We start from the raw sequence: 57,671 nt of genomic DNA on the forward strand, positions 1-57,671 counted from the left end.
CGCTTTCGCTAATTTTCAAGCTGTTGATGCCGATGACTTGACCGTCTGTATTGATCAGCGGACCGCCACTGTTTCCAGGGTTAATGGCTGCATCTGTTTGAAGCACATTCATCTCAACGGTTCCAGATGATGTATTGGCTTCAACGGTACGATCGAGACCACTAATAATCCCTTCTGTTACTGTACCAGAGAACTGCGCACCGAGCGGGTTCCCGATTGCGATGACTTTGTCTCCAGCCCGAAGCTTAGAAGAATCTCCAAAGCTTGCAACTTTATCAATGCCGTCAGCATTTATTTCCACGACAGCTAAATCTGTCATTACGTCACTGCCGACAAGCTTCGCATCTTTTGTTTTTCCATCGTATAGTGTGACCTTTAATTTATTGGCACCCTCGACTACATGGTTATTTGTGATAATGTATGCTTTTTTGCCATCTTTTTTGAAGATGACACCAGAACCCGTTCCAGCTTCTGCTTCAGTTGAATCACCGCTAAGACCGAACGAGTTTTGTGTAGATTGATAGTTTGAGACCCCTACAATCGTCGGCTCTAAATCTTCTACCATATCAGCAACATTCGTCGCATTGGTGATTTGTTTTGTTGAGAAATTTTCAGATGAAGCCGGTTCGCTTGATGCTGTTTGGGTTTGAGTGTTTGCCGCTGTATCTTGTGACTGCGGTAAAAGCGGTGTAATGCCAAGCACAAGACCGCCTCCAATAATCCCTCCAAGAATAGGACTCAGCCATGCAGCCTTCCGTTTTTTCTCCTTTTTAGACGAACGGTCATCAATCACTTGAGGAGATTCGTTTGTCACCCTCTCCTGAGAGGCAGATGCTTCGTTTTCATGATGGTGAAAAACGAGTTCTTTCTCTTTTTCTGGTTCTTCTATTTGTTTCTCATTCTCTTGATGTGCGTGTTCTTGATCATTCATCTTTTTCTCTTCATCTTCTCTTCGGAAATCCATCGCTTGCACTCCTTTGCATCATTTTCATCAAATGCTTCATTCATATGTCTAGACAGGACTCATGTCCTCTTAATGGCAATATCATTGAAAAATTCTTTATGACAATATGTCAAATTATATAATACTTATTCATAGAAAAAAAGCAAGGTGCGCACATTGGTGAAAAGCACCTATTCATTAGCCTTTTGTCTATGCCCTTTTTTCCCTTGAGCTTATCATAAACAAACATTATGGGATAATGATGAGAAGAATATGTGAAATTGTGAAAAAAGCGTGTGATTGTTGACATGCCGCCTTTGTATCCCGTTATAATGACGTTGAGAGGATGTGGAAGACTTTGTCGTACACCATTTATTTAGTTGAAGATGAGCAGAATTTAAATGAACTGTTGACCAAATATTTAGAGAGTGAAAATTGGAATGTGTCCTCTTTTTTAACCGGAGAAGCGGCACGCAAAGCAATGAACAAGCCCCCGCATCTATGGATTTTAGATATTATGCTGCCTGATACAGACGGCTACACACTTATTAAAGAAATCAAAGCAGCCTCGCCTGACGTACCGGTCATTTTTATTTCGGCACGTGATGCAGATATTGATCGTGTGCTTGGCTTAGAACTCGGGAGCAGTGATTATATTGCAAAACCCTTTCTTCCGCGCGAGCTGATCATCCGCGTGCAAAAGCTGCTGGAGCTTGTATATAAAAACAGTAACACACCGCAGCAAAGCGTCACACCCGTTTCTTCCTATATCATTCATGAGGACGTAAGAGAGGTGTATGAAGGAGATCAGCTGATTAACTTAACGTCTAAGGAATTTGATTTGCTGCTCTTATTTACCCATCATCAAGGACATGCCTTTTCCCGGGAAGATATCCTCGTTAAGATCTGGGGGCACGATTACTTCGGGACAGATCGTGTGGTCGATGATCTTGTCAGACGGCTGCGCAAAAAAATGCCTGACTTAAAAGTCGAGACCATTTATGGATTTGGCTATAGGATGCTAAAAGGATGAAGAACAAACCGCTCGCTTTTCAAATTTGGGTTGTCATCTCTGGCATTTTACTCACCATTTCGATTGTCCTGATCATTTTATTTTCAAATACATTACGCAGCTTCTTTACGAATGAAATTTATAAAAACATCGAAAACGAGCAGCAAGTGTTAACAGAATACCCTCTGAATCGAGACGGCTCACCAAAGTCGACACCAGAAAACCGCTCGGTTCAGCACATTCTGATTCCGTCAGATGAATTAAATCAAATGGCTCAGTTTTTCCCGCATGCTTTTATTGAAAAAGTACAGTCCTTTGTTAAAAAACAAAAAAGCGCAACAAAACGCTATTCTGAAGAAGTGAATGGTCAGCATATCTTTTTTGTGATTAAAAAAGTCTCAACAGGCAATACACAATATATTCTCTTGTCATATGCACCAGATTCTTATCGAGATGACTTGTCCTTTACGCTGTTTAAACAGCTGATATTCATCTTAGGAACGGTTATTTTACTAAGCTGGATTCCATCGATTTGGCTCGCCCGCTACTTATCACGTCCAATCGTCGCGTTTGAAAAGCACGTCAAGCGCATTGCACAAGAAGACTGGGACGATCCTGTGATTGTTGACCGGCAAGATGAAATTGGCAAACTGGGGCATACGATTGAAGAAATGAGACAAAAGCTCATTCAAAAGGATGAAACAGAACGAACACTTTTGCAAAATATATCACACGACTTAAAAACACCTGTAATGGTCATCCGCGGTTATACGCAGTCTATTAAAGATGGAATTTTTCCTAAAGGAGATCTTGAACAAACGGTGGAAGTGATTGAAGGCGAAGCGGAAAAGCTTGAGAAGAAAATCAAAGATTTGCTGTATTTAACAAAGCTTGATTATTTATCAAAACAACATCCGGCGCATTCTCCCTTCCTTGTTAGTAATACAATGCTGGAAGTGGTTGACCGTTTACGCTGGTCGAAAAATGAATTGCAGTGGAACGTGGACTTAGATGATGAGGCTGCACTTGAAGGCGATCCAGAACAATGGAGCAAATTATTTGAAAATGTCTTAGAAAATCAACTTCGCTACGCAAAAAGTAAAATTGACATTCATATGAAGCAGGGAGAGGATCAAATCCGCATCGTTATTCGTAATGATGGCCCTCCAATTGAAGAACACATGCTATCCAGCCTATACGAACCTTTTAGTAAGGGAAAAAAGGGCGAATTCGGCATTGGATTAAGCATTGTCAAACGAATTCTTTCAATGCATCAAGCGTCCATATCAATTGAAAATGATGAACTAGGTGTACGCTATACGATCACTGTTCCAAAGAAGAGGCTGTAGGTTTTAAACCGCAGTCTTTTTTAGATGAATGAATACCCATTGAAATCCCGGTATGTGGCTTTGATCTTCTTGCCAGCTTGATACATCCATTTCTTTTCAATTGTTGTCTCTTTCGGCATTTTGACTTTTTCTACTTGAATTCCTTTTGCTTTCAAGCGTCTAATCATATCATCGATTTCTCTCATGGAACATCATCCTTTCACATATTTTGACCAGTTGGTCACCTTACTTTATAATATAAAGAATTACACTGTAAAAAACAAGTTACAATCTGATTAATTTTTGAAAAGTTTTGTCGTTTATGACCGATAAGTCACATCTCTTTGCGCACGTTTCCTAAGACATTTGTCTCTCGGTAAGAAAGGATGACATTCATATTGAAAAAGAAAGAAAAAATGATCATTGAGGCTGGTATGAAGTTATTTGCCAGCAAAGGCTATAATACAACGTCTGTTCAGGAAATTGCGGATGAATGCCACATGTCAAAGGGTGCGTTTTACCTTTATTTCAAATCGAAGGAAGCACTGCTTATTTCGATCTTGCATTACTATTACGATAAGGTATTTACCCGGATTCATGAGGTTCAAACAGAGGGCGGCACACCAAAAGAAGCCTACCGGAAACAGCTCACTGTCTATTACGATAATATTTTGCAGCAAAAGGATTTTATTAAAATGCAGCTAAGCGACAGGGCGCTCCCATTGAACGAAGAAACGCAGCAGCTTGCAAAGCAAATTCGGCTTGCGACGATTCAGTTGCACATTGATAACATGAAGCAAATGTATGGAGATGCAGCCATTCCTTATATGGCTGATCTTTGTTTAACGATCGAGGGCATGAGTCACGTTTACTTTGAGCTTGCCATTTTATATGATTTTCAGCTCGAAGCAGAGGAGCTTGCCTCAACAATGATTCACCGTATCGATGATCTAATGGGCGGTATGATGAAGCGCAATGACCATCCGCTCATTTCTGTGGACCAAGCAAGCGACTGGTTCGGCCCTATTTATGAACGATCATTTGATCCGCTCACAGAATCTCTATTAAAAGAATTAAGAGAACTGGCAGAAGCACATTATGAAGTAAAAGACGAGCCAGATTTATTTGAAGCGCTTGGCATTTTAGAAAACGAGTTAAACAAACAAAAACCAAGACAAGTCATCGTCAAAGGCATGCTTTATCAATTGAAATTATACACACCGCTTCAGCCGGTCTCCGGCTCCTTATTACGCATTCTAAAAGAAGATCATTTATAAAACCCAGGGCTTGCTTGCCCTGGGTTTATGATTGTGACAAAAACAAACAATCAAACTTCTTTTCTGTGATTTCAGGGAGTTTCCATTAAAAAAACCAGAGGCACAGAGGCCTCTGGTTTTTATTTTGCTTTCGGTGTCACCATTTCTTCTGGTTTCACAAACTCTTCAAACTGCTCTTCTGTTAATAGCTCTAATTGAAGTGCAGCTTCTTTTAACGTTAAACCTTCTTTGTGCGCAAGCTTCGCAATTTTCGCTGCATTTTCATATCCGATGTGCGGGTTCAGTGCCGTCACAAGCATCAATGAATTATTCAGGTTTTTCTCGATTGTTTCTAGGTTTGGTTCAATTCCAACGGCACACTTGTCATGGAATGAGTTCATGCCGTCAGCAAGCAATTCAACTGACTGCAAGAAGTTATAGATGATGACCGGCTTAAATACGTTCAGCTCGAAGTTTCCTTGGCTTGCGGCAAAACCGATCGTTGCATCATTCCCCATGATTTGTGCGGCAACCATTGTTAAAGCTTCACTTTGAGTTGGGTTGACTTTTCCTGGCATAATGGAGCTGCCTGGCTCATTTTCAGGAATGATCAATTCACCAATTCCGCAGCGAGGACCACTTGCAAGCCATCTCACATCATTGGCAATTTTCATTAAGTCAGCTGCAAGAGCTTTAAGCGCACCGTGTGCATATGTGATTTCATCATGGCTTGTGAGCGCATGGAATTTGTTTGGTGAAGAATTGAACGTTTGACCTGTTAACTGGCTGATTTCTTCTGCCACGTATTTGCCAAACTCAGGATGTGCGTTAATTCCTGTCCCAACAGCTGTTCCGCCAATCGCAAGTTCTCTCATTTTTTCAGTAGATTCTAAAATCATTTCTTTTGAACGGTCAAGCATGTACACCCAGCCGCTAATCTCTTGGCCAACTGTAAGAGGTGTTGCATCTTGCAAATGCGTACGGCCAATTTTCACGATTTCTTGGTATGCTTTTGCTTTCTCATCAAGCGTCGCTCTTAACTGGTCAATCGCAGGCAATAGCTTTTTGTACACAGCTAAAACAGCTGCCACGTGCATAGCCGTTGGGAATGTATCATTTGAACTTTGGCTGCGGTTGACATCGTCATTCGGGTGAATGCTGAATTCACTATTTTTATCTTTCAAGTAAGCAGTTGCTCTATTTGCAACGACTTCGTTCATGTTCATGTTACTTTGTGTTCCACTTCCTGTTTGCCATACAACAAGCGGGAAATGCTCGTCATATTTTCCACTGATGATGTCATCACATACAGCAGCAATCGCTTCTGCTTTTTCACTTTCTAAGTTGCCAAGACGTTCGTTGGCAATCGCTGTGCTACGTTTCAAAATTGCAAACGCATTCACAACTTCCTTTGGCATTTTCTCAGAACCGATTTTGAAATTTTCTTTGCTTCGTTGTGTTTGTGCACCCCAGAACTTGTCCTTTGGCACCTTGATTTCGCCCATTGTATCTTTTTCGATTCTAAATTCTGTCATTATGTATCCCTCCATAGCTTCATCACTCAACTCTATTCTATACAAAAAACGAAAATCCTTTAAGCGTTTTCAATTAAAATTTTATCTTTATTTTAATTTTAGTTCAATATAAACACGAACATCTTTGGAATATTTGTATTTCGGATTGGTTTTTCCGTAATCTTTTGACGTATAGATCACCTCATAATGCTTGTCAAACGACTGTAGAATACGGTCGATCTCCTCTTTTGTTCCTGCTAAACGAATTTGCGCCATCTTCTTTCCTCCAACACCGTGATTCTTTCATATACCACAAAATAATGTAACACAGAATATTGTTTTTTCAAGCAGGTAATGCTAAGAAAAAGAAATTGAGGCGGGTGATCCTTTTGAATCAAACTCCATTGAAAGAGCACTTATACGATAATCTCTCTGTCATTCTCCCTCAGTTAAAGGACATGGATGATTTGATCCATGAGAAAAAAACATTGCCTCATGGACAGGTTGTCTACTATTTATACATTAAAGAAATGAACGAAGCGATGCAGATTCAATCCTTCTTAAAGCTGCTATTGCAAGATCATGCCTCTCTAACAAAAGAGAAGCTAGAATCCAATTTATCGATGATGACTACCCGTACGGTAAAAACTTCTGAAGAACTAGTAGATGCTATTTTCCAAGGACATTGTGTCGTACTGATTAACGGATTTCAACATGCTTATATTTTAGAAACACACGGAACGAAGAAACGCAATTTAGGAGATGCTACGTCTGAAACCGTCGTAAGAGGACCAAAAATTGGTTTCATTGAAGATATCAACACGAACTTAGCTCTCGTCAGACAGCGTTTGAAAAACCCTGATCTCAAAACAGTAGACATGAAAATCGGCGAAAAGAAATACACCCAAGTATCGATCATGTACATTGATGGTATCGTTGAGCCCTCTGTTTTAAAAGAGGTAAAAAAGCGGCTCAAACAAGTCACGATTGATGATATTCAAGACTCTGGCATTCTTGAGGAGCTCATTGAAGACAATGTGTATTCTCCTTTTCCGCAAATTCAAAACACAGAACGGCCTGATAAAGTGGCATCTGCTTTAAACAATGGGCGCGTTGCCATCTTTGTCGATCATTCGCCTTTTATCTTAATTGTGCCTGCTTCCCTCGCAACGATTATGCAGTCACCTGATGATTATTATGAAAGATGGATCGCCGCCTCTCTGATTCGTTTGCTGCGTTTTACGTCCATCTTTCTCACATTGTTTTTATCGGCCATCTATATTGCCCTTGTGTCCTTCCATCAAGGTCTTTTGCCCACAACTTTAGCCATTTCCATCTCAAGCACAAGAGAGAATGTCCCCTTTTCGCCTATTGTAGAAGCACTCATCATGGAAATGACCATTGAGCTGCTGCGTGAAGCTGGGTTAAGACTGCCTAATCCACTTGGACAAACAATCGGACTTGTGGGCGGAGTTGTCATTGGGCAAGCAGCCGTACAAGCACATATCGTCAGCTCCATTATGGTCATTATTGTCAGCGTCATTGCACTTGCATCCTTTACCTTTCCTCAATATGGAATGGGGATATCATTTCGTGTCCTTCGCTTTGTGTCCATGTTTGCTGCAGCTGCATTCGGTTTATATGGACTTGTCCTGTTTATGCTCGTCTTACTCACTCATTTGACAAGACAAAAAAGCTTTGGCACCCCATATTTTTCACCAGATTTTGTGTTTAGTTATAAAAATGAGGACAATTCCATCATCAGATTGCCTTTGAAGAATCAAAAGAAAGGAGAACGATATGGTCAATCATAAAGAGTCGATCACAAGCTATCAGGCAAGTGCCATTATCGCCAATACCACGCTAGGTGCAAGTATGATGATTCTGCCAAGATCAATGGCTCAAGCTGCGCAAACACCTGACGGCTGGATTGCACTCTTACTCATGAGTGTGATATACATTGTGTTCATTTTTGTCAATGTGCTCATGATGAAAAAGGTCTCCTTTTCTTCCTACTATGACTATACAAAAGAAGGGCTTGGGAAATGGATTGGCTCACTTGCCAATCTGTTGATTATTATTTACTTTCTCGGCGTTGCCAGCTATGAAGTACGGGCTATGTCTGAGATGGTGAAATTCTTTCTACTTCAAAACACACCTGTAGCGGTGACAATGATCAGCTTTATTTTGGTTGGTTTTTATCTCGTAGTTGGCGGAATTGGTGATTTTGCCAGACTGTGCCCATTTTTCCTCATTGTCACCTTAATTATCTTATTTATTGCATACGGACTCAGTGTGCAAGAATTTAAATTAGATAACCTAAGGCCTGTATTAGGAGAGGGATTCTCTCCTGTCTTCAAATCCTTGAACGCATCAGCCATTTCATTTGTAGGTATTGAAATGATGCTGTTTATGCCTACCTACATGAAAACGCAAAAACACACTTTTGCTTATGGCTCAATCGGCTTTTTGGTTCCTGCGATCATCTATATTTTCACCTATATTTTTGTGGTTGGTGCGTTCACGGTGAAAGAAACAGCGACTTTGACTTGGCCGACGATTGCCTTATTTCAATCGTTTGATATACAAGGGATTTTTATTGAACGGATTGAATCCTTTTTGCTCATCGTTTGGCTTGTCCAGCTTTATACGAGCTTTGTAGGATATACATTTTTTGCTGCAATGGGCGTATCCAAACTGACTAAATTCCCTAAAAAGGTCGTGCTCGCGTTGATGGGAATTGTCATCTACTTTGCCGCCAGTTTCCCAAAGGATGTTGATACAGTGCGTGATTATTTAACCTATGTGAACCATTTATTTTTCCTTTTATTCGGTATTCTCCCGTTTCTCTTATTTATCATCGTGTTTTTGAAAAGGAGGCGGAAAACTGTATGAAAAAGAACGCAACCTTTGCAATCCTGACCCTTGTTCTATTAAGTGGATGCTGGGATAGTACCAATATTGAGGAGCTCAACATGGCGATTGGTTACGGCTTAGATAAAGGCGATGACGGTCATAAGCTTAAAATATCTATGCAAGTCCTTGTTCCACAAAAAATTGAACAGGAATCCAGCGTGAAAGACCCAACAAAGATTATTGAAACTAGTGGAGATTCCGTGCATCAAATTTTCCGAACAACGACACTGAAAAGTCACCGTATTTTCGCCCAGCAGTTGAGGGTGTATTTATTTTCTGAGGAGCTCATCAGTGAGAATAATTTCGACTTGGTCATTAATCAATTTATTCGAGACAATGAAACGCGGAGAGGAAGCCTCGTCTTTATGACCTCTGAGAAGCCAGGGGACTTGCTGAAAATCAATGACGATGGACAGCCAGCTTCTTCTACACTATATGATATTTCTGGGAATACAAAATCGACCATACGTATGTTAAAGCCCGTTTCATTAGGAGATATTTCTTCTGCTATGCAAAACAATGTATCTTTTGCTGTTCCGAAAGTCAGTGTAGATCAAGGGAAATTAATACTCGACGGTGCCTCTATTATTAAAAACAAACGATTTCTCACCAACATCTCTCCGTTAGCCTTGCAGTCATACAACCTATTGACTGGGGACGGAAAAGGCGGAGTCGTTGAATTTAAATATAATCACAGCATCTATTCTTTTGAGATATTTAAACTGAAACACAACATTGAAACAAATAAAACAGCCAGCGGAAGATATCAATTTGATGTATCAGTGGAGCTTGATGGAAGATTGTCTGAGGATTGGAATGAACGGGAAAATTCATTTAACGAAAAATACCTCCAAGAAATTGAAAAAGTCGTGGCACATCGACTGGAGGAAAATGTGAAAGATTTTATCGGGGAATTACAGCATGAGATCAAAGCAGATTTTTGTGGATTTTATCAAAAAGCGAGTATTGCCTATCCGAAGGAATTCCGAAAAGAAGCAAAACATTGGGATGACATTTTTAGTGAATCGGATATTCGTTACAAGGTAAATGTGAAAATCCGTGACTTCGGGACTAAGGGCGCAACACAATCCTTATAGAGTATGTTAAAATGGTAAGAAAAAAAGGGTGTCAATCATGAAACGAGCTTTACTTTCGGCCGGCATTCTATTTTTGATTCTAGGAATACTTCTGTTAGTCGTGGTATTCATGCAATCAAAAGAAGATTTCTTCATTGAAGCCGACAGCTTTTCAAGCACATTTTTGATCGTGATTTATTATGGACAAACCCCTGCGCTCCTTCTGATTGGAGGCGGTTTATTTGTTGGACTTTCACAGATCATTGATTTGCAAGAGAAAAAAGCGGCAGTGGCAAAGGAAAGCGTCAAGCTGCTTTCCGAGATGAAGAAAACCCTGGAAGACAAATCGGCCGAGGAGCAGGAGGCTTTTCCAGTTCCTGAGCTCCATCAACTATCCGAACGTCCAATCACAGGACAGAAGGACTAATTTTGCGCATGTTCCAGCAGCTTTCATTTGAAAGCTGTTTTTTTATTGAATCAGCTTATGGCGATGTGCATACACGGCCGCTTGTGTGCGGTCTTCTACATCAAGCTTGGAAAGAATGTTGGTAATATGCGTCTTGACTGTTTTGATGGTAATAAACAATTCCTCAGCAATGACCTTATTCGATTTCCCATCTGCAATCAGCTTTAATATTTCCATTTCTCTTGCGGTTAACGAATCGTGCAGAATGGACCCATTTGATGAATGGCGGAGTTTGTTCATGACCTTTCCAGCTACTTTTGATTCAAGCCTTGGTTCGCCGATACTCGCAGACCTGATGGCATCAGCAATTTCTCCTGCTTTCGATGTTTTTAAAAGATAGCTTAAAGCGCCAGCCTCAATAACTGGATACACTTTATCATCATCAATAAAGCTCGTCAGTACAATAATCCGGGCATCCTCTATTTCCTGACAAATTCTTTTCGTTGCTTCGATGCCATCCATGCCTTCCATGACAAGGTCCATTAAAATCACGTCTGGCTTTAATTCAACCGCTAGTTCTACACCTTTTTGTCCATCTGACGCTTCACCGATGACTTCAATATCCGCCTGTGCCTCTAAAAAAGCAGCAAGACCCATTCTCACCATTTCGTGATCGTCAATTAAAAGCACTCGAATCATCGAACGTTCTCTCCTTTTCCTTCATCAAAAATGGGAACTTTCACATCAATTTGTGTGCCTTTTCCCTCAAATGACATAATCTCTGCGACACCGCCTACTTCACTTGTTCTTTCTCGTATCGATTCAAGTCCGTAGGAAGCAGTCTTCACATGATCTGTTTGAAAACCGATCCCGTTGTCGATAATTTTCAGCTGAACTTGACGATTTCGAATGAGCAGACGCACTGTCACCTTTGTCGCCTTTGCATGCCTAAACACATTGGAAAGGGCTTCTTGCACAATTCGGAACAGATGGTCCTCCACCCCTTTAGACAGCGGAGCATCATCTTCTATTTCCCAATCAATATCAATTGGCTGCTTTGCCTGAAATTCATTGAGCAGCTCAATCAAGCCTTTTTTCAAGTCTTTTCCTTCAAGGGTGATCGGTCTTAAATGCAGAAGAAGTGCACGCATCTCATTTTGTGCATCGCCAGCCATTCGTTCCACAAGTCGCATTTGCTTTAAAATCTTTTCATCCTTTTCCTTCATCCCTTCAAGAATCGCAGACGTCATCATCGAAATGGCGAATAGCTGCTGGCTGACTGCATCATGCAGCTCACGCGCTAGACGCTGACGCTCTTCAGAGACAACCGATTTTTTCATTTGAACCTGCCATTCAGCTCGCTCATTTGAGAGCTTTTGTAAGGAGGCTACTTGCCCTTCCACTCGTTTCGCCATTTCATTTAATTGATCTGCCGCCAAACCAATTTCATCATCACCTAGAGAAGGCAGTCTATAGGCAAAATTCCCATTTTCAAACTTCAAAATCGACTCTACAAGCTGATCCAGCCGCTTCTTATGCTGATAGCCAAACACATGCCCAGCTGATACACCAATGGCGAGACTAATAATGAGTAAAATACAAAAAAACGGGATGCCGAACCAACGCGTAGACAGCAAAATCATGGGATCAAGCTGGTAATAAAAAAACATCGGGAGTGTCGTCATGATGACAACACCAAGCGAGATACCGACTGCCAGACGAACAGATTGCCACTGGATGCCTAAATGCAGTTTTCTCATAAGTACCTCACATCCACATCCCCAATCAATAGAGAAATGGAGATTTTCACTTTTCGCTTGCTTTCGTCATAATCATTTGTCATGACATACACTTTACTGCCGAACCCGCTTCTTTTTTCATCAATGATTTTCATATCACCAATCGCAGCAGAAGCACTCACACATACTTCAATATCCTGAGGTACATAAATATCGACATCTCCAATGAGTCCACTAATGACGATCGTACTCTCTTCCTCAGCAATAATCGCCTTTGATAAATCGATTTTGACATCGCCAATAAAACCTGAAATGGTCAAATCGCTTAATTGAAATGGTTTTTTCATCAGCCTGACTTCACCGATAAAGAAATCATGTTCTTTGCGCGGCTTTGCCTGGCTTTTTGTTTTCTTCTGATCGCCCTCTTTTTCAAGATTGACTTTCAGTGAAGGCTTCCCATCGTCTGATGATTCCTTTTTATCGACATCAAAAACAGGTTTGTTTTTCAATAAACGATAGCCCGCATAGATCAAAAAGGCAGCAAATAAATACCCAGTCAAACTAAACGTGATATTTAGTAGAAACTTCAAGAAGAGAAAGCCTGCAAAAATATAGGAAACCGAACCGAGCCAACGTTTAGATCGAGAGTGCAGCCAATAACCAAATAGAGCAAAAAACACTGGCCAAAATAGGTCTGCCCCAATCCCAATAATTTTGAGAAAAAGATTAATACCAAAAATCACCACAATGATGCCTAAAATTTGATTTCTAGAAAAACGCAGTTGACTCGCCTCCTTCCTTTTTACGTTTGTTTACCGCAATTTTAAGTTTCCGCTTGTCATCTCAATATCGACTAAGTGTGTCCCTTTCCCATGCGTGCCTGTAAAACCTCGGCCTTCACTATCCGCTTGGTCAAAATCATACGAATGATCAATACTTCCACTCGTTTTTTTCACTTGAACTTTGAAATCTCCCTTATCTGGCAAGTTCAATTTCGCACTGCCTGATGTCATGTGAAAGTCGACTGGTGAATCAATTGTATCAAAGCTTGCTGTCAGCCTGCCGCTTGTCATGCCTAATTGCAGCTTTCCTTTTACATCTTGAATATCAGCACGACCAGAAGTGGCACCAATATCACTTTCCTTCGCATCAATATGAGACACTGAAAGTCTGCCAGAAGTCGCTTTGATTTCCACACGATTTGCTGAGAAGTTCTCAGCTGTGAGGTTTCCGCTCGTTGATTTGAGCGTCACATCTTGAAGAGACAGCTTTCCTTCGCCATTTACTTCGCTCACGCCGATTCCACCTGTTATTTTCACATCTTTATGATAATCTGTTGGAATTTTGACTAAGAGTTCTCCTTTTTCAAATGCAGAGAAAAACAAAAATCCTTTATTTTCAGCACGGACTTTGAATGTTCCGCCTGTTTGTTCCGCATACATTTTCCCTTTTCCATTCACAACCATCACAGAAATATCCGAACGATCTTCCGGCTTCACCTTGATGCGAAATCCAGAAAGAGAGATATCTAATTGTTCAACCTCATCCTTTTTCGCTGAAGCTGTTGTGACCGCTTTATCACGAGAAAAGCTCAAATGAAAGAGATCTCCATTTTTGAAAAGCATCCCAATCATCAAAAAAACACCAACAAGTATACAAATTAGACCAATGAACCGTTTCATTTATATCATCCCTTTATCCTTTGACCTTTTTATTATAAGGAAAAGCGAAACAGAAAGAAATCAAATAACGGAAGAAAAATCCTGTTTTTCTTCCGTTTTGACACATTTCCATTAGTTTGCCGGCTGTTTCTCAAGCTGCTTTGATCGCTTAAGCTTTTGCCATTCCTTTTCAACCTCATCAGCGTAATCAAGATGAGCATAAGCACCCTGATCGGCAAATTGTGCATAGCTACCCGCTTTTGTCTCCATTTCCTCTATACGGTTCTCCATGCGTAGAAATTCTTTATAAGCACTTTCACTATCAACCTTATTCATAGATTCATTCATATGCTGCTTTGCCTGTGCGGCATTGGCTCTTGCAATCAGCGCTTGCTTCTTGTCTTTAACATCACGCAGCTTTGTTTCTAGATGCTGCAACTGTTCTTTCAGCTCTTTCAACTGTTTAACAGATTGCTGGTAGGCTTCTTGATATTCGTTGTGCTTTTCTTCAAAATACTTCATTTCAGTCAGTGCTTTCCGTGCAAGTTCTTCTTCTCCTGCATGAAACGCCAGCTCCGCCTGTTTCTTTCGCTTATCAGCAAATTCTTCTGTTTCTTCTGCTTTTCTCAAGAAACCTTGCTGAATGGTTTGCTGTTTGATAATCGCATGCTTCGCTTTGGCAATATCGTCCTCCATATCACGAACATATTGATTCAGCATGACACGCGGATTCTCCAATTTATCTAAACCTTCATTGACTGTTGCAACAAACATATCACGTACTCTTCTTAATACCATTTCATATTCCTCCCTTTATTTTTTCTTTAAAAAGTCTTCCCATTCTTGATCAAATGACGTGTGCATCGGTTCTTCCATGTTCGGTGCCGTGTTTGGCTCCATATAGGATGATCTGCCTGATGATTCCTTTGCAGATTCACCATTGATCATCTTCCAGCCAAAGTAGAGAAGTACTCCAGCAAATGCGATTCCGAGTAAAAATGGCAGCGACTGCACGACGAGCAATACACCGATAATAGAGAGAATGACCCCTGTTGTCTTACTGCCTTTATCATATTTTTTGACACCTACATAAATGAGCCACGCCCCAATCAAAGTCGGGATCAGCCCGCCCAATGAACCACCAAAGAAGATGGATAAACCGATAAACATCAGGATTGAACCGATGATGGTTTTACTTGTTATTTTCATCTTCATGCCTCCTTTCTTGCTCCTTGCTTTAACTATAGTCAAAAAAGGAAGCCGGCAAAACGTGTCGTAGATTGATCTTTGGTTGCGACCAGAGTCGTAACATGGCTCAGACTAAACAATTGAATCAAACAAAAAACACTCTTCGAAAAGAAGAACATCAATATGAAGACAAAGCCGCTCACTTATTTACCATTTCTAGCTCTTGTGGGTGCTAAACGTATGGTAAAATCACAAAATAAGTAGTATATAGATTAAATAAATAGGCAGGTGTCGTACATTGATCAATAGAGATCAACTAGCTGATCTATTTGCTAGTCATTCTTTTCACATACAAGAAATCTATCGTTTAGTCATCCAGCCCCATAGTACATTAAGTGAATTTAAGACAGAAAGTGCTGGCTTTCTTTTCAGCATTCGCGGAGAAGCTAGACTGAATATCAATGGAAAAAGCTACAATTTGCAGCCAGGATCTGTCATGCATGTAACACCGGGATGCCAGCTTGCCTTGCAGGTAATCAGTCAATCAGAATACGAATACCATTCACTTTTTTATCATTTGAATTGTGATAAAGAATCTGACTTTGACAATACTTTCAAGCTGGAAACGGGAGCAAATCCGAGAATCATAGAAATACTCACCATGCTCCATCAAAATATCCATACACCTGGTGGGATGGGAAAACTTCGAGTCAAAGAATTATTTTTGCGTCTCCTATATCAAATTCTAATGGGCTGTAAGCAGAAAGATAGCTCTCCTAATGAAAGGGTCATCGAGGAAGCTGTCGCTTATATTAGAGGACAATATATGAATCCATTAACACTTCAGGATCTCGCTGAATTGTGCGATATGAATCCCAAAAGCTTCTCATATTTTTTTCACAAATATACCGGACTTCACCCAATTGACTATGTGATCCAGTATCGTATGGAAAGAGCGCGTGAAATACTTAAGACAGGCAATATTCCGATAAGTGATGTTGCTATGACTGTCGGTTACCCTAATCCGCTCTATTTTAGCAGAGTATTTAAAAAGAAATTCGGAGTGCCACCTAGCGCATATACCGTTAAATAAATCTGTCGTATTTCTTCTCAAAACGATGGATGTCAGCCTCATTCCTTAGAGGGTTTCTACAGCTCTCTATGAAACAACCAGCCTAACTGCCTCAGAAATAGATCATCTCTCTTCTGTCAGCCCTGATTAGATAATAATGCATGTGATATTCGTTATTTGTGCATTCGCAATTCACGAGGTCCTTGCTATACTATTCGATGATAATGATTATCAATATCAATTATTGCTGAGTGATATTCAGCAACGACAGGGAGGCAGATGATGTGAACAAAAAAAGGCAGCTTTGTATCGGATTGTCCTTGTCAGCGACCTGGCTGAAGGGAAAAGGCTGGCAGCATCCAAACAGCATGGTAGAACACTTATTCTCAACCAACTTCTACGTCGAGCTTGCAAAGAGAGCAGAGATGGCCAAGCTTGACTTTCTTTTTAAGCCGGATGCGCTGGTCCTCCACATAGAGTCTTTGGATCACTCCCCTGGCTTTGGAGGTCTTGATCCAACGGTTCTACTTGCTTCGATTGCACATGAGACGAATCAAATTGGACTTGTTTCAACCGCTTCGACTACGTTCAATCCTCCATATGTAGTGGCAAGACAGATTCAATCCTTGCACTCGATCAGCAATGGACGTGCCGGCTGGAATATTGTCACTTCGATCGACGGAGCCGATCATTTTAGCCATTCACCCATGCCATCATCAGAAGAACGATATAAGAAGGCGATGGAATTTACGGATGTTGTACGCAAGCTTTGGGAGAGCTATCCAAACGAGGCGCTACTCATCAATCGGACGACAGGACAATTTGCTGACAAGAAGAGAATTTCTTCTATTCAACATGAGGGGCATTTCTTTCATGTTAAGGGTCCGCTCAATGTGCCGGCCCATCCGTCAGGAACCATTCCTTTGTTTCAGGCAGGTGCTTCGGAAAAGGGGCGTGATTTTGCCGCTTCAACTGCAGATGCGATGTTTGCATCCACCCCTGATATGGCCTCAGCTATTCAATTACGGAAAGACATGAGGAGAAGAGCATGCAAGCATGGCCGCCAGCCGGATGACATCCGTGTGCTGCCTGGCTTGTACTTTTTTTTAGGAAAAACACGTGACGAGGCGCATGAAATGTATAGAGAGGCACATTCCCATCTAAGCACTGCACAAGGTTATGCAGCAATTCAATCGATTCTAGGTCTCGATATTCGCCATCTCCCTTTAGATCAACCCGTTCCTGCCGATATGCTGCAAGGATTGGATGAGCAGGTACGCAGTCAGACCCATGCTGATTTGCTGCGCAGGTTGATTGTACAAACGCAGCCTACCGTAAGAGAACTACTCTCTAGGCCTGAGGTCATTGGATCGGCACACTGGGTAATCGTGGGAACAACTGAGGATGCACAGAGAGAAATAACCAGATGGTTTGAAACAGGTGCTTTAGACGGATTCATTGCACTTCCGGGCTCAGTACAATCACTAGAACTATTTTTTAACGAATTGGTCCCTTTACTTGTCCAACATGGCTTGTTTAGGAGTGAATATACAGGATCCACCTTGCGTGAACATATGGGGATGAAATAAAGCACGACCACAATAGACAGTTTGAGAGGAGTTTTGAAAAGATGAATAAAAAATTAATGATCATCGGCTTCATTTCCTTATTGATGCTGATCATGGCGGCTTGCGGTGGCGGAGACAAACCTAAGCAATCAACTACGGCCTCCGGAAGCAAAAATATCGGAATTGAAGATTCAGGAGATGCTGCTACGAAAACAATAGAGTATCTTGGGAAAACGTATACCATCCCGAAAAAAACCGAAAAAATCGTCATTACTGGGGCGATGGAAGCGATGGAAGATGCACTTGTACTTGATGTTCATCCAACAGGGGCAATATCAGTAGGAGGAAAGTTTCCAAAAATATTTGCTTCGATCACAGGCGATTCCGAATCAATTGGTGAAAAACAGCAGCCGAATTTTGAGAAAATATTAAAATTGAAACCTGACGTTATTTTAGGTTCCTCTAAATTTCAACAAGTCGTACTAAACAAGTTAGAGAAAATTGCTCCGACCATTCCAATATCCCATATCGCGACAAATTGGGAGGCTAATTTAGAGCTAATGGCCGATTTAACAGGGAAACAGACGAAAGCAGACAAAATCCTCACTCAATACAAAACAGATGTCAAAGACGCAAAAGCCTCGTTAAAGGAGAAGCTCAAGAATAAAAAAGTAGCCATCATTCGAATTCGGGGAGCACAAGCCTTCGTATATCCAGAAGATGTGTATTTCAATCCTGTCTTGTATAACGAATTGGGTCTTGCCGTTCCTCAACCGATTAGGTTGGCAAAGACGCAAGAAGCAATCTCTGTCGAGCAACTAGGGGAAATGAATCCGGATTATCTATTTGTACAATTTTCTACGGATGAAAATCAAGAAGCACAACATGCATTTGATGACATGAAAAAGAATCCTGTTATTCAAAACATGACCGCCTTTAAAAAGGATCAGGTTTATACCAATGTAGTGAATCCACTTCTTGAAGGAGGACCTGCTTATAGCCGCATCCATTTTTTAGAAGTCTTGCAGCAGCAATTAGAAAATAAATGAGACTGCGTATAGTCAGCTATGAAATCATGTGGCTGTTCCAAAACGATGCCCCATCGTCATTTTTAAAGCAAAAGAAGCGAGGCGACGTGTACGATGAAAGACATGGAAGTATATGATGTAACAATTATTGGCGGTGGACCTGCTGGATTGTTTTCCGCCTTTTATAGTGGATTGCGTGAAATGAAAACGAAGTTGATTGAATTCCAGCCAGTCCTCGGGGGAAAGGTTCATGTTTATCCAGAAAAGATGATCTGGGATATAGGAGGATTAACGCCTGTTCCAGGCTCACAGCTCATTGAACAGATTATTGCTCAAGGGCTGACCTTTGAACCAAAGGTCGTACTCGGAGAAAAGGTTACCTCTATTTCTCAAGACGAAACAGGTCACTTTGTTCTCCACACCGCCTCCAATCAAAAACATTACTCCAAAACTGTCATTTTAGCTGTTGGAGGAGGTATCCTCAAGCCGATTAAATTAGATATTGAGGGTGCAGAACGATTCGAGGTTCAAAATTTGCATTATACGGTCAAATCCCTTGAACGCTTTAAAGATAAAACCGTGTTGATCTCAGGAGGTGGTAATTCAGCCATTGATTGGGCAAATGAGCTGGAGCCAATTGCCAAACAAGTGTATTTGACCTATCGGAAAGATGCCTTGAAAGGACATGAAGCTGAAATATCGCGCCTGAAAAACAGCTCTGTCCAATGTCTGCTTCATACCTCGATTGAAAAGCTCATTGCAGCAGACGATCATGAGCGGATTGAAACGGTTGTCCTCAAAGATCATCAAGACGAGGCCTTATTTGAGCTAGCAACAGATGAAGTCATTATCAATCATGGATACGAGCGAGACAAAGAATTACTTGCGAATAGTACCATTAAGCTAGAACAGAAGGATTATTGGATTGCAGGAACTCCACTGAGTGAGACGTCAGTTCAGGGCATTTATGCAGCAGGCGATATTTTGCATCATGAAGGAAAATTGCATTTGATTGCTGGGGCTTTTCAGGATGCCGCAAATGCGGTAAACCAAGCCAAACAATACGTAATGCCCGATGCAGGTGCTCATGGGATGGTATCTTCGCACAATGACATATTTATTCAAAAAAATAAAGAGCTGATGAAGCATTTGTATACGAAATAAAGTGTTCATTGAACAAAAGTGACTTAGAATTCCTTCTCTACTTACAGAAGGAGGACGTTTAGCACTCTTCCATTTGAAGAGTGCTTTTCCTCATTTAGAACGAAACACGTTGGCACTTCGTTCATATTCAACATCTGCTTCACCAAGCCGATGATTCACAATACGGGCTGCAGCAAATAAATAGTCGGATAGACGGTTCACATATGTGAGCGTAACTGCTGGAATCTCCTCCTGCTTTGCGAGTGTCACAATATGCCGCTCAGCTCTCCTGACGACTGTTCGCGCCACATGTAAGAGGGCAGCGCCTTCCTGGCCGCCAGGTAAAATAAATTTAGTCAGCGGTGCGGCTTCTTCTACATACACGTCCATTCGCTTTTCAAGGGTTGTCACAGATTCTTCTGTTAACTTGCCTTCTTTCGGTGGTTTCACCGCTGCCAAATCACCACCGCAGTCAAACAGTTCATGCTGAATGACCATCAGCTCTGACAGAACATCTTGAAACAATTCGCCATGCTGCCTTAAGTTTGCCTGGGCAAGTCCAATCAAACTATTCGCCTCATCTAATGTACCGTACGCTTCTACTCTTGCGTCATCTTTATCAGCCCGTCCGCCTATCAAGCCTGTTTGACCTTGATCTCCGGTTTTTGTATAAAGTTTCATTGAGGTTCCCCCTTATCCATTGCTTGTTCCTTTTAGTATACCCTGAAGTGAACAGGATGTATTTGTTTTACTAAAACCACTGTGATTTATATATAAAATCTGAATCCCTAAAAAAAGTGAACCAGCCGGTTCACTTTTTCATTACATTTAACGTATGAAGAAGATGCTTCACTTTCAGTCTGACTCTTTCATGTAAATGAGCAGTATGCTCCTTTTCTTCTGCATTGGCAGCAGCGATACAAAGATGATGTACCTGGATACTTGTCTCTTGTTTAATGAAGTGCATCAGCTCGCCCATCAGCTGGACAGACGCACCATCTGATATCGTTCCTTTCAGCACAAGCCAAACGGACAGCTCTCCTTCTTGATGCATCCCGTAAAGAAGGACATCTTCCTCGTCATCTTCAGCGGCGTATTGCTTCGGCCCATCAGATTGACTAAGAAATAAGTTCCCTTCCTCATCATCCAGCATGTCATGGAGTGCTTCAGTTCCCGTTCCAAGGGACCGTGTCCAAAAGAAACCCCCGCTTTTCTCATGTGATGAAAGGATGCGCAATGGCTGATGAGTAGAAAATGTCATTCCGTTTGCGCCATATGTTTTCCACCCATCCGCTAAGTTCAGCCTAGAGTGTTCATAGATGGACGCAGGTTCAATTACCAGCTGAGGGTTTGCCCGCAGTGGATGTTGGAGAGGTGTTACATCTGTTTCATACACCCGGTTCACCCGTTCGGTGGTTAACACATGATGCGGTTCTCCCAGCATGTCCGTCTTTCCTTCATTCAGCAAAAGCAGACGGTCACAATACAAACTGGCAATGTTCACATCATGAAACACACCGATCACCGTTAAGTTAGAGGAAACCGTCTCTTGTTTAATCAAATCGAGTAACTCTTTTTGATAGGCTAAATCAAGAAAACTGGTTGGTTCATCCAGCAATAAATAGTCAGGGCACTGAGCCAGCGCTTGGGCTAAGTAAACCCGCTGCTGTTCTCCACCGCTTAACTCATGGATGGATTGATTCTTAAATTGAGCAATATCTGTTTGGTCCATCACCTTGCTGACAATCTCGATATCTTCTTTCGTAACAGATTGCAGCCACCCTTTCTGATAAGGATAACGCCCAAACTGAACCGTTTCTTCCACTGTAAATGAAAAGGCCTGATCGGTCTTCTGTGGAAGAACCGCCAATTTTTGTGCAAGTGCTTTTGGCCGGTAGGATTGAACTGGATGGCCACTTAGTGTTACTTGGCCGCTCTCAGGTGCTAAAATACCTGCGATCATTTTAAGCAGCGTCGTCTTACCGCTCCCATTCGGACCAAGGATGCCGAGGAATTCCCCTCGCTCCACTTCAAAACTCACGCCGTGAATGACCTCTTTTACACCATATCCTCCTCTAACTTCCTTCACTTGAATCATAGATGCGTCCCTCCTCTATATCTGCGGATGAGGATGATGCCAAAGACAGGAGCACCAATTAACGCCGTAATGATGCCAATAGACAATTCAGTCGGTTCAATGATCGTACGGGAGAGCACATCTGCTAAAACGAGAAAAGAAGCACCATTCAGCATCGACAAAGGCAGCAAATGACGATGATCCGTAATGGATAAAAGACGGATAAAATGTGGAATCACCAATCCTACAAATCCGATCGTTCCTGACACAGCCACCGCACTTCCAGTCAGAATCGAACCAGCAAGCAGCACCACATATTTGCTCCGTTTCACATGAACCCCTAACAGTTTTGCCTTTTCTTCGCCATATGTCATCACATTTAAATCTCTTCCCATCAAGATCAATGCAAATGTACCAATGAGGAAAAAAGGAAGGAAAAGAGCAATATATCGCCAGCCTCTCATAGACACACTGCCTAGAAGCCAATGAATAATCTCTTTTAAATCATCACCTGTTAACGCAATCATTAATGAAATGAGGGCTCCTAAAAAAGAGCTAAAGATGACCCCCGTCAAAATTAAAGAAGAAATGCTCATTCCTCGGTGAACCATACGGGCAAAAAAGAGGACGAGACATAGTGTGACAAGCGCTGTTGTCATACTCAAAAAAGGCAGTGTAAAACTGCCAAGAAAAGGAAACTGCAAACTGAAAAACAATGTGGCTACAGCCCCCACAGATGCCCCTTGAGATACCCCAAGTGTATAAGGGTCAGCGAGGGGATTTTTTAATAAACCTTGAAAGGCTGCACCAGATAACGCCAGAGCTGCTCCGACTAACGCCGCTAATATCACTCTCGGCAGCCGGATATTCATCATAATATTGCGGTCAATCGCATCAATGGTTCCGGCCTGAATTCCAAATACTTCATGAACAAAAATCCGAAGTATAGAAGGAATGGGAATCCCTAAACTGCCAAATGAGATTCCCATTCCAATGCTCACCACAAGAAGTAAGACACTTGCTGTGTATGCGATGATGATTTTATTTGAACGTGTCAGGATAGATGCTTTTCGCAAGAGCCTCCACTCCTTCAACCAATCGCGGTCCCGGTCTTGATGCCAGATCCGTATTCAATTGAAAGACTTGTTTTTCTTTGACTGCTTTGATCGCCTTCCAGCCGTCTCTTTTTTTCAGATCAGCTAAACTTGCGCCATCAATCGTAACGATGGCATCAGGATTTCGTTTAATAATTGATTCTTCCGTCATTTGCACCCAGCCTGTTTGGTCGCCAGCAGCATTTTTTGCATGAATGACAGACAACATTTCGTCCATAAACGTTTGTTTACCTGTTGTATAAATTTCAGGCGCACCTGATACTTCGACAAAAACTGTTTTTTGTTTGTCTTTGGAGATGGATTCTGCTTGTTTTTTGATGTCATTCAGTTTTGATTTCATCTCGTCTACAAGCTTCGTTGATGCCTTTTTTACGCCAGCTGCTTCACCAATCATATTAATAGACTTATACACATCTTTGAAGGAAGCTGCATCATTAACAGTCAGCACTTGAATACCTGCATCTTCAAGCTGTTTAAATCCGTCTTTTGAACTCATTTGTGATGCATGTGCTAAGACAAGATCAGGTTTTAAGGAAATAACCTTCTCTACATTGAAATCAAGACCGCCAATCTTCTCCACCTTTTCTACTTCCTTTGGATAGTTGTCAAAGTCTGATCTACCAACGATTTTATCTCCAAGACCAAGGGCATAGGCAACCTCTGTATTACTTGGAATTAACGAAACAATTCGTTTAGGCTGTTCTTTGATTTCAACGGTTTTACCAGCTGCATCTTTGATGGATACAGGAAATGCCGCAGCCGCTGTCTCTTTAGGCTTTGAACTGTTTGTTTTTTGGTCCGTTTCCGCACCTGCACACCCTGCTAAAACACCGATCACAAGTAACAATGATAGCCAAATACCAGTTAACTTCTTCATCAATAAACCCCCTGCTTTATGTACTGCTTGACGTCATCTCTTTCGTCAATTCTTTTCTAATTTCGGGAATATTATACTACAGTGCAGATAGGTTGTATATGTGATTCCGAATACGTCTTGTCTGTCCTTTTAAAAGAAAAACAGCCTTTGACGTGGCTGTTTTCACTTCCGCTATTGGTTGATATGTTCACCATTAATGACAACTTTCTGAAATGAAGGAGATACTGCATGTTCCAATGAAAGAGGGTACGTGACATCGTCAATGACACAGTCTTTCATTTTAAAGTGTGTGACCGGGGAATGTGAGTATGCGGCGATCTTCACGCCATATCGCCCTCCGCTACTTTTTAACCCTTCTACTTCAATATGACGGACTACAGGTCTATGCGGACCGGCATCCCCTTCCTCATACATCATGTCGATACAGACCACCTCATGCTTTAAGCTTTTCACTAGATTGTTTTTAAAATAGATGTGTTCAATGGTACCGCCCCTGACAGAGTTGGTCTTAATGCGCAATGCCCTGTCGAGGTTCGGACTGTCCATGACATTATCCTCTGCATATACATACTTGACGCCTCCAGAGATTTCACTCCCGATCGTTACTCCGCCATGACCATCACGCATCGTATTTCTACGAATGACGATGTTTTCAGATGGAACACCGATTCTCCGGCCGTCCTCATTTCTGCCCGATTTAATGGCAATACAATCATCGCCATTATCAAAATAACAATCTTCAATGAGCACATGTCGGCACGACTCTGGATTCACACCATCTGTATTTGGGCCATGACCGATGATATTCACCCCACGGACGATGACGTTTTCACTTAACACCGGATGGACTTGCCACATCGGTGAATCCTTTACTGTTACTCCTTCAATGAGAATGTTTTGGCAATTGTATGGCTGGATAAAGCTTGATCTTAAATAATGTCCTTCGCCAAACACTCTTTCTTCCACTGGTATTCTTTTTTCAGCCATTTCAAAAAGAAGCTGACGATCCCGATCTTGAGAGGGTTGACCATTTGTTCCATACTTCCAAGGCCACCAGTGGTGTTCATCCCCCCTCCCGTCCAGCGTGCCTGCTCCTGTAATCGCGATATTTTCTGCATGATGGGCATAAATAAGTGGTGAATAATTATAAAGCTCAATTCCTTCATATCTTGTTAGAACAAGCGGGAGATAATCACGTGTATCTTGGCTGAAGGTCACATAGGCGTTTTCATGAAGATGAAGCTCTACATTGCTTTTCAATTCTAGAGCGCCTGTCAAAAATGTCCCTTCAGGAATCAGCACACGCCCTCCTTTCAAACGATGTGCATCATCGATGGCAGACTGAATAGCATTTGTCGAAAGCTCTATCCCTTTGTTATCTGCACCATAATGAATGACATTGAATTCACGATCTGGGAACTTTGGCGCTTTTATCTGCTTTAACACCTGATCTATGCCATTTGTTTCTTTGTCTTTTTTCCCTTGCTTTGCTAAACGTGCGAGTCCAATTCCTGTTAGTACTGTTCCTGCTGTCACATACATCAAATTCCGTTTTTTAGACATTTCCTTATCCCCCAGACGTCTTAAAGTGTCACACCTGTTTTAAAAATGGCCAGCTCTCTAAAATTGTTTTTTTCATGATTTAACAGCTTTCCACTCGCCACATCAATCACCGTGGCAATGAATTTCTCTAGCACCACATCTTCTGGTACATCTTCAAGCAATTCCCCCGCATTAAAGTCGATCCAATGTTTTTTTGTTTCATATAAAGCGGTATTGGTCGATACCTTCATCGTTGGAACAAATGTGCCAAACGGTGTGCCTCTGCCTGTTGTAAAGAGGACGAGCTGACAGCCAGACGCTGCGAGAGCAGATGAAGCAACCAAATCATTCCCAGGCGCACTTAATAAATTCAATCCTTTTCGTTTTAGCAGCTCCCCGTATGTTAAAACATCCTTTATAACGGAAGTACCCGCTTTTTGTGTGCAGCCGAGAGATTTATCTTCTAATGTCGAAATTCCTCCTGCTTTATTTCCCGGGGAAGGATTTTCATATACTGGCTGTCGATGATCCATAAAGTATTGTTTAAAATCATTGATCATCTGCACAATATTGTCGAATGTCGCTTTTGATTCCGCTCTCTCCATTAAGATCTCTTCAGCCCCGAACATTTCCGGCACTTCTGTTAAGACGGTGGTTCCGCCTTGAGCCACAATGAAATCGGACAGTCTACCTAAAAGTGGATTTGCGGTAATGCCTGAAAACCCATCTGATCCTCCGCATTTCAAGCCAATTTTCAGCTCAGATAACGGAATGTCTTCACGCTGATCTTCTTTCGCTGCGTCATAAATTTCCTTGAGTAAAGCGACACCTTTCTCAATCTCATCCCCTACTTCTTGGCTTCTTAAAAATTTCACCCTCGTCTGGTCATACTCCCCTAATGTAGCTTTAAAATCCTCAATATCATTGTTTTCACAGCCAAGCCCTAGAACAAGAACCCCTCCAGCATTTGGGTGCTTTACGGCATTTTGAAGTATTGTTTTTGTGTTTTCATGATCATCCCCAAGTTGTGAGCATCCATAATTGTGCTTTAATACTAACGCCGTTTCAAAAGGATGGATGCTCCCCCCCATTTCAGCGGTAAATATTTGAATGATTTGATCGGCAATGCCATTGACACACCCAACTGTTGGGACAATCCAAAGCTCATTTCGTATACCACTTGCGCCATTTTTTCGTTTATACCCTTTGAATGTCAGATTCGTTTTTTCATAGGGGTTTTCTGTTAAAGAAGGGCGGTATTCGTAATCGAGCTTACCTGATAGATTCGTTTTGATATTGTGCGTATGCACCCATTCTCCAGTCGAAATCGCAGTGGATGCATGACCAATGGGGTAGCCATATTTGATGATATTCTCTTTTTCTTTGATCTCAGCCAATGCAAATTTATGACCTTTAGCAACGGTTTCTTTTAAAATGATTGTATGACCTTGGTGCTGAAGCTCTTCGCCTTGCTCAAGCACTTTTAAAGCGATGCCAACATTATCTGAAGGATGAATCACAACAAAGTCCCTCATGCCTTCTCCCCCTGACTTTCATATTGAAGTATTTGGTGAACAGCAGCTCTCATGCCATTTTCATGTATGCAGGTGAGCTGCTCGGCTACTTCATCCTTCAGCCCTGCGATCCTCGTCAAATCCATCCCCCATAAAACTTCGTTTGAAAGAAGTTGATCGACCATTAATTCATAGGAATGGTCCACTTCCTCCCATGCTTCCTTCATGAATGTCATCACAGACTCATCATCCTTTATTTGATCTGCATGGACTTGATAAAAATAAATCAAACTGCTCAGTGAGAACATAAGCTTCGTAGGCAACTGTTTTTTTAGCTCTATATAATCTAGAAGAGACGGGAGAATACGCGCCCGAAATTTCGATACACCATTTAAGGCAATATCGAGTAATTGATGTTTGACAAAAGGGTTGCAGAATCGATCCCAAACGGATTGTGTATAAAGAAGCAGCTCTTCTTCAGGAAGTGGCAAACTTGGCAGCACTTCCTCCTCAAGCATGCGGCGAATGAACACACCAACATGCTCATCATTCACCGCTTTTTTGACAGTATCCAAGCCACATGCATATGCAATTGGCACCATCGCTGTATGCGCACCGTTTAAAATGCGAACCTTGCTCATACGATAGGGAGCGATATCTTCCACAAAAAGCACGTTTAACCCTCCTTCTTGAAAAGGAAGCTCTTTTTGAACAAACGGAGGTGCTTCAATGACAAACAGGTGATAATATTCTGCCGTGACAAGCAATTCATCGATATACCCCTCTTCTTTTTGAACAGTCTCCGCTGCTTTCTGAGAAAATCCTGGGACAATCCGATCAACTAACGTATTACAGAACGTGTTGGCTTCCTTCACCCAAGCCACAAAATCAGGCGGAAGATTCCACTCAGCTGCCATTGTGATCACATATTCTCTTAATCGATCACCGTTTTGTTCAATCAATTCACAAGGTAAAATGATCAAGCCCTTTTTCTCATCTCCTGAAAAAGCTTTAAAGCGGTGATACAAGAAGGCTGTCAGCTTTCCTGGAAAACTTGCTTGCGGCCGATCTTCTAATCGGTCCTCTTTTCTTAACACAAGTCCTGCCTCTGTTGTATTAGAAAAGACAAAGCGCACATCAGGACTTTCCGCTACATGTAAAAAGGCTTCATAATCTGTATATGTGCTGATTCCCCTGCTGATGGATTGAATGACGATCCGTTCGTTCATTTCTTTTTGGTCATGAAATCCTTGAATACATAAAGTGTACAAACCATCTTGTTCATTTAGAGCGGTCACTGATCCTTTTCGAGGAGGAACAACCACTGCTCTTCCTTTAAAATCTGTACAGTCATTTAGCTTCTGGATCTGCCAATTCATAAATCCCCGCATAAAGTTCCCTTCGCCAATTTGGAGAATGGTTTCAGGATATTCAGCCACTGGGTACACATCTTTGGATAATCGTCTCAAACGCTTTTCCTCCCCGCATTTTTTGCACACGTGAACATTTTTATTTAAAAGATGCTGATTACTGCACCTTTTTTACTGAATCTCTAATCATCAGCTCTGTGTGGACATACACTTTTTCCAGATGATCGTCTTCTTGTTTTTCACCGTTGATGACTGAAAGAATGGCTTCTGCTCCAAGCGCACACATTTTTTCAATTGGCTTTTTGACTGTTGTGAGGGCAGGCGTTGTATAAGATGAAAATGAAATATCATCAAAACCGATAATAGAGAGATCATCAGGACACCTTTTACCTTTTGCAAACAATGCATTCATCGCACCAATCGCCATGTCATCGTTTGAGCAAAAAAGGGCAGTTGGCGGATCATCAAGAGTGAGTAAGGCTTCCATTGATTCATAGCCGCTCTTCATATGATAGTCGCCTGTGATCATGTATTCTTTCTTCATGGGTACATGATGGTCAATGAGCGCTTGCAAAAAACCAGCTTTTCTTTCCTGTGTGGATTTAAACCCTTCTTTCCCTTCAATAATGGCAATTTGTTTATGCCCTTGCTGAATGAAATAGTGTGCAGCTTGGTATGCACCTTCACCATCATCTGCTAATATATTCATCACTTGATTACTTTCTACACGGCGATTCAGTACAATAATGGGAATGCCCTGCTTTTTCACATGATGGATAAACGCTTCATCATGCTCGCTTTGACTCATGAGCAAAATACCATCATACCGCTGTTTATGAATGGTTGTGTAATCGTGAAAATCGTCAATTCCTCTTACAACCAAATGATAGTTTTCTGTTATCACACTGTTGACGCCTTTTAATGCATCAACAAAGAAACTTGAGGATGTGCCTTCTGTTAAACTCGTAAAAAACAGACCAATTGTAAATGATTTTTGCGAGACAAGGCCTCTGGCATGGACATTCGGTGAGTAATTCAGCTGTTTTGCAATCGACAAGATGTTTTGTTTTGTTTTCTCTTTAATAAAAGGACTATTATTCAAAGCCCTTGATACTGTGGTATGAGAAACGTTTGCCAATTTTGCTATATCTTTGATTGTGACTGTCATGCTATTCCGCCTTTTATGATTTTTTATCATCTTATCATAAAAACGCTTTCATATTCCTGCTTTTTGTTCATATCATCTTGCTTTTATGCGGAAGCTCATTTGCCCGTTCAAATTGAAAATACTGCTTTGCATTTTCATAGCTGATTCCTTTTACCATTCCCCCTAGCAAATTGAGATCATTAGGCGCTTCACCTTTTTCCACCCAATCTCCAATGATGTCACATAACAGTCTACGGAAATATTCATGTCTTGTGTAAGACAGGAAGCTTCGTGAATCTGTCAGCATCCCTATAAATCGGCTGATCAGTCCGATACTGGAAAGTGCCATCATCTGCTCTGTCATTCCCTGCTTTGTATCATTAAACCACCAAGCTGTTCCATGCTGCATTTTCCCAGGAGTCTTTCCATCTTGAAAACTTCCAGCTATTGTTGAAATCACCACATTGTCCCTTGGATTCAAGGAATAGAGGATGGTTTTTGGCAATGCATGTGCTTGTTCTAACCGATCTAATACGCGGCAAAGAGGTTTTGCAATGTCTTCATCATTCATTGCATCATATCCGGTATCTGGTCCAAGCCGCTCAAACATTTTTGAATTGTTGTTTCTGAGCGCATTGATATGAAGTTGCATCGCCCATCCCCGCTGAGCATATGCCTGACCTAGTTCAATGAATGTGTGCGTTTTAAATTGAACCTTCTCCTTTTCCGTCAATGGATGTCCAGACATTCTTTTATGAAAAATGATCGTAGCTTCTTCTTCCGTCGTGTCTTCGTACGTCATTTCGTTGATGGCATGATCTGAAATCAAACAGCCCTGTTCATGAAAGAAATCGATTCGCATATGAAGTGCTTTTATGAAGTCTTGATAGGATTCGATCTGGATAGATGAAACCTCCGCCAGCTGATGAACATACTCGATAAACAAGTCATTTGTGATATCTAATGCCTTATCTGGCCGAAACCCTGGCAGCACTTGCACAGAAAAGCCTTCTTCCCGCAGTTGTTGGTGATAAATCAACGAATCTACCGGATCGTCTGTCGTCACAACCGTTTCAACATTTGATTTCACAATGAAATCTCTCGCACCAAATCCGTCTCCTTGCAACTTTTCATTTACTTTTTTCCAGATGATGTCTGCGCTTTCTTCATTCAAAAGTTCTTCGACATCAAAATATCGTCTTAGCTCTAGATGGGTCCAGTGATAGAGAGGATTTCCAATCGTCATCGGAACGGTTTTCGCCCATGCTAAAAATTTCTCATAATCTGAGGCATCTCCTGTGATATGTGTTTCAGGTATCCCATTTGCTCTCATGGCGCGCCATTTGTAATGATCTCCGTAAAGCCATGCTTCGGTTATATTTTGGAACGTTTTATTTTCATAGATTTCTTTTGGACTTAAGTGACAATGGTAATCAATAATCGGAAGGTTCTTTGCAAACTCATGGTATAGCTTTTCCGCCGTTTGACTGTTTAATAAAAACTGCTCATCTAAAAAAGCTTTCATCAAACTCCCCCATCTCTTATAATGATAAAAATGATTTTGTTCACGTTAACAATTTTATTGTAATCGTTTACAAAATCGATTTCAATCCTAAAACAAGAAAAAACGATCTCCTTTAGAAAAGAAAATCGTTTTTTGGCTATTTTACAGATGGTGTTTTCTTTAGGATAATCGCAATAGTTGTTCCTTGACCTAATTCACTTTCTACTTGAATATCGCCATCGTGTAGCAAGACAAGCTCTTTTGCAATCGCCAGTCCTAATCCTGTTCCATTTGTTGGATCATTCGTATTTGTCCCTCTATAGTAACGATTAAATAAATGATCCACCGTTTCTTGCGCCATTCCGCGTCCGTTATCTTTCATTTCGATCCGAACTTCATCATTTGTTTCAGATAGAACAGCTTGAATAAGAGTACCTTTCTGGTTATGCTTCACTGCATTTGCCAGCAGGTTCTCAATGACTCGTCTAAACCAGGCTTTATCAATCTCAAATATGACACCCTCTGTTTGATCTTCAAAGGATGACATATAATCTTCAGAAAGCGTGCTTCTTGAAAACTCGTCCATAATGGAGGCTAAAAATTCACCAAGCTCAACAGGTTTTCGATTAATAGGCAATGCACCATTTTTCAATCGATACGTGAGGTTTAAATCCTCAATCAAGGTCGACATGTATTCTGATTTCTCACGAATGACTTGTCCCATTTCCATGACTTCTTCCTTGGACCATTGGTATTGATCTGATTCTAGCATTAATCCATAGCCGTAAATCGTGCTAAGAGGCGTTTTTAGATCATGAGACAGCCCTGCGATCCATTCTTCCCTTGTGGTTTGAATTTTTCTTCGGTTTGCTTCATTCTCTTTTAACGTATTGGTGAGCTGATCCATTGTTTTAAGGATATCCTCAAACAGCCGGTACTCCCGCTTAATACGGCCCTTTTTATTTTTACTTACTGGAATACCTTTTCTATTTGTTGGCTCCTGCAATTTATTTCTTGATAAGAAAATCAGCCAGCGGATAATGTGATAGATCGGTAGCCCATAGCGATACGAGTACCATAATGTCATAACGATAATAATCGTAAGCGCAAGACCTGCAATCAAAAGCGTTGTATATTGGTTTAAAGCCTCTGTCTCTTTATCATAAAGCTCGTCTGGGCTGTATACTTTGTTTGGCACCGAAACAATCATATACAGATCTTTATTCACTCTGATATAAGACAGGTCACTTCTAAACTCCCAAGGCTTTGATTGATACTTGAGCAGTTCAACATCCGTTACGTTATTTTTCAAATTATTTTTGGCTCGGATACCTTTTAAGTATTTTCCTTCTTCATTAAACAGATGCACCGATCCATTCATTCTTTTCAAAAATTCTTTTGTTTCAACTGAATATTGAGACAATGCAGCCAGATTTTTTTCATGCTGCTTGAGATAATTGGCTACCTTTGTGCTGTTCGTTTTAAATCCATATAAGACGATAAAGCTTTCTTGATCAATCTCAATTGGCCAGAAGTACATCTTGTAATCTTTAAATTGTCTTTTTTCAAAGATCTTGATCATTTCATCCTTTTGATAGGATGTTGGAATGTTTTTAGGGAGTTGATAGCTATAGACATTGCGTTTTTTGGAATCAATCACTTGCAGCCAGCCATCACGTTTTTCCACTGCTTGTTTGAGCTGATCATCGGCTTCCATTTTTCCATCCTCGTTAAAATAAAGCCAGCTCATGAGTGTATCTCCATCTGCCTTCGTTAAACCAGTTTCAGTCATATTCTCATAGCGTTTTTGAAAATAAAGATTTTCAGAGAATGTTTGCCCGATCGTTAGAATGACGATGACAATAAACATTTGTCCGACAAAGTGAAAGAAAAGTTTTGTTCGTAAATTCATAAACTATTGAAGAACCTTCACAGGTTGCGGAATGAACTTATAGCCCATACCACGGATCGTCACAATATATTCAGGCTGACTTGGATCTAACTCTATTTTTTCTCTCAGCTTTCGGATATGAACCATGACAGTGTTGTTGTCACCATATGACGGAACACCCCATACTTTCTCATAGATTTGATCTTTTGAAAGTACCACATTCGGATGGTCACAAAAATACTTCAGCAAGGACAAAAGCTGAGCTGAGCAAGCCGTCACCTTTCCCCTTACTTTCAACTCGGCTGCATGAGGATGGTACGAGAAATGAGCATATTCATATTGACTGTGCGCTTCTTCCTGCTCCTCCTGTAAGGAGATATAAGTTCGGTTTAAGTGCGCCTTAATTCTAGCTACTAGCTCTAACGGATTAAATGGCTTTGTGATGTAATCGTCTGCACCTTGTGCAAATCCAGTCAATTTGTCTACATCAGACGTTCTTGCTGTTAAATAGAAAATCGGTGCCTTCGTCATTTTCCTGATTTCAGGCAGAACATCAAAGCCTGACTTACCGGGCATCATCACATCTAGAAGTAAGAGGTGGATGTCCTCGTTTTTGACAATATCTAATGCTTCATCTGCATGATAGGCTTTATAAATATGTTGAAACCCTTCTTTTTTTAATACGCGTTCAACCATTTTTACAATTGCTTCTTCGTCATCTGCAATCAATATTTTTGCTGTTTCCACGCATCTCTTTCCTTTCTAGCTATGATCTCTAACCGTATATTACCATTGTCCAAAGTAAAAAAGTACCTCTTTTCTGCATAAAAGCGAAAAAAGATCAACTGGAGAAAATGGCATAACAAGGTAATATCAAAAAATGCAAAAAAAACCCGGTCATACATACCGAGTTTTTTGTCCATCTATTATCCGTTCACAGCTTCAAGCTTTCTTTCATGATTCATTAAGTCATATGTTAAACAGATCGGCTTATTCGTTCTCGGATCAAGAACAATTTCTGCATCGATGTGGAACACCTGACTGAGCACCTCTTTTGTCATGACCTCATGAGGCGTACCATCTTTAATGACTTTCCCTTGATTGAGGGCAATCATGTAATGTGAAAAGCGTGCAGCATGATTCAGGTCATGAATCACCATCAGCACCGTTCTGCCCTGCTCTCTGTTTAAGCGTTCTAATAGCTGAAGGATCTCCAGCTGATGAGCAAGATCTAAATACGTCGTTGGTTCGTCTAATAAAAGCAGCTCTGTTTCCTGAGCGAGTGCCATCGCAATCCATACCCGCTGACGCTGTCCACCGGAGAGTGCTTCAATTGGCCGGTCATGAAATGCAATCATTCCCGTCTCCTCAAGTGCCCATCTGATGATTCGTTTGTCCTCATTTGATAAACGGCCAAATCCATTTTGATGCGGGAAACGTCCATATGACACAAGCTCATAAACGGTCAGACCACTTGGTGCTTCAGGCGTCTGCGGTAAGATGGCCATTTGTTTTGAAATTTCTTTTGTTGGTGTTTGATGGATAGCCTGGCCATTTAAATAAACAGCACCTTGATGGGACTTCATAATACGAGACATTGTTTTTAAAATCGTTGACTTCCCGCACCCATTCGGCCCAATTAATGTCGTCACCTTGCCTTTTGGGATGCTGATATTTAAATCGTCTACAATCAAACGGTCATGATAGCCAATACAAAGCTTTTCTGTTTCAAGTGATTTCATCTGTTGTACTCTCCTTCCTCATTAGTTCGTTTTCATCAATAAGTAAATGAAGTAAGGTGCGCCTAAGGCAGAAACGACAAGTCCAACGGGCACCTCTGATGGAGCAAGTATGACACGCCCAAGTGTATCTGCAAGTAATAACAGCAGTGCACCAATCATAGCGGACGCCGGTATCATTCCTTGATGTTTCGGTCCAACTAGCTTTCTTGCGAGGTGTGGTGCCGCTAACCCTAGGAACGATATACTCCCTGCAACAGCGACACTTGCACCGGCTAATGCAACTGCAATCAGCATGAGAAAACTTCTTTCTTTATGAACTGAAATCCCTAAGCCATAAGATATCTGATCACCCAAATTCATGATATTTAAGTAGCGTGCCCTCACCATCGCTAATACAAGAAAAATCAGCATCCACGGCACGACTGATAAGACATATGTCCAACTTGAGCCCCAAATACTTCCTGACAGCCACACAATGGCTTGGTTAAAATCATTTGGGCTCATCTTTAATTGAATGACCACAATTGCTGCCGAAAATGCAGCATTGATCCCAATACCAGTTAAAATCAATCGAACAGGCGTAATGCCCTTTTTCCACGCTAGCACATAAATGAGAAATGCAGCAAAGGCTGCCCCTGCGAAAGCGAAAAGCGGCAGTACAAATATCGTAAAATCACCTAAGTTCGACATCGAGCCCTGAAAGGCAAAGATAAACAAAACAACCGCAAAACCTGCACCCGCATTTACACCTAGAATGCCGGGATCAGCTAAACCATTTTGAGAAACACCTTGCCAAATGGCTCCTGATACAGCGATAGAAGCGCCAACAAGTAAAGCGATGACCATCCTCGGAAGTCTGAACTCGAATAATACAAGCTCATCCATTTCACTTCCGAGTCCAAAAAATGTTTTGAATGTATCCATCGGAGAAATCCTTATCTCTCCGGTATTTAAACTTATTAGGAACACAGCCACGATGGCTAAAAAGATCATGACCATCGTTCGTTTGTATTTCTTTTTCTTTGCCTGCTGTACCATTTCCATTTAAATTCCGCTCCTTTCACGTCTCGCTAAATATAAGAAGAAAGGAACGCCTATAATGGCTGTAATGGCACCAACTGGCGTTTCAAACGGCGCATTGACAAGCCTTGCCGCAATGTCTGCATAAATGAGCAAAATAGCCCCTAAAATAGCTGAGCAAGGGATAATCCAGCGATAGTCAACGCCGACCAAGAAACGCGTAACATGAGGAATCACAAGCCCGATAAAGCCAATAGAACCTGCAACTGACACGGCTGCACCTGTTAAAAGGATCACGACCAATATGCCAAGTACCTTGACTGTTCGTGTATATTGTCCAAGCCCTTTTGCTAATTCATCACCTAAGCTTAAAACCGTGATGGAGCGGGCAAGAATCATTGCGATGATCAGTCCTACAGCCGCAACTGGAATGATGATCTTAATATTGCTCCAATTCACACCAGCCACACCGCCTGCGTACCAAAAACTCATATCTTGCGCGACGTCAAATCGAATGGCAATCGCTGAGGAAATTGAGCTTAAAAGTGCGCCAACAGCCGTACCGGCTAATGCGAGCTTCACAGGAGTAAGTCCCCCTTTTGAAAGGGTTCCAACCCCAAATACAATAGAGGCGCCAAGTGCTGCACCCAAAAATGACCAAAGAATTAATGTAAAAGAAGATTGGCCTGGGAAAAAAGCAAACGCAATGGCAATCGCAAATGCAGAGCCATTTGTCACACCCATGATTTCAGGAGATGCAAGCGCATTTCTTGTCATGCCTTGCATGATGGCACCCGATACTGCTAAAAAGGCACCGACAAGTGCGGCACCAACTGTACGCGGCAGCCTTAGTTCCCTAATGATTTGATGTGAGGTTTGTTGTGAGTCAAAATGAAAGACGGCTTCCCATACCGTGTGTAAATGAATGTTTGCCGCTCCTAGCGATACTGATAAAAAAAGACCAAATGCTAAAGCAATGATTCCTATGATGACAACAGCTGCTGTACCAAAAGGCTTTGTCACAATATCTATCGCATCATCTTTAGCTGACAGCTGTTTATTCGATTGTGAGCCCAAAACCAGTCTCTTCCTTTCCGTTCATATCTATTCGTTATTAATGATAATGATTATCAATCTCGGAGTCTAGTATATCACTTTCTTCACGTTTTGAAATCCTTGTTCTGATAAATTTCTTTATTTTCATCAAAAAACCGGGAGAATTTCACCATTTTCATTTTGGTCATAAAATAGCCGATGCATTTTTTCTTCTATCATGTTAAGATATAATCGCGAATGAGAATCATTATCATAAACAATTGAATAGGAGCGAACTTTAGTGAAAAAACGAACTGGACTTCTTTTGATTTCCTTCATGACCCTTATGATTTTTACTGCTGCTTGCGGCAGCACTTCCAATAAAGAATCGGGAGCCAAAAAAAATGACACGATCACCTATCAAGATGTAAAGGGTGAAGTGAAACTGCCTCAAAACCCAAAACGTATTGTGCTTCTGGCGGAAAGCTATTACGGGGATCTCGTCACACTCGGCAAAACCCCAATTGCTGCCACTGCGCCCATCTTTAAAAACCCTTTCTATAAAGGAAAAACAGATGGAGTGAAAAATATTGGAAAATCTCCCTCTGTTGAGAAAGTAGCCTCTTTGAAGCCGGATATGATCATTGCTTGGGGAGAAGATGAGAAATTTGATCAATACAAAAAAATTGCACCTACAGTTGCCATTCAATACAATCAATATTCGTTTAAAGACCAGCTAAAAGAATTCGGTAAAATGACAGGTACATCAAAAAAAGCAACGGATTGGATCACAAAATGGAATGCCAAAATTGCTGAAGTGAAACCAAAAGTAACAAAAGCTGTAGGAAACAAAACCGTTTCGATCGTATCACCATTCGATAAGGGCATTTACATTTTCGGTAACACTTTTGCACGCGGTGGTGAAATCATTTATGACGAGCTGAAATTAAAAGCTCCGAAGGCCGTCCAAAAAGAAGCCATCGACAGTGGTGTCGGTTATGCAAACATTTCTCTTGAAAAGCTTCCAGAATTTGCAGGTGATTATATTTTCACAAGCCCATGGAGTGGTTCAAAAAGTAATGGCGATCAAGTGTATAAAAGCAGCATCTGGGCATCACTTCCTGCTGTCCAAAACAAACGCGTATTTGAAACAGATACAGTCGGTTACTTCTTTAATGACCCTGTGTCACTAGAAGGTCAGCTCGAATTTATTGTGGATCGATTAACATCTGCCTCATAAAAAAATACGTTTCTCCAATGCTGGAGAAACGTATTTTTTAAACTGTACCTTTGGCAAATTTTTTGGACATGAATGGGTACAGTAAAATGCCAACTAAGAACAATCCAATACCAAGACCAAATGTTTTTAAATCAGCTGTGCCTGAAATAATGACCCAAGCGGAATACCCCATGGCCACAAGCGCAATGATCCCGTCTCTTGTCCGGTTTCCTTTTTGGAGCTCATATGTGTCACCTTGCATGATGACCTTAAAGCTGTAGATCGACGACACGATATACGGAATGAGATACGCAAGTGTCGCTGATGTTGTTAAGAAAGTAAAGGCTTCATTAATCGTACGGGACATGACTGAGAAAATAAACAGCTGTGACATGATATTTGTGACAGTCAAAGCAAAAACAGGACTACCTTTTTTGTTTGTTTTTGCAAACACTGCTGGGAAATCGCCAGCTTTTGCTGCTTGATAAGGGACTTCAGAACCAAGCAAAATCCAGCCAAGCATCGAACCAAATAAACAAATGATCGCAAGAAGTGCCATGACAATTCCGCCAGCCGGCCCGATAATGAGCTGAAGCACGTCTACGAATGGTTTATCAGAACCTTGCAATTGATCATGCGGCAGAACGCCCATTGTAATCAAGGTAATAATCATATAAATAGACAGTGCAATTAAAAGTCCTGTAATCGTCGCACGTTTGACATCACGCTGCGAGGAAGCTCTTCCTGATAAAATGACAGCAGATTCGATGCCGATAAATGCCCATAGTGTGGAAATGGCCGCATGATGAATTTGGCCTCCAAGTCCGAGCACTCCTTCACCACTTGCTGCTTCAACAGGAAAGTAATAATGTTCAAATAATGCGGTTTGGAATGCAAATAAGCCTGCGACAATAAAAAGGACGAATCCAAGCACCTTTGAAAAGGTCGTAATAAAGTTCAGCTTACTTGCTGCGCTTAAGCTTGTAATTAAAATCGTATGAGTTCCCCATAGAAGGATTGTACATACGATAAACGTTGTGAGCTGACCAAGTGTGATCGCTTCTTTTCCAAAAGTAAAGATCTCCGTTTTCACGGTTAAAATTGGGAAAAAGGTTGTTAAATAACCAGCTAGGCTTGTGATAATGGCGACATTACTAATCCAACTTGCCACCCAATATCCCCAAACCATTGTAAAACCGGCTGCTTTTCCTTTTTTCGGATCTTTAAAAAGCGCTCTTGCATAGCTTTGTGGTCCAGCTGTCAGCTGCGGTTTATGAATGGACAAATGTCCAAACACAAAGGCAATCATCAGTACGCCGCCACCTGTGACAAGCCATGCCATCGTCACACCTAAAGGACTTGCATGCTGGGCAAGTGTACTAGGCAGCATAAAGATGCCTGAACCTACCATATTTCCGACGACAAAAGCCGTCAATAACCAAAAACCCCATTTTTTTGTCTGTTCCATTTTCGTACCTCCGTTATATTCACTTTGGACCAGACCCGGCAGTATCTTCATTGATATATTTGTGAAGCAATGACTTGCATTCTTTATGTTCATGTTGGGTCACTTTCTTACCAGCATACCCTTTTCTTAGGCAATCAGAACATAAAAAAAAGCCTGAACAAAAGTCCATGCTTTTCAAAACATACACCTTGATCTCCGGATAGCCCTCCACGCTTCAAAGACGTGGCAGTCCTGCATTTGTTCAATGCAGACCCAGCATAAAGAAAGTTGGAGCTCTCTCTACACTTCGGCGCTGATGCCTTTTTTCTCATGATCAACGATTCCATCTCTCCCATGAGTGACTCATCATCCGCGCAACCTCTACCTCACTGAGACATAGCGTGAGGATTTCTATTCATTTTTACTACACGAAGGTTATCAAACATTCTCATATCTGTCAAAGGGAAAAACATAGAAAAAAGGCAGAGAAATGATTCTCCGCCTTTTTGTCAGCTTATTGATGGTTGTTTTTCTTCTTTTGGACAGCTTCTTGAAGCGGATCGCCTGCTAGTTCTTTACTTGCTTCTTCTAACAGCTGATCAACCTGCTGATGGTCTTTCTCGCTTTTCGCCTTTTTATCCTTTTGGAAAAATGACATCGCTATTTCCCCCCTTTTCATAAAATGCCTTTGCCTGTTTAATTTGTGCTACAGCGCTCAGCATTATACAAAGAGGAGCGGTTCATTCATCGTGAAAGGTCTGTCTCATTTTTTGCAAATACGTTAGAAAGGTCTTTAAGTCTTCCTCTGTGAAGTCTGACATCATATGCTGAATCACCTTTCCAAAAAGACGTGTATGCTTTTCGTAAATAGCCAGCCCTTTTTCCGTGGCTTCTAGCCGGACAAGGGAATGATCGTCCTTGTCCCGTTCTCTCTGAATGTAGCCTTGCTCACATAATTTATTGAGGGCAATGGAAGCGGCACCTGGGTTGAGAGAGAGTCTTTGTTTGAGCTCTTCAGCATGTGATACTTTTCCTTGTATCAATATAGAAAGAGCATATATCTGTGGAGGCGTGATGTCTTTTTCTAACTCAAGTAACTTGCGGTTTAATTTACGGCTGACTTCATAATGTACAAGAACAATTTCTTTTAAAATGTCTGCATTACTCATCCGAATCGCATCCTTATCGTTAGTGTCAACATGACTTCCTTCTTATTATAGAATGTTTTTCCAAACAGCCAACTATTTTATCCCATTTTCTTTAGAAATAAGCCTTGCTGAATGGATTCACCCTTGATATAGTGAGTACTTGAACAAAAAACAGAACAGGAGTACGCATCATGACAGGAAAAACACATATTATGGGCGGAATTGCCGCCTCCACAGCCGTCGCCTATTATTACGGATTCGAACCAGTGACGATGGCTGCTGCTGGATCAGTAGGTGCCCTCATCCCAGATCTATGTCATACGAAAAGCAAAATCGGCAGGAAATTCCCGCTCCTTTCCACACTGATCAGTAGTGTGTTCGGTCACCGCACCTTTACACATAGTTTATTATTTCTGCTGATCATTTATTTTATTGCGACAACATACATTCCAAATGACAGCCTCAGTACCGGGTTACTAGTTGGGATGGCAAGCCACCTCATCCTTGATGCAGGCACAGTGAACGGTATTAAATTTTTGTTCCCTGCAACCATGAAAGTACGTCTCCCCTTTTATGTCAAAACAGGCAGCACAGGAGAACAAGTCGTACTAGCTGCTCTGACCATTGTCACCTGCTATTACATGGCTGTCATTTGCGGAATATCCATCCCATTGCCGTTTTAGAAAAAGAAAAAGAGTTTTGCAAAAAAGCAGGATATGAATTGATCATTCCTCATTTTTTTAGTAGTTTTAAGATAAGTGTTTTTGCCTTGCAGCTGAATACAGAATGGTGAGGAGTTACATAAATGAAAGCGTTTTTCAAAAATCACTGGTTTTTAGTGTACTCCATCCTCTTTATGTGGATGAAAACATACATCATTTATCAATTCGGATTTCATATACGAACGGCCAATCTGTTTCACGAATGGCTGCTTTTGATCAATCCACTTAGCTTTTTGCTCCCTTTGTTTGGGATTGCTCTTTTCTTAAATGAAACGAAACAAAAGGTCTTTTTATTGACCACAAATTTTATTTTGACAGCCATTTTGATATCGAATACGATCTTTTACGGTTTTTATATTGATTTCATTACCATTCCTGTCTTATTTCAAGCAAAGAACATGGGAGATATGGGCAGCAGTATGACTGAATTGTTTCATCCGCTATTTATACTCATGCTGATTGATTTTGTGGTGCTGGCATGGCTTTTAAAACGGAAACCGTTATCACCTAAAGCGTCTTTTAAGACAATCAAAACATACTATGTGGTTTGCTGCAGCTTGCTATTGTTCCATGTCAGCTCAGCTTTGATGGACCACCCTCGATTTTTGACAAGCTCATATGATCGAGAAGTCATTGTACGAAACCTTGGGCTGTTTCAATTCCATTTGTATGACGGTGCCGCTCAAACAGCACGAATTGGACAAAAAGCCTTTGCTGACGAAGATACACTTTCAACAGTGGCAAACTACACAAAAGCTGATTACAGTGCACCGAATGAAGACTACTTTGGACTTGCTAAAGGCAAAAATGTCGTGTTCATTTCACTTGAATCAACGCAGCAATTTGTCATGAATCAAAAGGTGAATGGACAATACATCACGCCATTTTTAAATGAACTTGCCAAAAAAAGCTTCTATTTTGATGAATTTTATCAGCAGACAGAACAAGGCAAAACGTCAGACTCAGAGTTTATCGTCGCAAACTCCCTCTATCCATCTAGCAGTGGCGCTGTCTTTTTCACAGCGAGTGACAACGAATATGACACACTGTACAAGCAATTGAAAAAAGAGAATTATCAATCCGTCCAATTTCATGCGAATAATAAAACGTTCTGGAATCGTGATGTGATGTATGAATCTCTTGGGATTGACCGCTTTTATGATGTCGATTCATTTGATGTCAATGAACAGAATTCGACTGGCTGGGGCTTAAAGGATATCGACTTTTTTGACCAATCCATCGATTATTTAAAAAAGCTGAAGACGCCTTATTACAGCACGTTTATTACCTTAACCAATCACTTCCCATTTGAAATTGATCCAAAGGATCAGTTCATTGATGAATACGATTCAACTAGCACCATTTTAAACCGCTATGTGACCACCGTCCGCTATCAAGATGAAGCCATCAAAAGGTTCTTTGAACGAGTGAAAGAAGTAGGACTATATGAAAATACAATGTTTGTCCTGATGGGAGACCACTATGGCATTTCAGAAGCACATCATGAGGCAATGGCAGAGCTGCTGAAGCAGGATGAAATCACACCGTTTGATGCGGTTAAACTGCAGCGGGTCCCTTTTTTGATTTACATTCCTGGAGTGACAGACGAGGCCCCTCAAACCATTTCTGAAACAGCCGGTCAAATGGATGTCAAACCGACACTTCTTCATTTACTCGGCATTGAATCAAAAGATTCTATTCAATTTGGGAATGATCTTTTCTCCAATGAACGGACACCGTTCGCTGTGCTGAGAAATGGAAACTTTATTACGGATGATTATCTTTATACAAAGAACACGTGCTATGATCAAAAAACAAAACAACCTGTTGAAGAAGATGAAGTATGCCAGCCTTATATAGAAAAAGCCAATAAAGAGCTGTCTCTATCAGATAAAGTGATCAACGGGAACTTACTACGTTTTTATCAGCATTAAAAGCTGCCCTCTGGCGGCTTTTTCTTTTCTCTTTTCCTGAAAGCCTATGAATGGTCAAATAAGTTTGATTATAATAAAGGATACACATGATGTTGAATGATAAAGAGGTGTGATCATGAAATATTTATTCTTAACCTACGTCACCATCTGTTTGCTCCTGACTGGGTGTCAAACGGAGTCGACGTCATCAGATCAAAGCAAAAAGACAGAACTTGTGATTTCAGCGGCGGCAAGCCTGCAGGATGCTTTGAAAGAGATTGAATCTGCCTATGAAGATGATCATCCAAACGTGGCACTCACGAATAATTTCGGATCATCCGGCGCATTGAAACAGCAAATCGCTCAAGGAGCAAAAGCGGATCTCTTCTTCTCAGCAGCTGAAGAGCCTTTTGATGACCTTTTTCAATCTGGCGACATTGATCAGGATCATACAAAGGATGTCATACAAAATGAGCTTGTCCTCATCGTGCCAAAAGAAGGTTCCTCTTCTATCAAAACCTTTCGCGATGTTGATCACATAAAAGGAAAGATAGCGCTTGGCACACCTGAATCTGTTCCTGCTGGTACATATGCAAAAGAGATTTTCACAAAACTGAATATATGGGATCAAGTGAAACAGAATGCTGTCTATGGCAAGGATGTTCGTCAAGTATTAAACTATGTCGAAACAGGAAATGTGGAAGCTGGTGTCGTGTATAAGACGGACGCGCTCGTTTCTCGCAAAGTAAAGATAGTAGATGAGGCAAATCAAGACATGCATTCCCCCATCATTTATCCTGTTGGCATTGTTAAACAGACCGATCACATGAAAGAGGCGAAAGCATTTTTTCAATATATCCAATCAGATCCAGCCGCAGCGATTTTTAAAAAGTACGGCTTTCAAGTGAAATAATGCCGATGCTGACCGAAGATTTTCTTTCACCTATCTGGCTGTCCGTACAAGTGGCTGCTTTCAGCGGGTTATTGGCTGTCGTTTTAGGAACGTCCATTGGTTTTTGGATGGCCCGTACATCTTTCAAAGGGAAAATGATCGTGGAAACGCTCCTCATGATGCCGCTTGTCCTTCCGCCAACTGTCGTAGGATTTCTGCTGCTCGTTGCGTTCGGGAAGAACAGCGTGATTGGACAAGCGATTGAATGGATCTTCCATCAGCCTGTCATCTTCACTTATTGGGCAGCGGTCATTGCATCGACAGTTGTCGCATTCCCGCTCATGTATCAATCAGCGAAAGCTGGTTTTTCTACGATTGAGTCAGACATTGAAGGTGCTGCAAAAGTTGATGGTGCGCATTCTTTCCAGGTCTTTGCCTATATTACCGTCCCACTCGCACTGCCATCTCTTCTCTCTGGTGCGGTTCTAAGTTTTGCAAGGGCGTTAGGAGAATTTGGAGCGACTTTAATGTTCGCTGGCAACATTCCTGGGAAAACGCAAACCCTCCCAACAGCCATCTATGTGGCGATTGATTCTGGACGAATGGAACTTGCATGGGCTTGGACCATTTGTATTGTGATCCTGTCTTTCCTCATGCTGTTGGCTGTGCGCCGAAGCAGGAATTAAAAAATCCCCTTCTCAAAAAGAGAAAGGGATTCAGATTGTTGACAAAGGGCTAAAATGAACTTGATTTTAGCCCTTTGTCTTCTTTTCAGCGTGATAGAAAACCTTTGCTAGTGTAGGAAGGACGAGTACTGGCACGGAGTAAATTTGACATTCGTGAGCACCAGCACGCCCTGACAAAATATGCGAGTCTACACGCTGAGGGGATTTTTTATTTATTCAAACCCAACCGTCATCGTTTCTGGATTAGACCCGACACGTTCGTTATTATTAAGTGCATTGATTTTTTCCATGTCTTCTTGTGAAAGCTTGAAGTCAAAAATGTCGGCATTTTGTTTAATGCGATCTTCATTGATTGATTTTGGAATGGTGACAACGCCGCTTTGCAGATCCCAACGCAAGATCACTTGAGCCACAGATTTGTTGTATTGTGCTGCAATTTCCTTTAATACGTCATGATCCAAAAGCTTTCCTTGCATCAGCGGAGACCATGCTTCAATTTGAATGCCTTTTTCTTTCGCATATTGTCGTAATTCTACAAGTGTCAGTTTTGGATGAAACTCCACTTGGTTCACCGCTGGAACAACCTCCGCATCTTTTAACAGCTCTTCTAAATGCTGCACGTAGAAGTTGCTGACACCAATCGCTCTTACTTTTCCATCTTTATAAAGCTTCTCAAGCGCACGCCATGTCTCTTTAAATGTATCTGCTTTTGGTCCAGGCCAATGAATCAAATAGAGGTCTAAGTAATCAAGACCGAGCCGGTTTAAGCTTGCGTCGAATGCAGCGAGTGCTTTGTCATATCCTTGATCTGTGTTCCATACTTTTGACGTAATGAACAATTCTTCTCTTTTTACGCCAGATTCTTTAATGGCTTTCCCTACGCCTGTCTCGTTTTTATAAACGGCAGCCGTATCAATGCTGCGATAACCGTTTCGTATGGCTGCTTTTACGGCATCAACCACTTGGTTGCCGTCCTCCACTTTGAATACACCTAAACCAAACCATGGCATTTCTACTCCGTTATTTAGTGTTACGGTATCATTCAAGCTTTTGACCATGTTAACAACCACCTTTTCATAGATTCCATCTTTTTCATTATCTCATGTTGCGTTTGAAAACTCTATTATCAGGCGTTTCTCTTCGCTTCAATCGCTAGCAGCAAAGCACCTGTCATACCTGCCTTGTCCTCAAGTCCAGGAGAGACAATGTATGTATCAAGCGGCGGCATGTCGACATAATCATTGACATACGCTGCCAGCTTCTCTCGAATGAGCGGAAATAGCTGTTTTTGCTTCATGACGCCTCCACCCATGATGATGCGTTCTGGGCTTAATATCAGCGTGTATTGCATTAATGCCTGTGCTAAATAATCTGCTTCAAGAGACCAAACTTCATCTTCTTCGGTAAGCTCTTTAGCCGGCTTTCCCCACCTTGCCTCAATAGATGGTCCTGCCGCAAGTCCTTCTAAGCAAGTACCATGCGCCGGGCAGACACCTGCGAACTGATCTGATTCATGCTGCCTGACCAGGATGTGTCCCATTTCTGGATGTGAGTGACCGTGGAGAAGCTCATTTTTCACAACAGCCCCGGCACCAATCCCCGTACCGACCGTGATATACAGACAGCTGCTTAGCCCTTTGGCGGCCCCTTTTGTCAGTTCACCTAATGCTGCGGCATTGACATCTGTCGTAAAGGACACCGGTACACCTAATTGTTTCTCCAGCTCAGGTATCAACGGGTAATGCTTCCATTCAACTTTCGGCGTATTCATGATGTAACCGTAAGAAGGATCGTCTTTCTGGACACAAATCGGTCCAAAGGAACCAACCCCTAATGCTGCAATTTCATGTTGCTGAAAAAATGGAATAAGTGATTGGATGGTTTTTTCCGGGTGCGCTGTTGGAATGGTTAATTCCTCTATGATATCCCCATGCTCATTACCAATGGCACAGCAGAACTTTGTCCCCCCAGCTTCAATCGCTCCGTAATATGTCATCCTGCCTCTCCCCCTGCTCGTCTCTTTTTTTCATCATAAAACAAAGGGGAGAAGATGACAACATCATGTATTGGTCAGTAAGACTGCTTCCATGTCATTGATATATTCCCTTAAATGATGGGCAATATCACGATTGATTTCGCCATTTTCATATAAAGTTTGGATTTCATTACGAATCGTCTGTACGGCTTGGAAGTTAAGCTCTTTCTTCTTCCGGTCAAACGTACGATCCTTTTGCTGGAAGAAAGAAGGACCATGTTCACAGCGGAAAATCACTTGATTGTAAAACCCAATGACTTGATGACACGTTTGTTGATTGTCTTCGGTCATATGGTGCTTAATAGAATCCACCGCAGCTTCAGCCGTTTTCTTACGGATTTGTTTATACGATTCCTCGTTTTCTAATATGCCGCTCGAAATACGCTGATGCGGACGCCACAATTGAAGCCATTGTAGTAAGCGCAGAAACTTCACTTTTGAGAAACGAATTTTAAAAGAGTTGGAATAGAGCATTTCCAGCTCATGAAATCTCTCTTGCAGCTCATATGCTTCTTCTTTGTCGATTTTCTCTTCCTCAATCAACTGCTGAAGTTTCATCTGTTCTGCTTTAATACCATGCAGTCTGATTTTTCTCTCTTGTTTTCTCATACCAAACTGGTACGGTTCCCGCTGAATATTTCGTAGCTTCATTCGGAAATCATTGATGAGTGCAAGGGAGACTTCTCGATTGTCCTCATTCATTCCTTCTTTTAACGTTTTAATGGCACTTCTCAGCAGCTTCCGTTTTGCGTGCTGAATCTTTGTATCTAAGTCCACATCCACTTGCTTATCTTTTTTCTCCGATAAAATAGGCAGTAGCACACTCGCTAAAATGAGTGTACATAAAATGACGCCTGCTGCGAGGAAAATAATTAAATGACGCTCAGGAAATGGTGATCCGTCTGCAAGCGTAAACGGGATGGAGAAAGCACCCGCTAATGTAACAGCACCACGAACACCAGAGAATGTCATCAGCATGGAAGCACGCAGCTTCGGTTTTTTCGCGTTCTTCTTTTTCGATACACTCCAGTTCCCTGCCCAGAACAGCCATACCCATAGGAATCTGAGAATCATCAGACAGAATGTAATGATTAAAATGTAACTGATGACCTGCATATTATTAAAGGCTTCATCTTGGAAAATGACGGTCGATACATCAGGAATTTGTAATCCAAGTAAAACGAAAACAAGGCCATTTAAAATAAATAAAATAATATTCCACGTGTTTGAAGAAGCAATTTGCAGTTTTGCTAAATTCGCTTCCATTCGGTCTTGCTCGATGGCATGTGTCACACCACCGGCAACAACGGCTAAAATGCCGGATACGCCAATTTCTTCCGCTGCTAAATAAATCACAAACGGCGTGAGGATTTGCAGGATGATGTGCATTGTGACATCGTCCATGCCTAAACGGCGGAGAAAATAGCGGAAACGAATGATAAAAAACGACAGAATAAATCCGGTCAATAATCCGCCAGCAGCAATCAGAACAAAGCTAAAGGATGCCTCTGCAATGGAAAATGCCCCTGTAACCGTTGCTGCAATAGCAAATTTAAAAGCAACAAGTCCTGACGCATCGTTCATCAGCCCTTCGCCTTCCAGCAGTCTCATGATCCCCTTCGGCATATTCACACGGCTGGAAAGGGCACTTACAGCCACTACATCTGTCGGTGATAAAATCGCTGCAAGCGCAAATGCAGCTGGAAGTGGTATGCTTGGAATCATCCAATGGATGGTATATCCTGCGACAATGACCGTCGCAAATACGAGCCCTAAAGCTAATAGAAGAATGGGCGCTCTTAATTTCCACAGCTCGTCCCTTGGGGTACGCTTCCCATCATTAAATAACAGCGGTGCAATGAATAAAACGAAGAATAGCTCAGGATTTAAAGAAATATGTAAACCTGAAGGAAAAGCTGCGACCAATATCCCTAAACCCACTTGGATTAATGGAACTGGAATAAAGGGCAGAAAACGATTGATAATATTAGATGATGCAATGAGTGCTAGTAGTACGAGCACTGCCAAAAAAATCTCCACTAGTACATGTCCCTCCCATTTCATTTTTTCCGTCATGTTTTGCTTACATGCAAAGATGTGTTCATTTCTTTCAGGTCCATTCGTTCGGTCATGAGCGTTTCTTTAGTATCCCGCAAAAAGCGAAACCAACACATAACAATCCATCTAGGCAAAAAAAGACTGAATCTACATATTCAGTCAAATGACAACATTTTCATCTCGTGTATTGTTCCAATGATGAATAAAGAACCTACTTTTATTTTACACGAAAACAGCTTGACCTGCTGACATCAAGCTCGAATAACACATAAAAAAAAGAGCGACATCGCCCTTTTCTTTACCCTTTATTTAAAAAATAAGACCTAGCGGGAAGCCGCCATTTGAATAAGTAGGAACAAACCCTGCATATGACGAGGATGACAAACAGCAGATATAAAGCAAGCTCTCCTTGCGCTAAGCCGAGTCCGACGAGTAAACCGCCAAGGGCTGCCCATACTGCGTAAATCTCTGCTTTTAGCACAAGTGGCTTTCGTCCTGCTAATAAATCACGCACAATGCCGCCGCCGCTTCCAGTCAAAATGGCTGCCACAATGACCGCACTGAGCGGGAGCTCTCTTTGTACAGCAAATAATGCGCCTTGAATCGCAAAGGCTGCTAAACCGATCGCATCCGAGAAATTCCCCCACGTGCTCCAGTGCTTGAGCAAAAGCTTTGGAAATAGGAACACGATCGTAATGGATACAAGGGCAATGGTAAACATTTTGCCCTGTGACCATAAAGCAGACACCGGAAGACCAATTAATAGATTCCGAATCGCTCCCCCGCCAAATGCTGTGACAATCCCTAAAATGTACACACCAAGAATATCGTACTCTTCTTCCATTGCGACAATCGCACCACTAATGGCGAATGCCACAATACCAATAATACTTAACACTTCCCATGCCATTTTCCGCTTATCTCCTTACCATTGTCTGATCATCTAACACTCTCCCCTTAATGTATATCTGACACAAATGAAAAGCAATACAAATTTTCTTTAAATTTTATCTTTTTGCAAAAATAAAAAATAGCCTGCTTTTAAGCAGGCTATCTCCTCAATCTTCTTTTGCATTTAAAAGCAGCATACTAATGATGATCAGAATAAATGCAATGAGAGCTAAGAGTGGAATGGTGATAAAACCAAACCAGTTCAGATAATCAACGGAACAAGGAATACCGCTTAGACAAGGACGAATCGATGCAAAGCCTGGAATCTTTTGTTCCATATAATGATAGATGGAAAAGCAAGCACCAATCCCAGCCAAAGGGAGAACGTAGTACTTCACTTTGACATCGCCACGGAATGTAGCAATTCCAAGTAAAAGCACAAGCGGATACATGAAAATGCGCTGAAACCAGCACATATCACATGGAATAAACTTCTTTACTTCGCTTAAATACAGGCTGCTCATCGTCGCCACAATCGAGACGATCCAAGCGCTGTATAAGTAAATCAGTTTATTCTTCATGATTTTTTCCCTTTCAGCTCTTGATCAATTAATTCTTTGATTTCATCATAGTCATAAAAGTTTTGGACTTGTTTATTGTTAATGAAAATAGTTGGTGTTGCATTTACTTTGTATTGATTCACCAGCTGATCATCTGTGTTCAGCTGTGGCTGATATGTTTTCTTCGATAGGTTATCTTTCAGCTTGTCCGTATCAATTTTCGTTGTCTTCTTCGCCAATTCGGTGAGCTTTGCTGGCGTTACCCATTCTGCTTCACTATCTGGTTGTGCGTTGTAGACCGCTTCATGAAATGCCCAGAAGTTTTTCGGATCTTCTTTCCACACTTCTTCAGAAGCCAGTGCTGCTAATACCGCACCGTCCCCATGAACAGGCAGTGGTAAGTTAATAAATGAGAAGGATACATCGCCATTATCTATGTAGTCTGCTTTCAATTTTGGGAAAATGTCAGTCTCAAATGATTTACATGATGGACATTTGTAATCCCCAAACTCGACAACTTGCACTTTTGCCTTTTGATCTCCCATGACAGGCTGTCCTTTAATAGACGGCTTACTGTCGACTGTTTGTGCTTCTTGGCTGTTGTTGTTACCGATCACAACGAAAATACCGATGAGAAGAGCTGCAATGATGGTTAATATAACTGCAAACTTGATGGATGAAGATTGATTATTTTTTTTACTCACAAAAGCACCTACCTTATCTTTTTCATTCATTCCTTCACAAAGAAAAAGGATAACAGCTCAAGAAAATGCCATTATCCAACTTCTTCTATTTTAACAAGAGGGGGTCTATTATGAAAGACGCTATTCATGAATTTTTCCTTACAATTTTATTTCATAACCCTCATCGCATTTAAAACAGCCAGAACAGTGACACCAACATCCGAGAAGACGGCTTCCCACATCGTTGCAATACCGAATGCACCAAGTATGAGAAAGACGGCTTTCACCCCAAGAGCAAACGCAATATTCTGCCATACGATGGCTCTCGTTCTTTTAGCGACAGCAATAGCTTCCGCTACCTTCGATGGCTGATCTGTCATAATCACAATATCAGCCGCTTCAACTGCTGCATCTGAACCAAGTCCACCCATGGCAATACCAATATCCGCTCTTGCCAAAACCGGCGTATCGTTTATGCCATCACCAACAAACAATAATTTGTCTTGAGATGCTTTTTTCTCATACATGTCTTCGATTTTGGCGACTTTATCCTGTGGCAATAATTCAGTGTGAACTTCGTCAATGCCGATCTGCTGCGCGACTGCATTTCCTACTTGCGCAGCATCCCCTGTAAGCATCACGGTTTGAATGCCCGCAGCTTTTAGAGAAGATATCGCTTCAACTGCATCGTCTTTTACTTCATCTGCAATCAAGATCGATCCCGCAAACTCACCGTCTATTGCTAAATACACAACCGTTCCGCTTCGTTTTTCTTTTTCAAAAGAAATGCCCTCTCGTTCCATCAGGCGATGGTTACCTGCCAATACATGGGCTCCGTGAATTGTCGCTTTGATCCCATGACCCGCAATATCCTCGTAAGATTCGATTTGACTCTCATCAAGAGACGCTCCGTAAGCCGCTTTAATCGATTCTGCAATCGGATGCGAAGAATGTGCTTCTGCCAGTGCCGCAAAAGAAAGCAATTCCTCTTCTGACCATTTCTCATTCGCTGCTTCGATATGAGTGACTGTAAAGTTTCCTTTTGTCAAAGTACCTGTTTTATCAAACACCGCATAGCGCACAGAGTTTAAGGCTTCTAAGTAGTTACTGCCTTTCACTAAAATGCCTCGTTTTGATGCGGCACCAATCCCGCCAAAGAAACCTAATGGAATGGATACAACGAGAGCACATGGACACGAAATGACAAGGAAGACAAGTGCCCGGTACACCCAATCAGACAATTGAGCTGATGGGATGAGAAGCGGTGGTACAAAGGCAAGCAATAAAGCTAGCACGACCACAGCAGGTGTATAATATTTAGCGAACTTTGTGATAAAGTTTTCTGTCTGCGCTTTACGGCTGCTTGCATTTTCGACTAAATCCAAAATCTTCGTAACCGCTGACTCACTGAGCTCTTTTTGCACTTCAATTTCAAGAATGCCGTTTTGGTTCACAAATCCAGCAAGCACTTCTTTTCCTGCTTCCACATCTCTTGGAACAGACTCACCAGTTAGTGCAGAGGTATCCACAAGAGAATAACCGTCTATCACGCGTCCATCCAAAGGAATTTTTTCACCTGGTTTGACGACAATACGGTCACCCGCTTTGACTTCTTCCGGCTTTACCTTTTTTGTTTCTTGCCCCACTTTGAGGTTTGCGTATTCTGGACGGATATTCATTAATTCGCTAATTGATTTTCTAGAGCGGTTCACAGCTGCCCCTTGGAACAGTTCTCCAATTTGGTAAAACAGCATGACTGCCAGTGCCTCAGGATACTGCTGAATCACAAAAGCACCAACTGTGGCTATGGTCATTAAGAAGTTCTCATCAAATACTTGACCGCGCACAATATTTTTCAGCGCTTTCAAGACAACATCTCCGCCAACTAGTAAATACGCGGCGAAAAACATGATGAACTTCAGTAAGCCATTGTCAGGTATAAAATAAGCCGCCGTTCCAATGACTGCACCACCAATTAATTTCAGTACAATCGTTTTTAAATTCTTTGTTCCATGATCGTGATCGTGGTGATGTCCTTCTTCTTTTGGTGATACACTCACATGAGGTTCAATGGACTGAACGGTTTTTTCAATACGCTTTGACATCGTTTCTTGTGCATCAGCATGTGTCACAGTTAATGTACCCGTCGCAAAATTAATTGAGCAGGCTTCCACTCCTTCAAGTTTGCTGACACCTGTTTCAATTTTACGGGCACAGTTTCCACAATCGAGACCGCTTAATACGTATTCATCCTTCATCTTTTTCATGTTCTCACCTTTTTCTATATAAGTAGCCTTCCCTGATTCAATCAAACCTATCAGCTGCTGTAGATATTATATATGAGCACATATTCATATATTGAATTACCCTTATTATATGAGGAGTTCTTACAAACTGTCAATCATTTATAAACAAATTTTTGAGATTTTTCGTATTCAGGATGTCATGTGAATTTTCAATAATCCATGCTCGTGTCCCCTCTTCGTTGCATAACATAGAAACGATCGTTTGATGGGAATATTCAGCATTTCTCTTTACAAAAGAAGGACATACGCTTAGAATAAGATAAAAGTTTCCTCAAGGAAACAAATTAGCGTTAGAGAATCATTTCATCCTTTAGTCAAAATTATTAAATATATGCATATATTTTTAGGAAACGCAATTGATGATCGAAAGGGGTCTTAAGAGATGTCATATGCTTTAACAATCGACCGCCTGTATGTCTCATACCACGGACAGGATGCACTAGAAAACGTCTCTCTTTCCATACAGGAAGGTACGATGACTGGAATCATTGGTCCAAATGGTGCTGGTAAATCGACTTTATTGAAAGCATGTTTGGATTTAATTGAAAAGGATCAAGGGGACATTCGCTTTTTTGAACAACCTTTTAAACAAGTGAGAAAACAGATCGCCTATGTCCCGCAAAGAAATGATCTAGACTGGACGTTTCCTATCCATGTGCTAGATACTGTACTGCTTGGCACATACCCAAAGCTCGGATTGATCAAACGACCGAAAAAAGAAGACCGTGCCTATGCGTACCATTGCTTAGAAAAGGTTGGGATGCAGGACTTTGCCAAAAGACAGATTGGGGAATTATCTGGCGGTCAGCAGCAGCGTGTCTTCCTTGCGCGAGCACTCGCTCAAAACGCACAGCTCTTTTGTTTAGATGAACCATTTGTCGGAATTGATATGGCAAGTGAAGAAACGATGATCCGCATTTTGAAGGAATTACGAGATGAAGGAAAAACCATTCTGGTCGTCCACCATGATTTAAGTAAGGCCGATGATTACTTCAGCCATCTCGTTCTTTTAAATAAGAAGCTGGTCAAAGCAGGCCCTGTACATGATATTCTTCGTCCTGAGGTCATGCTCCAAGCATACGAAACACAGCTGCCATTTTTAAAATCAGCAGGAGGAGACGCGTAATGGAATTTTTAACCGGACTTTTTGAATATGCATTTTTACAAAAAGCGTTATTTACATCCGTTATGGTAGGGATCATCTGCGGCGTCATCGGCTGCTTCATCATTTTACGGGGAATGGCTTTGATGGGAGATGCGATTTCACACGCTGTACTTCCAGGTGTCGCCATCTCTTATATGCTCGGCATTAACTTTTTCTTTGGTGCGGTTCTAACTGGTGTACTGACAGCCATCGGCATCGGATATGTCAGTCAAAACAGCCGCATTAAAAATGATTCTGCCATCGGGATCGTATTCACTGCTTTTTTTTCCATTGGGATCATTTTGATTACATTTTTGAAAAGTTCCAGCGATTTATATCATATCTTGTTTGGAAACGTACTAGCCGTTCGTTCATCTGATATGTGGATCACGCTTGGCATCGGCATTTTCATTTTGCTGGCTGTCATCGTTTTCTACAAAGAACTGCTCATTAGTTCATTTGATCCAGTGATTTCTTCGGTTTACGGTTTACCGAATCGCATGATCCATTATTTCCTCATGACCTTATTGACCTTAGTGACCGTGGCGTCCCTGCAAACTGTAGGTATTATTCTTGTTGTTGCAATGCTTATTACACCAGCTGCCACCGCTTATTTACTGACAGACCGGCTATGGATCATGATTTATTTATCTGCTTTTTTTGGAGCAGTTTCAGCTGTCGTAGGACTTGGGCTCAGCTTTACGTATAACTTGTCGTCTGGTGCTTCCATTGTGCTGGTCGCGACCATATTATTCGGCAGTGCCTTTATCTTTTCACCGAAACAAGGGATATTGTGGAGATCCTTAAAATCGAAGCGAAAACGAACACAGCTAAAAAAGGAAGCGTCTATGTAAAAGGAGGACATATATGAAGAAGGTATTAGCAATCCGTTTGACCGCAGTATGTATTGCCCTTTTGGTCATCGCAGGCTGTTCTACTCAGCAAAAAAGTTCCGGAAAAGATGACGGTAAATTAAAAGTTGTCACAACCTACTCCATTCTTTATGACATTGTGAAGGAAGTAGGAGGACAGCATGTCTCTATTCACAGCATTGTTCCCATTGGTACAGACCCACATGAATTTGACCCACTACCAAAGGATGTTCAGTATACGACGGATGCAGACCTTGTTCTATCTAATGGCTTGAACCTTGAAACAGGGAATGGCTGGTTTCAAAAACTGCTTGAATCGAGCGGCAAGGACGGGGATGATGCACCTGTAGCCGAGCTGAGTAAAGGCGTCAAAGTGAAGCATTTATCTTCAAAAGGGCTTGAAAGCCAGCAGGACCCACACGCATGGCTGAATGTCGAGAATGGGATTCTTTATGCGCAAAATGCCAGAGATGCGCTCATTCAAGCAGATCCTGAGCATAAAGAGGATTACGAGAAAAATGCTGAAACCTATATCAAAAAGCTTCAAACGCTTCACGATGAAGCAAAAGACAAGTTTGATCAACTGCCAAAAGACAAAAAACTCCTTGTCACAAGCGAAGGGGCATTCAAATATTTTGCGGATGCGTATGGACTGAAAGCCGGCTACATTTGGGAGATCAACACAGAAAGTGAAGGAACACCTGGACAAATGAAGCGCATCATTCATTTTGTCAAAGACCATCAAGTTCCTGCCCTTTTTCTTGAAACAAGTGTAGATAAGCGCAGCCTTGAAAGCCTATCTGAGGAAACAGGAGTTCCGATTAAGGGGAAAGTATTTACGGACTCTATCGGCAAAGAAGGTGAAGATGGGGACAGCTACTATCACATGATGAAATGGAATATCGACACCATTTACAAAGGATTGTCCTCATAGCAAAAAGACAGGTGGAATGAGTCCGCCTGTCTTTTTTGTCAACCTGCTACATTTTCTGGGTGTTTTTTCGGCCAAATGACGTAGCTGATGCTAATGATGAAATCAATGGCTAAGACCATCCCCCACACACTGACAAGCTGCATCAGAGATTCCGTTCGTTCTGGTGCTTGGATGAGATAGGTCAATCCATATAACAGCCCCGCTCCGATGACATAAGAGATGAAATGACGTGTCCAGCCCACCATTTCATACAAAGACCGCTCCTTCCCGTACTTTGGTTTCCCCTTTGGCTTAGGACCACCTGCAAAACGATAAGCAAACTTAGCATCCGCCCATTTCACCATTTGATGTCCAAAGGCCAGACTCACACCAATATAAACAGCCGCAAGCCCGTGAATGACGCTCGCCACAGCCCCTTGCTTTAAATCAATATAAGTAGCCGCAAGAAGGATGAGATCTAAAACCGGGGTACAGACAAGAAAGAAAGCACCCCATTTTTTCTGTTTAAACACATAACGCAGTGTTAAGCCCATTAGAATAAACAGCCAAAAACCAATTTCACATGCCACAATCAATAAACCGACCAATTTCCCCACATCCTTTTTAATACGATTGTATTAAATAAAAAATAACACAAATGTGTTAAAAAAACAATAGCTGTGCTAAAATCAATGTATGCCAAAAATCGTCGATCACCATAAACAAAAACAAAAGGTCGCTCAAGCTGCTATGAGAGTGATTAAACAAGAGGGATTGGAAAGTGCTTCTGTACGAAAAATAGCCGTTGAAGCTGGCATTTCAGCCGGCTCTATGCGCCATTATTTTTCCACACAGCAAGAATTATTTCTATTCTCAATGAATTTAATTCAGGAAAGAGTGAAGGAGCGAATTGCTAGGCTTCCATTAAACGGTTCAACAGAGGAAAATGTATTCACTTTATTGGAGCAGGTTCTTCCACTAGACGAAGAACGAATATTTGAAATGGAGGTGTGGCAGGCTTTTACAGTCAAGGCACTGACTGAACCAGATTTACAGCCGCTCAATGCAAAGATGTATGACGAGCTTTTTCAAACCGTTCAATTTTGCTTAATGAAATTGAAAGAGGATGAGCTACTGCTAGATCATGTCGATCTTTTATTAGAAACTGAGCGGCTTTATGCGGTCATCAATGGGCTTGCATTGAATGGAATCGTACAGCCCCATCGTTTACCGCCTCAGCTCATGCGCTCCGTGCTACAGATGCATCTTCAATCCATCACAAAAAAAGACATGCCCTCCTTATAGAGAGCCTGTCTTTTTTAATCTTCCATAAAAATGCGTTTTGCCTCGTAATAGAGCACCTGTACAAATTTCTTCACATTGATACGTGTGTGCTCTTCTCTTCCACTTGTCTCTTTTGTGAGTTCACTCATTTTCTTACGCACAATGGTAAAATCGAAAAATTTTGATGCATAGTTTTCAAAGGTTGGGTGAGAAA

56 protein-coding genes and 1 riboswitch (2 of these 57 running past the window's edge) are annotated in these 57,671 nt (G+C 41.5%); of the genes, 20 read left to right on the forward strand and 36 right to left on the reverse strand.

The window, feature by feature from the left end; translation table 11 throughout:
- Positions 1–964 carry the 5' portion of a trypsin-like peptidase domain-containing protein gene (locus MHH31_RS15270; RefSeq protein ID WP_041507747.1) on the reverse strand. Its footprint begins 407 nt before the window's first position, so only the first 964 of its 1,371 coding nucleotides appear in the window; the start codon lies at positions 962–964; the stop codon falls past the left edge of the window.
- A gap of 337 nt (positions 965–1,301) precedes the next feature.
- Here MHH31_RS15270 and MHH31_RS15275 point away from each other — a divergent pair, with 337 nt between their 5' ends.
- The gene (locus tag MHH31_RS15275) at positions 1,302–1,976 is read left to right on the forward strand and encodes a response regulator transcription factor (RefSeq protein ID WP_277687581.1); all 675 of its coding nucleotides are present in this window, start codon (positions 1,302–1,304) and stop codon (positions 1,974–1,976) included.
- Positions 1,973–3,304: a HAMP domain-containing sensor histidine kinase gene (locus MHH31_RS15280; RefSeq protein ID WP_277687580.1), complete on the forward strand. Its 1,332-nt coding sequence runs from the start codon at positions 1,973–1,975 to the stop codon at positions 3,302–3,304. Before MHH31_RS15275 ends, MHH31_RS15280 begins: the two co-directional genes overlap by 4 nt.
- 20 nt (positions 3,305–3,324) lie before the next feature.
- Here MHH31_RS15280 and spxO read toward each other — a convergent pair whose 3' ends face one another.
- Positions 3,325–3,489 (reverse strand): anti-adapter protein SpxO, encoded by a 165-nt coding sequence (gene spxO, locus MHH31_RS15285; protein WP_008347070.1) that lies wholly within the window; start codon positions 3,487–3,489, stop codon positions 3,325–3,327.
- A 192-nt stretch (positions 3,490–3,681) separates the two neighbouring features.
- Between spxO and MHH31_RS15290 the strand changes: the two genes are divergently transcribed.
- Complete coding sequence (locus MHH31_RS15290) at positions 3,682–4,560, forward strand: TetR/AcrR family transcriptional regulator (protein ID WP_249670069.1); 879 nt, start codon at positions 3,682–3,684, stop codon at positions 4,558–4,560.
- 119 nt (positions 4,561–4,679) lie between these two features.
- On the opposite strand, the gene fumC is transcribed toward MHH31_RS15290, so the two are convergent.
- Positions 4,680–6,074 (reverse strand): class II fumarate hydratase, encoded by a 1,395-nt coding sequence (gene fumC, locus MHH31_RS15295; protein ID WP_050826600.1) that lies wholly within the window; start codon positions 6,072–6,074, stop codon positions 4,680–4,682.
- A gap of 87 nt (positions 6,075–6,161) precedes the next feature.
- Entirely contained in the window at positions 6,162–6,329 is a 168-nt protein-coding gene (locus MHH31_RS15300) for a YvzF family protein (RefSeq protein ID WP_342494961.1), read from the reverse strand.
- Between the two features lie 113 nt (positions 6,330–6,442).
- Between MHH31_RS15300 and MHH31_RS15305 the strand changes: the two genes are divergently transcribed.
- From MHH31_RS15305 to MHH31_RS15320, 4 genes are read left to right on the forward strand one after another with little or no spacing between them, the layout of a single operon-like run.
- A complete protein-coding gene (locus MHH31_RS15305; protein ID WP_272511102.1) occupies positions 6,443–7,867 on the forward strand; it encodes a spore germination protein in 1,425 nt (474 codons plus the stop codon).
- The gene (locus MHH31_RS15310) at positions 7,854–8,948 is read left to right on the forward strand and encodes an endospore germination permease (RefSeq protein WP_342494962.1); all 1,095 of its coding nucleotides are present in this window, start codon (positions 7,854–7,856) and stop codon (positions 8,946–8,948) included. The genes MHH31_RS15305 and MHH31_RS15310 overlap by 14 nt, the downstream gene beginning before the upstream one ends.
- The gene (locus tag MHH31_RS15315; protein ID WP_277687577.1) at positions 8,945–10,066 is read left to right on the forward strand and encodes a Ger(x)C family spore germination protein; all 1,122 of its coding nucleotides are present in this window, start codon (positions 8,945–8,947) and stop codon (positions 10,064–10,066) included. The genes MHH31_RS15310 and MHH31_RS15315 overlap by 4 nt, the downstream gene beginning before the upstream one ends.
- Before the next feature lie 37 nt (positions 10,067–10,103).
- The gene (locus MHH31_RS15320) at positions 10,104–10,472 is read left to right on the forward strand and encodes a hypothetical protein (protein ID WP_007500307.1); all 369 of its coding nucleotides are present in this window, start codon (positions 10,104–10,106) and stop codon (positions 10,470–10,472) included.
- A 42-nt stretch (positions 10,473–10,514) separates the two neighbouring features.
- Here the strand turns inward: MHH31_RS15320 and MHH31_RS15325 are convergent, their stop codons facing one another.
- The 6 genes from MHH31_RS15325 to MHH31_RS15350 form a co-directional block, all read right to left on the reverse strand.
- Positions 10,515–11,150 (reverse strand): response regulator transcription factor, encoded by a 636-nt coding sequence (locus MHH31_RS15325; RefSeq protein WP_007500305.1) that lies wholly within the window; start codon positions 11,148–11,150, stop codon positions 10,515–10,517.
- Positions 11,147–12,211: a two-component system sensor histidine kinase LiaS gene (gene liaS / locus MHH31_RS15330; RefSeq protein WP_007500303.1), complete on the reverse strand. Its 1,065-nt coding sequence runs from the start codon at positions 12,209–12,211 to the stop codon at positions 11,147–11,149. The genes MHH31_RS15325 and liaS overlap by 4 nt, the downstream gene beginning before the upstream one ends.
- On the reverse strand, positions 12,208–12,972 hold the full coding sequence (gene liaF / locus MHH31_RS15335) for a cell wall-active antibiotics response protein LiaF (RefSeq protein WP_034646654.1): 765 nt from the start codon (positions 12,970–12,972) through the stop codon (positions 12,208–12,210). Before liaF ends, liaS begins: the two co-directional genes overlap by 4 nt.
- A gap of 30 nt (positions 12,973–13,002) precedes the next feature.
- Positions 13,003–13,872 (reverse strand): DUF4097 domain-containing protein, encoded by an 870-nt coding sequence (locus tag MHH31_RS15340; protein ID WP_342494963.1) that lies wholly within the window; start codon positions 13,870–13,872, stop codon positions 13,003–13,005.
- 111 nt (positions 13,873–13,983) lie between these two features.
- Complete coding sequence (locus MHH31_RS15345; RefSeq protein ID WP_039168185.1) at positions 13,984–14,649, reverse strand: PspA/IM30 family protein; 666 nt, start codon at positions 14,647–14,649, stop codon at positions 13,984–13,986.
- Positions 14,650–14,664: 15 nt separating this feature from the next.
- Positions 14,665–15,060 carry a membrane protein gene (locus MHH31_RS15350; protein ID WP_008347092.1) on the reverse strand — a complete coding sequence of 132 codons (396 nt, stop codon included), beginning with the start codon at positions 15,058–15,060 and terminating at the stop codon, positions 14,665–14,667.
- A gap of 277 nt (positions 15,061–15,337) precedes the next feature.
- On the opposite strand from MHH31_RS15350, the gene MHH31_RS15355 reads away from it, so the two are divergent.
- From MHH31_RS15355 to MHH31_RS15370, 4 genes are all read left to right on the forward strand, one after another.
- Positions 15,338–16,132 carry an AraC family transcriptional regulator gene (locus MHH31_RS15355; RefSeq protein ID WP_213406993.1) on the forward strand — a complete coding sequence of 265 codons (795 nt, stop codon included), beginning with the start codon at positions 15,338–15,340 and terminating at the stop codon, positions 16,130–16,132.
- A gap of 263 nt (positions 16,133–16,395) precedes the next feature.
- Positions 16,396–17,700 (forward strand): NtaA/DmoA family FMN-dependent monooxygenase, encoded by a 1,305-nt coding sequence (locus tag MHH31_RS15360; protein WP_249670063.1) that lies wholly within the window; start codon positions 16,396–16,398, stop codon positions 17,698–17,700.
- A gap of 41 nt (positions 17,701–17,741) precedes the next feature.
- Positions 17,742–18,728 carry an ABC transporter substrate-binding protein gene (locus tag MHH31_RS15365; protein ID WP_342494964.1) on the forward strand — a complete coding sequence of 329 codons (987 nt, stop codon included), beginning with the start codon at positions 17,742–17,744 and terminating at the stop codon, positions 18,726–18,728.
- 93 nt (positions 18,729–18,821) lie between these two features.
- Positions 18,822–19,871, forward strand: coding sequence for an NAD(P)/FAD-dependent oxidoreductase (locus tag MHH31_RS15370; RefSeq protein WP_272511107.1), 1,050 nt, complete (start codon positions 18,822–18,824; stop codon positions 19,869–19,871).
- A 90-nt stretch (positions 19,872–19,961) separates the two neighbouring features.
- Here MHH31_RS15370 and MHH31_RS15375 read toward each other — a convergent pair whose 3' ends face one another.
- From MHH31_RS15375 to MHH31_RS15440, 14 genes are all read right to left on the reverse strand, one after another.
- Positions 19,962–20,531 carry a cob(I)yrinic acid a,c-diamide adenosyltransferase gene (locus tag MHH31_RS15375; protein ID WP_342494965.1) on the reverse strand — a complete coding sequence of 190 codons (570 nt, stop codon included), beginning with the start codon at positions 20,529–20,531 and terminating at the stop codon, positions 19,962–19,964.
- A 130-nt stretch (positions 20,532–20,661) separates the two neighbouring features.
- Positions 20,662–21,948, reverse strand: a complete 1,287-nt coding sequence (locus tag MHH31_RS15380) for a heme ABC transporter ATP-binding protein (RefSeq protein WP_342494966.1) — start codon at positions 21,946–21,948, stop codon at positions 20,662–20,664.
- A complete protein-coding gene (locus MHH31_RS15385; RefSeq protein ID WP_342494967.1) occupies positions 21,945–23,003 on the reverse strand; it encodes an iron ABC transporter permease in 1,059 nt (352 codons plus the stop codon). Before MHH31_RS15385 ends, MHH31_RS15380 begins: the two co-directional genes overlap by 4 nt.
- Positions 22,969–23,919, reverse strand: a complete 951-nt coding sequence (locus MHH31_RS15390; protein WP_159145106.1) for an ABC transporter substrate-binding protein — start codon at positions 23,917–23,919, stop codon at positions 22,969–22,971. Before MHH31_RS15390 ends, MHH31_RS15385 begins: the two co-directional genes overlap by 35 nt.
- Positions 23,920–24,090: 171 nt before the next feature.
- On the reverse strand, positions 24,091–25,482 hold the full coding sequence (locus MHH31_RS15395; protein ID WP_058336917.1) for a glycoside hydrolase family 28 protein: 1,392 nt from the start codon (positions 25,480–25,482) through the stop codon (positions 24,091–24,093).
- Positions 25,483–25,502: 20 nt separating this feature from the next.
- On the reverse strand, positions 25,503–26,996 hold the full coding sequence (locus MHH31_RS15400) for an altronate dehydratase family protein (RefSeq protein ID WP_342494968.1): 1,494 nt from the start codon (positions 26,994–26,996) through the stop codon (positions 25,503–25,505).
- Positions 26,993–28,444, reverse strand: coding sequence for a tagaturonate reductase (locus MHH31_RS15405; RefSeq protein ID WP_342494969.1), 1,452 nt, complete (start codon positions 28,442–28,444; stop codon positions 26,993–26,995). Before MHH31_RS15405 ends, MHH31_RS15400 begins: the two co-directional genes overlap by 4 nt.
- Positions 28,445–28,502: 58 nt before the next feature.
- Entirely contained in the window at positions 28,503–29,513 is a 1,011-nt protein-coding gene (locus tag MHH31_RS15410; protein ID WP_017359253.1) for a LacI family DNA-binding transcriptional regulator, read from the reverse strand.
- Between the two features lie 67 nt (positions 29,514–29,580).
- Positions 29,581–31,017, reverse strand: coding sequence for a glucuronate isomerase (gene uxaC, locus MHH31_RS15415; RefSeq protein WP_342494970.1), 1,437 nt, complete (start codon positions 31,015–31,017; stop codon positions 29,581–29,583).
- A 136-nt stretch (positions 31,018–31,153) separates the two neighbouring features.
- Positions 31,154–32,908, reverse strand: a complete 1,755-nt coding sequence (locus MHH31_RS15420; RefSeq protein ID WP_045034584.1) for a HAMP domain-containing sensor histidine kinase — start codon at positions 32,906–32,908, stop codon at positions 31,154–31,156.
- A gap of 3 nt (positions 32,909–32,911) precedes the next feature.
- On the reverse strand, positions 32,912–33,634 hold the full coding sequence (locus MHH31_RS15425) for a response regulator transcription factor (RefSeq protein WP_024719803.1): 723 nt from the start codon (positions 33,632–33,634) through the stop codon (positions 32,912–32,914).
- A gap of 179 nt (positions 33,635–33,813) precedes the next feature.
- Positions 33,814–34,629, reverse strand: a complete 816-nt coding sequence (locus MHH31_RS15430; protein ID WP_017368048.1) for an ABC transporter ATP-binding protein — start codon at positions 34,627–34,629, stop codon at positions 33,814–33,816.
- Positions 34,630–34,650: 21 nt separating this feature from the next.
- On the reverse strand, positions 34,651–35,673 hold the full coding sequence (locus MHH31_RS15435; protein ID WP_007500263.1) for an iron ABC transporter permease: 1,023 nt from the start codon (positions 35,671–35,673) through the stop codon (positions 34,651–34,653).
- Positions 35,674–36,726, reverse strand: a complete 1,053-nt coding sequence (locus MHH31_RS15440; RefSeq protein ID WP_008347113.1) for an iron ABC transporter permease — start codon at positions 36,724–36,726, stop codon at positions 35,674–35,676.
- A 259-nt stretch (positions 36,727–36,985) separates the two neighbouring features.
- Here MHH31_RS15440 and MHH31_RS15445 point away from each other — a divergent pair, with 259 nt between their 5' ends.
- Positions 36,986–37,924 carry an ABC transporter substrate-binding protein gene (locus tag MHH31_RS15445; RefSeq protein WP_342494971.1) on the forward strand — a complete coding sequence of 313 codons (939 nt, stop codon included), beginning with the start codon at positions 36,986–36,988 and terminating at the stop codon, positions 37,922–37,924.
- Positions 37,925–37,961: 37 nt separating this feature from the next.
- On the opposite strand, the gene MHH31_RS15450 is transcribed toward MHH31_RS15445, so the two are convergent.
- The 3 genes from MHH31_RS15450 to MHH31_RS15460 form a co-directional block, all read right to left on the reverse strand.
- Positions 37,962–39,371, reverse strand: a complete 1,410-nt coding sequence (locus MHH31_RS15450; RefSeq protein ID WP_035701368.1) for an amino acid permease — start codon at positions 39,369–39,371, stop codon at positions 37,962–37,964.
- A 192-nt stretch (positions 39,372–39,563) separates the two neighbouring features.
- A riboswitch (Lysine riboswitch) is annotated at positions 39,564–39,742 on the reverse strand.
- Between the two features lie 122 nt (positions 39,743–39,864).
- The gene (sspJ, locus tag MHH31_RS15455) at positions 39,865–40,008 is read right to left on the reverse strand and encodes a small acid-soluble spore protein SspJ (protein ID WP_008347117.1); all 144 of its coding nucleotides are present in this window, start codon (positions 40,006–40,008) and stop codon (positions 39,865–39,867) included.
- An 82-nt stretch (positions 40,009–40,090) separates the two neighbouring features.
- On the reverse strand, positions 40,091–40,519 hold the full coding sequence (locus MHH31_RS15460; protein ID WP_007500254.1) for a MarR family transcriptional regulator: 429 nt from the start codon (positions 40,517–40,519) through the stop codon (positions 40,091–40,093).
- Between the two features lie 170 nt (positions 40,520–40,689).
- Between MHH31_RS15460 and MHH31_RS15465 the strand changes: the two genes are divergently transcribed.
- From MHH31_RS15465 to modB, 4 genes are all read left to right on the forward strand, one after another.
- Positions 40,690–41,181 carry a metal-dependent hydrolase gene (locus MHH31_RS15465; protein ID WP_008347118.1) on the forward strand — a complete coding sequence of 164 codons (492 nt, stop codon included), beginning with the start codon at positions 40,690–40,692 and terminating at the stop codon, positions 41,179–41,181.
- A gap of 122 nt (positions 41,182–41,303) precedes the next feature.
- Positions 41,304–43,154, forward strand: coding sequence for an LTA synthase family protein (locus tag MHH31_RS15470; RefSeq protein ID WP_342494972.1), 1,851 nt, complete (start codon positions 41,304–41,306; stop codon positions 43,152–43,154).
- Between the two features lie 115 nt (positions 43,155–43,269).
- On the forward strand, positions 43,270–44,046 hold the full coding sequence (modA, locus tag MHH31_RS15475) for a molybdate ABC transporter substrate-binding protein (RefSeq protein ID WP_342494973.1): 777 nt from the start codon (positions 43,270–43,272) through the stop codon (positions 44,044–44,046).
- Positions 44,046–44,711 carry a molybdate ABC transporter permease subunit gene (modB, locus tag MHH31_RS15480; RefSeq protein WP_041507764.1) on the forward strand — a complete coding sequence of 222 codons (666 nt, stop codon included), beginning with the start codon at positions 44,046–44,048 and terminating at the stop codon, positions 44,709–44,711. The genes modA and modB overlap by 1 nt, the downstream gene beginning before the upstream one ends.
- Positions 44,712–44,923: 212 nt before the next feature.
- On the opposite strand, the gene MHH31_RS15485 is transcribed toward modB, so the two are convergent.
- From MHH31_RS15485 to MHH31_RS15515, 7 genes are all read right to left on the reverse strand, one after another.
- The gene (locus tag MHH31_RS15485; protein WP_342494974.1) at positions 44,924–45,769 is read right to left on the reverse strand and encodes an aldo/keto reductase; all 846 of its coding nucleotides are present in this window, start codon (positions 45,767–45,769) and stop codon (positions 44,924–44,926) included.
- Between the two features lie 68 nt (positions 45,770–45,837).
- Positions 45,838–46,707, reverse strand: a complete 870-nt coding sequence (locus MHH31_RS15490) for an ROK family protein (RefSeq protein WP_217967832.1) — start codon at positions 46,705–46,707, stop codon at positions 45,838–45,840.
- Between the two features lie 63 nt (positions 46,708–46,770).
- On the reverse strand, positions 46,771–48,786 hold the full coding sequence (locus MHH31_RS15495) for a Na+/H+ antiporter (RefSeq protein WP_024719813.1): 2,016 nt from the start codon (positions 48,784–48,786) through the stop codon (positions 46,771–46,773).
- Between the two features lie 316 nt (positions 48,787–49,102).
- A complete protein-coding gene (locus MHH31_RS15500) occupies positions 49,103–49,714 on the reverse strand; it encodes a trimeric intracellular cation channel family protein (protein WP_007500242.1) in 612 nt (203 codons plus the stop codon).
- Between the two features lie 148 nt (positions 49,715–49,862).
- Positions 49,863–50,276: a disulfide oxidoreductase gene (locus MHH31_RS15505; protein WP_007500241.1), complete on the reverse strand. Its 414-nt coding sequence runs from the start codon at positions 50,274–50,276 to the stop codon at positions 49,863–49,865.
- A complete protein-coding gene (locus MHH31_RS15510) occupies positions 50,273–50,989 on the reverse strand; it encodes a DsbA family protein (protein WP_008347618.1) in 717 nt (238 codons plus the stop codon). The genes MHH31_RS15505 and MHH31_RS15510 overlap by 4 nt, the downstream gene beginning before the upstream one ends.
- Positions 50,990–51,105: 116 nt before the next feature.
- Positions 51,106–53,205, reverse strand: coding sequence for a heavy metal translocating P-type ATPase (locus MHH31_RS15515; RefSeq protein ID WP_342494975.1), 2,100 nt, complete (start codon positions 53,203–53,205; stop codon positions 51,106–51,108).
- A 421-nt stretch (positions 53,206–53,626) separates the two neighbouring features.
- Here MHH31_RS15515 and MHH31_RS15520 point away from each other — a divergent pair, with 421 nt between their 5' ends.
- The 3 genes from MHH31_RS15520 to MHH31_RS15530 are packed head-to-tail and all read left to right on the forward strand — an operon-like array spanning position 53,627 to position 56,194.
- A complete protein-coding gene (locus MHH31_RS15520; protein WP_019743627.1) occupies positions 53,627–54,370 on the forward strand; it encodes a metal ABC transporter ATP-binding protein in 744 nt (247 codons plus the stop codon).
- Positions 54,370–55,242, forward strand: a complete 873-nt coding sequence (locus MHH31_RS15525; protein ID WP_007500236.1) for a metal ABC transporter permease — start codon at positions 54,370–54,372, stop codon at positions 55,240–55,242. The genes MHH31_RS15520 and MHH31_RS15525 overlap by 1 nt, the downstream gene beginning before the upstream one ends.
- Positions 55,243–55,255: 13 nt before the next feature.
- Complete coding sequence (locus tag MHH31_RS15530; RefSeq protein WP_108610975.1) at positions 55,256–56,194, forward strand: metal ABC transporter substrate-binding protein; 939 nt, start codon at positions 55,256–55,258, stop codon at positions 56,192–56,194.
- 38 nt (positions 56,195–56,232) lie between these two features.
- Here MHH31_RS15530 and MHH31_RS15535 read toward each other — a convergent pair whose 3' ends face one another.
- On the reverse strand, positions 56,233–56,781 hold the full coding sequence (locus MHH31_RS15535) for a hypothetical protein (protein ID WP_019743629.1): 549 nt from the start codon (positions 56,779–56,781) through the stop codon (positions 56,233–56,235).
- Positions 56,782–56,869: 88 nt separating this feature from the next.
- On the opposite strand from MHH31_RS15535, the gene MHH31_RS15540 reads away from it, so the two are divergent.
- Entirely contained in the window at positions 56,870–57,478 is a 609-nt protein-coding gene (locus tag MHH31_RS15540) for a TetR/AcrR family transcriptional regulator (RefSeq protein WP_019743630.1), read from the forward strand.
- Positions 57,479–57,492: 14 nt separating this feature from the next.
- Here MHH31_RS15540 and MHH31_RS15545 read toward each other — a convergent pair whose 3' ends face one another.
- Positions 57,493–57,671: the end of a response regulator gene (locus tag MHH31_RS15545; protein WP_048002947.1), read on the reverse strand. 754 nt of this gene lie beyond the right edge of the window; only the last 179 of its 933 coding nucleotides appear in the window; the start codon falls outside the window, past its right edge; the stop codon is at positions 57,493–57,495.

Origin of the sequence: Bacillus sp. FSL K6-1033 (assembly GCF_038630765.1) — a bacterium.
In the GTDB taxonomy this organism is placed as follows: domain Bacteria; phylum Bacillota; class Bacilli; order Bacillales; family Bacillaceae; genus Bacillus; species Bacillus altitudinis.

Bases quoted from the DNA above. Each gene is read 5' to 3' on its own strand.
- MHH31_RS15505 (WP_007500241.1), bottom strand. From the start codon at position 50,276: ATGAAGAATAAACTGATTTACTTATACAGCGCTTGGATCGTCTCGATT.
- MHH31_RS15465 (WP_008347118.1), top strand. From the start codon at position 40,690: ATGACAGGAAAAACACATATTATGGGCGGAATTGCCGCCTCCACAGCC.
- MHH31_RS15410 (WP_017359253.1), bottom strand. From the start codon at position 29,513: ATGACAGTCACAATCAAAGATATAGCAAAATTGGCAAACGTTTCTCAT.
- MHH31_RS15380 (WP_342494966.1), bottom strand. From the start codon at position 21,948: ATGATTCAAGTGAAGGAAGTTAGAGGAGGATATGGTGTAAAAGAGGTC.
- MHH31_RS15500 (WP_007500242.1), bottom strand. From the start codon at position 49,714: ATGGCATGGGAAGTGTTAAGTATTATTGGTATTGTGGCATTCGCCATT.
- MHH31_RS15310 (WP_342494962.1), top strand. From the start codon at position 7,854: ATGGTCAATCATAAAGAGTCGATCACAAGCTATCAGGCAAGTGCCATT.
- MHH31_RS15280 (WP_277687580.1), top strand. From the start codon at position 1,973: ATGAAGAACAAACCGCTCGCTTTTCAAATTTGGGTTGTCATCTCTGGC.
- MHH31_RS15340 (WP_342494963.1), bottom strand. From the start codon at position 13,872: ATGAAACGGTTCATTGGTCTAATTTGTATACTTGTTGGTGTTTTTTTG.
- MHH31_RS15520 (WP_019743627.1), top strand. From the start codon at position 53,627: ATGTCATATGCTTTAACAATCGACCGCCTGTATGTCTCATACCACGGA.
- MHH31_RS15315 (WP_277687577.1), top strand. From the start codon at position 8,945: ATGAAAAAGAACGCAACCTTTGCAATCCTGACCCTTGTTCTATTAAGT.
- MHH31_RS15395 (WP_058336917.1), bottom strand. From the start codon at position 25,482: ATGTCTAAAAAACGGAATTTGATGTATGTGACAGCAGGAACAGTACTA.
- MHH31_RS15320 (WP_007500307.1), top strand. From the start codon at position 10,104: ATGAAACGAGCTTTACTTTCGGCCGGCATTCTATTTTTGATTCTAGGA.
- MHH31_RS15485 (WP_342494974.1), bottom strand. From the start codon at position 45,769: ATGGTCAAAAGCTTGAATGATACCGTAACACTAAATAACGGAGTAGAA.
- MHH31_RS15435 (WP_007500263.1), bottom strand. From the start codon at position 35,673: ATGGAAATGGTACAGCAGGCAAAGAAAAAGAAATACAAACGAACGATG.
- MHH31_RS15430 (WP_017368048.1), bottom strand. From the start codon at position 34,629: ATGAAATCACTTGAAACAGAAAAGCTTTGTATTGGCTATCATGACCGT.
- spxO (WP_008347070.1), bottom strand. From the start codon at position 3,489: ATGAGAGAAATCGATGATATGATTAGACGCTTGAAAGCAAAAGGAATT.
- MHH31_RS15510 (WP_008347618.1), bottom strand. From the start codon at position 50,989: ATGAATGAAAAAGATAAGGTAGGTGCTTTTGTGAGTAAAAAAAATAAT.
- MHH31_RS15450 (WP_035701368.1), bottom strand. From the start codon at position 39,371: ATGGAACAGACAAAAAAATGGGGTTTTTGGTTATTGACGGCTTTTGTC.
- modB (WP_041507764.1), top strand. From the start codon at position 44,046: ATGCCGATGCTGACCGAAGATTTTCTTTCACCTATCTGGCTGTCCGTA.
- sspJ (WP_008347117.1), bottom strand. From the start codon at position 40,008: ATGTCATTTTTCCAAAAGGATAAAAAGGCGAAAAGCGAGAAAGACCAT.
- MHH31_RS15375 (WP_342494965.1), bottom strand. From the start codon at position 20,531: ATGAAACTTTATACAAAAACCGGAGATCAAGGTCAAACAGGCTTGATA.
- modA (WP_342494973.1), top strand. From the start codon at position 43,270: ATGAAATATTTATTCTTAACCTACGTCACCATCTGTTTGCTCCTGACT.
- MHH31_RS15420 (WP_045034584.1), bottom strand. From the start codon at position 32,908: ATGAATTTACGAACAAAACTTTTCTTTCACTTTGTCGGACAAATGTTT.
- MHH31_RS15345 (WP_039168185.1), bottom strand. From the start codon at position 14,649: ATGGTATTAAGAAGAGTACGTGATATGTTTGTTGCAACAGTCAATGAA.
- fumC (WP_050826600.1), bottom strand. From the start codon at position 6,074: ATGACAGAATTTAGAATCGAAAAAGATACAATGGGCGAAATCAAGGTG.
- MHH31_RS15325 (WP_007500305.1), bottom strand. From the start codon at position 11,150: ATGATTCGAGTGCTTTTAATTGACGATCACGAAATGGTGAGAATGGGT.
- MHH31_RS15300 (WP_342494961.1), bottom strand. From the start codon at position 6,329: ATGGCGCAAATTCGTTTAGCAGGAACAAAAGAGGAGATCGACCGTATT.
- MHH31_RS15540 (WP_019743630.1), top strand. From the start codon at position 56,870: ATGCCAAAAATCGTCGATCACCATAAACAAAAACAAAAGGTCGCTCAA.
- MHH31_RS15370 (WP_272511107.1), top strand. From the start codon at position 18,822: ATGAAAGACATGGAAGTATATGATGTAACAATTATTGGCGGTGGACCT.
- MHH31_RS15530 (WP_108610975.1), top strand. From the start codon at position 55,256: ATGAAGAAGGTATTAGCAATCCGTTTGACCGCAGTATGTATTGCCCTT.
- MHH31_RS15525 (WP_007500236.1), top strand. From the start codon at position 54,370: ATGGAATTTTTAACCGGACTTTTTGAATATGCATTTTTACAAAAAGCG.
- MHH31_RS15400 (WP_342494968.1), bottom strand. From the start codon at position 26,996: ATGAGGGACTTTGTTGTGATTCATCCTTCAGATAATGTTGGCATCGCT.
- liaS (WP_007500303.1), bottom strand. From the start codon at position 12,211: ATGAGAAAACTGCATTTAGGCATCCAGTGGCAATCTGTTCGTCTGGCA.
- uxaC (WP_342494970.1), bottom strand. From the start codon at position 31,017: ATGAAAGCTTTTTTAGATGAGCAGTTTTTATTAAACAGTCAAACGGCG.
- MHH31_RS15460 (WP_007500254.1), bottom strand. From the start codon at position 40,519: ATGAGTAATGCAGACATTTTAAAAGAAATTGTTCTTGTACATTATGAA.
- MHH31_RS15390 (WP_159145106.1), bottom strand. From the start codon at position 23,919: ATGAAGAAGTTAACTGGTATTTGGCTATCATTGTTACTTGTGATCGGT.
- MHH31_RS15365 (WP_342494964.1), top strand. From the start codon at position 17,742: ATGAATAAAAAATTAATGATCATCGGCTTCATTTCCTTATTGATGCTG.
- MHH31_RS15515 (WP_342494975.1), bottom strand. From the start codon at position 53,205: ATGAAAAAGATGAAGGATGAATACGTATTAAGCGGTCTCGATTGTGGA.
- MHH31_RS15350 (WP_008347092.1), bottom strand. From the start codon at position 15,060: ATGAAAATAACAAGTAAAACCATCATCGGTTCAATCCTGATGTTTATC.
- MHH31_RS15490 (WP_217967832.1), bottom strand. From the start codon at position 46,707: ATGACATATTACGGAGCGATTGAAGCTGGGGGGACAAAGTTCTGCTGT.
- MHH31_RS15470 (WP_342494972.1), top strand. From the start codon at position 41,304: ATGAAAGCGTTTTTCAAAAATCACTGGTTTTTAGTGTACTCCATCCTC.